We start from the raw sequence: 47,482 nt of genomic DNA, 5'->3' as shown, positions 1-47,482 counted from the left end.
ACGAAGTCCATCGCGAAGCGACGCCGAAGGCGCCCTTGACTTTGGAGGGGCGGCCCCGTACGCAAGCGCCACCCCACCACCCGAACACCCTTTCTTGCTATTCACCAAACGCGCAAGCACGGACTCGCGACAGCGGCGTCCCCGCGTTCGGCACTGAAACCATGCCTTTGAAAAGCGCCCAGTGGCGCAAGAGCAGCTACAGCACATCCAGTGGCGGCAACTGCGTTGAGTTAGCGGAGACGAAGACAGAGGCGGACGCGGTCGATGCTGTGGCGGCGCGGGACAGCAAGGATCCAGACGGGCCAGTCCTGCTGGTGACTCGCGCAGCCCTGCGCACCGCCGTGGGCTCCACCCTCAGTGTTCGCTGACCGTTCGGTGTCAGCGGGGCGGGCGGAGCGGTTCTGTGGTCGAGGCTGGAGGCGCTGTCCAGCTGGCGAGGACTTTAAGGCGGTCCTCCGCGGGGGTGCCCGGTTCGGCCGCGTAGACGGTCAGGTCGTGCACGGCGCCCTGAGCCAGCGGCAGGTCCAGGGAGCGGAACGTCAGCTCCAGGCGGCCCACCTCCGGATGGTCCAGCCGCTTGACGCCCCCGTGATGAATTCGGACGTCGTGACTGGCCCACATTGTGCGGAATTCGGGGCTGAGCGTGGACAGTTCGCCGACGAGCTCGCGCAGGGCCCGGTCGTGAGGTTCGCGTCCGGCTTCGGCGCGGAGCACGGCGACCGTGGCCTTCGCGCCTTCCTCCCAGTCGACGAAGAATTGGGAAGAGCCAGGGTCGAGGAAGAAATAGCGGGGGAAGTTGGCGCAGCCCCGCTCAGCGGTGGTTCCGCTGTCGAACATCGGTGAATAGAGGGCCCTGCACAGCGCGTTGCTGGCGACGATGTCCAAGCGGCCGTTGCGTACGAAGGCGGGGGCCATGGTCATGGAGTCGACCATCCACTGCACGGAGGGCGGGATCTCGACGTCGTTGCGACGCCGGCGCCGCGTCGCCCGGCGGGCGGGGCGAGCCGCTCTGGCCAGATCCAGCAGATAGGTGCGCTCGTCCTCGTCGAGGAGCAATGCCCGGGCGACCGCTTCCAGCACGTCCTCGGAGACGCCGCCGATGTGGCCTTTCTCCAGCCGCGTGTACCACTCGGTGCTCACGCCGGCGAGCGCCGCGACCTCCTCGCGCCGCAGTCCCGGAACCCGGCGTCGCCGACTCGTGGGCAGTCCGACCCGCTCCGGGCCGAGCCTGGCGCGCCGACTCGTGAGGAAGTCGCGGATGTCCGAGCGGTTGTCAGCGCGGTTCTCGGTGCGGTTGTCCGAGCGGTTGCCAGTGTGGTTCTCGGTGCGGTTCTCGGTGTGGTTGCCGGTGCGATCGCCGCCGTGGCTCTCGGGCGGATGCTCCATTCGTCCACCGTACCCACGGACGTTCGTGCACCGAACCCATGTTCCGGCCGATAGGGAGGTTGCGTTTATACCCCCCATAAACGCGGCCTTCCTCGCCCCTGACGGCGCCCGTTTCCTGGGATCGGCGGTCCGAACGGCATTCCTTCATCGCGGTCCGCCGTCCGCCCTCCGCCGTCCCGAACACACCTCAGGAGCATGACCATGACCAGCAAGACCGTACTGATCACCGGCGCGACCAGCGGTATCGGCGCCCACACCGCGCGGCTGCTGCTCGCCCGCGGCCACCGCGTGGCCGTCACGGGCCGCGACGAGAGCAAGCTGAAGACCTTCCTGGACGAGGCCGGCCGCCCCGACCGGCTGCTCGGCATGATCGCGGACGCGACGGACTGGGAGGCCACCGAGTCGGTCGTGACCCGCACGGTGGAGCACTTCGGTGCCCTTGACGCTGCGGTGGCGAACGCCGGGTTCATGACCGGTGACTCCATCGGAGCCGGGGACCCGACGTCGTGGGCGCCGATGGTCCTCACCAACGTCCTCGGCCCGGCCCTGCTGGCCCACGCCGCCCTGCCCCACCTTGAGGCCACCGGCGGACGGCTAGTGCTCATCGGCAGCGTCGCCGGGCTCAAGAACTCTCCGGGCAACCTCTACTCGGCCACCAAGTGGGCCACCACCGGACTCGCCGAGAACCTGCGCCTGCACGCCACGACCCGCGGCATCGGCGTCACCCTCGTCAACCCCGGCATGATCGACACGCCTTTCTGGGAGGGCGCCGGTGCTCCCCCCTTCGCGCTGCCTCCCCAGCCCATCGCCGAGGCCGTCTGCCACGCCCTCGACCAGCCGGCGGGCGTCGACATCAACACCATGACCATTCGGCCCATCGGTCAGCCTGTCTGACCTGCGAACGCCCCGGTGCAGGAGCGGCCCCGGCCGCTGGAGGGCGTGCGTGCGGCTCAGGCAGGCTCGTCGTCGTCGACGGCCGGCCCGTCGACGGCGGGCATCGGTGGGCCGCCGGGGTTCCAGGTGTCCAGGAAGGACGCCTGGAGGCTCCGGTCGACGAGTTCGACGTGGGCGCCGATCGAGTCGACGCGGTGGTAGGCGAACGCGCGGCCGTGCGGGCAGCCGGAGAACGTCTCGGGGAGCCCGGCGGCGGTGAGCCTTCCCGTCCCCGCCGCGAGGTCGGACGTCCAGAACCCGAGGTGGTGGAAGCCCGCCCGGGACGTGTCGCCCCACGGCCCGCCCGGCGCGGCCTCGATCAGCTCGACGAACGGGGCCCCACCGGCGGAGAAGACGATCCGGTAGTCCCATTCGCCGAGCCGCCCGTCGGCGGGGTCGCGCCAGCCCAGCCCCGAGGCGGCGGTGAGGTCGCGCATCGCCGCCTCGAGGTCGGGCACCGTGAAGCAGACGTGGTAGAAGCTCATCGCGGGCGGCGGCGGTTCGCGGCCTCCAGCGACGGGTTCCCGGTGAGGTGCTTGATGCCCGCGATGTCGGTGCCGGGCGGGACGACCTCGTCGATCGCGTCCAGGACGGCCGGGTCGAGCCGGACGTCGGCGGCGGCGAGCAGGTCGTCCAGCTGCGCCATCGTCTTCGGCCCGATGATGGTCGAGGTGATCGCCGGGTGCTCGCCGACGAAGGCCAGCGCCATGTGCGTCAGCGACAGCCCCGCCTCGTCGGCGATCTTGGCGAGCCGCTCGACGGCGTCGTACCGGACGGGCGCGCTCGGGTCGGTGTCGACGGTGCGGCCCTTCCAGTTCGAGTCGTCGGAGGGCGCGAAGCGGGAGCCGGCGGGCGCCGCCTCGTCGCGCCGGTACTTGCCGGTCAGCCAGCCGCCGGCGAGCGGGCTCCACGGGATGACGCCCATGCCGTGCCGCCGCGCGGCGGGCAGCATCGCGTCCTCGATGGAGCGGGCGAAGATCGAGTACTGGGGCTGCTCGCAGACGAACCGGGCGCCGCCGCGGCGCGCGGCCGCCCACTGCGCCTCGACGATCAGGTCGGCCGGGAAGGACGAGGAGCCGATGTAGCGGACCTTGCCCTGGCGGACGAGGTCGGTGAGGGCGTCGAGGGTCTCCTCCAGATCGGTGTCCCAGTCGGGGCGGTGCATCTGGTAGAGGTCGATGTGGTCGGTGTCGAGGCGGCGGAGGCTGGCCTCGACGGCCCGCACGATGTAGCGGCGGGACCCGCCGCGCGCGTTGCGCTCGTCCCCGAGCGGGAAGAAGAACTTGCTGGCGAGGACGACGTCGTCGCGGCGGCCCTTGAGGGCGCGGCCGACGATCTCCTCGCTCTCCCCGGCGGAGTACATGTCGGCGGTGTCGACGAAGTTGATCCCGGCGTCGAGCGCGCGGTGGATGATGCGCTCGGAGTCGTCGTGGTCGGGGTTGCCGACCGCGCCGAACATCATGGCGCCGAGGCACTGGGTGCTGACCTCGACGCCGGTACGGCCGAGCTTCCGGTACTGCAATGCGGGCTCCTTCTCATGGTGGACGGGCAGAACGCTAGAAGCTGGAGCGCGCTCCAGGTCAAGCCGGGCGCCTCCGCACCGTGTCCGGCCTGACCTCCGCACCGTGTCCGGCATGACTGCGGAAAGTTTTGCGATCTCCCCGCCGGCCACCGCCGCCCGCATATCGGGCAACTGCCCCGATATCACATCGACGGCGCCCGCCGCTGCGGCCCGTCCGGGCGCGCTTTCCGGGCCGTCCCGCTCGCTTCGCGGTAAGGGTTCCGCCGTCCGGATCTTCCCGTGCAGAAGGCCGCCTTTACGCGGTCATGGAAATGCCGGAGGCGGTTATCCGGCGGTGTTTGCGGGCGAATCCCGCCGGGCAGGTCGAATTGGTCAATGATCTCTGGGGGGAGGGCCATGACCACCGTCGGCGCGCGGGGCGTGACGCCCGCATGAACACGGTCCCGGAACTGGCGCTGGAACTGCTCGGGATCGAACCCGAGCCCTTCGCGGCGGCGCCCACGCTGAACCTGCGCATCGGACTGCGCCGCCCGGACGGCGGGCCCGTCCAGTGCGTCCTGCTCACCACCACCGTGACGATCGCGGCGGCGCGGCGCGGCTACGAGCCCGCCGAACGCGACCGGCTCGAACGCCAGATCGGCGCCGCCGCGCTGTCGGGCGAGCCGCCCGGCGGGCTGCTGTGGGCGCGGATCGGCGTGACCGTCCCGACGTTCCGCGGCGAGACCGAGGTGACCGTCGCGCTGCCCTGCGGGCACGACATGCAGGTCACCGCGGACCAGTACCTGCGCGCCCTGGCCGGCGGCGAGGTCCCGCTCGACCTCGCCTTCGACGGGACGGTCTTCTACCCCGGCGAGGACGGCGTGCTGCGCACCGCGCAGATCCCGTGCCGGCACCGCGCCGCCGGCGAGCTGCCCGTCGCGGTGTGGCGGAGCCTCGTGGACCGCTACTACGGCGCCGTCCGCTGGCTGCGCCTCGACGAGGACCGCTTCGACCGCCTGGCCGCCTACCGCGCCCGCCGCGCGCACACCTCCTTCGACGACACGGTGGACGAGCTGCTCCGCGCCGCCGAGGCCCTCCACGACGACGCCGAGCCGGACGACACCGGGCGGCTGCACGACGCCGCGCGACCGGCGTCGCCGAACGACTCCGGCGCCCCTCTCCGCGATGCCGCATTGAGCGCGGAAATGGCCATGCGGCCGGAGGAGAGCGGTCCATGGACGCCGTGAGGGCGATCGCCGACACGATTCTTTACGAAGGACATTTGCTGTGGCCTTACCGGGCCTCGGCGGCGCGGCACGGGAAACGCTGGACGATCGGCGGCGTCCATCCGAAGGAAGAGGCGGAACGGTCCGGCGGCCGCTGGACGGTGTCCGCGGAATTCCTTCTGGAGGACGGCCCGGAATCGACCGTCGAGTTCACGCTGCGCTTCCTGCAGACCGTGCACCGGCAGATGATGGACGGCGACGCGCCCGTGCCCGAGCTGAAGGTCGGCCCCGGGACGTACCGGACGCGGCAGGAGGCGCGCGAACGCGAGATCACCAGCGGCCGGCTGCCGGTGGAACGGCTGCTGCGCTCGCCCGTCCGCGTGCCCGTCGCCATCGCCGCCGGCCTCGACGAGAAGCCGGTCGAGGGGACGGTCCAGAGCCCGGTCGAGAGGCCGGTCGAGGGGACGCTCGAGGGGACGGTCGAGGGGACGGCGCGGATCGTCCGCACGTGGGACCGGGTGACCGGCACCGTCGTGCTGTCGGCGGAGCGGGCCGCGCCCGGCGCCGTCCGGCTGCGCGCCGTGCTCGTCAACACCGGCGCCGCCGCGGACCGGGACGAGGCGGCCCGCTCCGCGATGCTGTGCGCGCACCTCGTCGCGGACGCGTCCGGCGGGGCGTTCGTCTCCCCGGCCGACCCGCCCGCGCGGCTCGCCGGTGCGGCTGCGGCCTGCCACAGCGACGGCCTGTGGCCCGTCCTGGCGGGCCCGCCGGGCGGGCACGGCACGGTGCTGGCCGCGCCGATCGTCCTCTACGACTGGCCCCAGGTGGCCCCGCAGACTCCGGACGACCTGTTCGGCGGCGCCGGTCTCGACCGGCTGCTGGCCGAGCTCGCGGCCGGCGACCCGCGCGGCGGAGGCCGCGCCACCACCGGAACAGGAAGGAGTTGAGCGATGAGGAAGCAGAGCATGGGCATGCGCAAGCGCGGCATGCGGGCCATGGCGGGCCGCATGATGGTCGGGATGCTGGTGGCCGCGATGGCCGCCGTCCTGATCAAGATGATGCCGGCGCTGATGCGCCGTGCCCGGTCCGACCAGAAGTGACCGGGACGACCACGACGAACGACCAGGCCGGCGCGGCCGCCGAGTGTTCCGGTGCCGCGCCGGTGGACGCGCGCCCGCGAAGCCCGCGGCGTCCCCAAGCGGCCCGCGAAGGCCACGGCGTCCCCCCGCGAGCGACGCAAGCGGCGTCCTGAGAGTTCGGCGCTTCCTGGTACTGCCCCATGAGGCCGATGTCGGCCTGCGTTCTTGACCCTGTGGCACGGCGCGCTCACGATGAGGCGGTCACACGACGGCTTCGGCTTCGTGTCTTCGTTCCGGCCCGAGCCGGACGGGGCGGGTAAGGAGAACGCGCAATGCTGAACGACGAGACGTCCCCCCGGACGCCCGTGGAGGCCGCAGGCCCGGGTGGTGTGCCGACGCGGGGACGGACGATGCGGTTCCCTCCGCAGCCTCCTCCGCGCCCGGCGCCCCCCTCTCCGACGACTCCGCGGCCCACCCCGCCGCCTCCACCCCCTCCGCCTCCGCCGCCGCCTCCGCGCCCGGCGCCCCCCTCTCCGACGACTCCGCGGCCCACCCCGCCGCCTCCACCCCCTCCGCCTCCGCCGCCGCCTCCGGTCCGCTGAGAACCGGTTCCGTTCCCCGTGGCGCGGCCCGTGCCGCCGGGGCTTCGCCGCCGAGGAGGGAAGTGACCGGACCCGGCCGTCTCACCTTGCGGGACGGCGAGATCGAGCAGATCGACTCGCTTCTCACCGAGGTGGCCGCCCGGTACGGGGACGTGGACGGTGCGGACTTCGTCCAGGAGGCCGAGGCCATCGCACAGCGCCTGCCCTTGCGGTTGCGCACCTTCCTCGTTTCCTGCCGCAGCCGCGAGCGGCCGCTGTTCGTGGTCGAGGGCTGGCCGGTCCACGACGCGGCGCTCGGCCCCACCCCGCGCGACTGGCAGGACGCATGGCCGCCCGCAGGGAACACGACGCACCGCCATCAGCTGCTGCTGGTCCTGGCGGCGTCGCTCGTCGGTGACGCGTTCGCGCTGTCCACGACGCAGGACGGGCATCTCGTCAACCACATCGTGCCGGTCCTCGGCGCGGAGGCCCACGTCAGCGCCAACAGCAGCACGCGGGAGCTGGCCTGGCACACGGAGGAGGCGGGTTTCCGGTTCAGCCCCGACCACCTCGCGTTCCTCTGCCTGCGCAACCCAGGGGAGGTGCCGACCACCATCGGGCTCGCCGACGACCTGGTGCTCGACCCGGCGGTGGAGGACGTCCTCCGGCGGCCGCTGTTCGGCATGCCGCAGCTCGGGGCGCAGGGGCGGATCGACTACGCGCCCGTGCTGTACGGCCCCGCCGACCGGCCCTACCTCAGCGCCGACTCGGTCTACATGGTCCCGGCCCCGGGCGCGGACGACGCGGCGGAGGCGCTGGCCGTTCTCGGTGCCGCCCTCGACGCGGCGCTGTGGCCCTTCACCGCCGTCCCGGGCGATCTGTACTTCCTCGACAACCGCCGGGCGGTGCACGGCCGTCCGGCGTTCCAGCCGCGCTACGACGGGACGGACCGCTGGCTGCTGCGCGTCAAGACGGGCCGGGACATCCGCGGTTCCGGGGCCTGCCGCGCACGCGACGGAGCCAGGGTCGTCGACGTCGACCGGCTAGCATGAGCGATCTCACGGGACTCGAGTCGTAGGTGGCGCCGCCATGATCGAACTGAGAGAGCTGATCCGCGACCTGCGCTCCGAGCTCAACGAGGCGATGTCCGCGGCACCCGGCGAGGGGCTGCAGTTCGAGCTCGGCCCGATCGAGCTGGAGGTCAGCGTCGGCGTGGAGAAGGCCGGCGGGGCGAAGGCGAAGGCGCGGTTCTGGGTCGTCGACCTGGAGTCCGACGGACGGCTCGCCTCGACCTCGCTGCAGCGGATCAAGCTGTCGCTCACCCCGCGCAAGGCCGGCTCGACCGCGTCGCCGTACGTCTCCGGCCGCGAACGCCCGGACGAGCAGTAACGGCATGCCCCCGACGAGCCGGCGCCCGGAGCATGCCCCCGGACACCGGCCCGACCCGCACCGGCCCGATCCCCGCTGGCCCGACCCCCGCCGGTCCGACCCGCACCGGCTCGATCCGCACCGGGCGGCCGAGGTCATCGTCGTCCTGCCGGACGGGTCCAGGGTGCGTGGATCGGGGTACCGGATCTCGGAGACGCGGGTCCTCACCGCCGCCCACGTCGTCGCCGGGGCCGCACGGATACGCGTCAGGTTCGACGCCGACCGGGACGACGAGGTGGACGGGCCGGCGGAGGTCGCCTGGTGCGATGAGGGCGTCGACGTCGCGGTCCTCGAAGGCCACTGGCCGCCGGCGGTCGAGGGCGCGGGTCCGCCGCCGCCGGTCCGCTTCGGCTGGGTCGACGACATCGATACCGTGCTGTCCTGCTCCGCCGTCGGCTTCCCGCGCTACAAGCTGCGGCGCGGCCCCCGCGGCTGGTACCGCGATTCGAGCCACGTGCGCGGCACCATCGCCGCCCTGTCGCACCGGCGCGAGGGCACCCTGGAGATCCGCGTGGACGCGCCGGAGCGCGACCCGGACCCGGACGCCTCCCCCTGGGAGGGCATGTCGGGAGCCGCCGTGTTCGCCCGCGGCGCGATCATCGGGCTGGTCTCGCGCCACCACCGCTCCGACGGCCTCGGCGTGCTCACCGCCACCCGGGTCGACGGCTGGCTCGCGCCGCTCGACCTGGAGCGGCTCGACCGGCTGCGGGAGCTCACCGGCCTTCCCGCGACGGCCGAACTGCTCGTCGACGTCCTCGGCGAGCCTCCCGACGCGGCGGTCCGGCAGGAGCCGCCCCCGCCGTCGCGGACGGTCTTCCTCTCCTACGAGGACGGCGACGACGCGTCCGCCGACCTGGTGGCGCGGCTGCTGATGCGGCACAGCATCAGATCTCTGGACGACCCGACGGCACCCGACGGCACAGCGACGTCCGGCGACACAACAACACCCGGCGACGCGGCAGCGAACGACACGGCGACGGACGCCGACCCGATCGGGGCCGCGCTGGACCGGACGGAGACGGTCGCCGTGCTCGTCGGCCCGGCCGGCGTCACCGCCCGCCGCGCCGCCGGCATCCGGAACGCCATCGAGTACGCCACCCGCCGGCGCAGCAACCTGCGCGTCGTTCCGGTCCTGCTGCCCGGCGCCTCCGCGGCGCTGCTGCCCGCGTTCCTGTCCCAGCGGCTCGCCGTCGATCTGCGCGCCGGACCGCACGAGCCGTCCACCGCCACCGAGCTGGTCTCCACCGTCGAGGGCTTCGCCCCTCCGCGACCGCGCACGACGCTGCCCGACGAGCCCGCGCCGTTCCCGAGCCTGCGGGCCTTCACCGCCGGCGAGGCGCCGCTGTTCTTCGGCCGCGCGCGGGAGACCGCGGCGCTCGTCGAGCAGGTGCGCCGCGCGCCGTTCACCGCGGTCGTCGGCGCGTCCGGCTCCGGCAAGTCGTCGCTGGTGATGGCCGGGCTGGTGCCGGCGGCGGGGCCGCGGACGCTGGTCGCCGACCTCGTGCCCGGCCCCTGGCCGGTCCGCGCGGTGGCGACCCGTCTCGCCGAGCTCACGGGCGGCGGCCGGGCCGCCGCCGCGGACCTCGAACGGCGGATCCTGGACGACCCGGAGGAGCTCGCCAAGGCCGTGCACGACCTCCTCGCCGGCGACGACCGGTTCGACCGGCTGCTGCTCATCGTCGACCAGTTCGAGGAGCTGTTCACCCTCAAGCCGCGGCACCGCGGGGACGTCGACCCGCAGCTGCGCTTCGTCCAGAGCCTGCACCGGGCGGCCGAGGTCCTCGCCGGGGAGATCCGGGTGGTCGTCACGCTGCGCGCCGACTTCGTCCAGCACTGCCTGGCCTTCGCCGAGCTGCGCGAGCTGCTCACGGCGGGCCAGCTGCTGCTCGGCCCGCTCGACGAGCCGTCGCTGCGCGAGGCGATGCTGATGCCGGCGCAGCACGTGGGCGCGCTGTTCGAGCGCGGCCTCGTCGACCGGGTGCTGGCCGAGATGCGCGGGCGTTCCGGCGCGCTGCCGCTGCTGCAGACGGCGCTCGCGGCGCTGTGGCGCCGCCGCCGCGGCGTCTGGCTCACCCACGCCGACTACGACGCCGTCGGCGGGATCGGCGGGGCGCTGGACCGGCTCGCCGACGACACCTACGCCTCCCTCGACGACCGCCGGCGGGAGCTCGCCCGCCTGCTGTTCCTGCGGCTCGTCGCGGTCCGCGACGGCACCTACACCCGGCGGCGCGTCGCCCGGCACGAGCTCGACCTCGTGGCCGCCGACCCGCGGGAGGTCGAGCAGGTGATCCTCCGGCTGTCGCACCGCGACGCCCGGCTGATCGCCGCCGACCGCGACTCCGTGGAGATCGTGCACGAGGCCTTGATCGACAACTGGGGGACGCTCGGCGACTGGCTCCAGCAGGACGCGGCGGACCTGCGCACGCACCGGCTGCTCACCGAGGCCGCGCAGGAGTGGGACGAGCACGGGCGCGAGGACAGCTACCTGTACCGCGGGCTCCGGCTGGCGGCGGCGGGCGACTGGGCCACCCGCAACCACCGGCTGCTGAGCCGCCTGGAGGACGTGTTCCTGACGTCGAGCCGGGTCGCGGAGGACACCGCGACGGCCCGCGAGCAGTCCGACCGGACCCTCGCGCGCGCCGGGCAGGCCGTCTTCGAGCTCGAGGCGGCGCCGGAGACGGCGCTGGAGCTGGCGCTGCGGGCCGCGGACGACGGCGGGGACGTCCCGCTCGTGCAGCGGGCCATGTTCCGGGTGTTCAGCGAGGCGAAGATCCGCCGGATCCTGCGGGGGCACTCCGACCGGCTCTCGGCGGTGGCGTGGCATCCCGACGGACGGCGCGCCGCCACCGCGGGCTACGACCGCACGATCCGGCTGTGGGACGCCGTCCGGGGGCGGCTGCTGGCGGTGATCGAGGCGGGCCAGGACTGCGTCACCTCCCTCGACTTCGACCGCTCCGGCGCCCGGCTGGTCAGCGGCGGGTGGGACGGGACCGCCCGGGTGTGGGACGTCGAGGGCCGGCGGGCGCTCGGCACCCTGCGCGGCCATGCCGGGTGGGTGTCGTCGGCGCGGTGGAGCCCCGACGGCCGGCTGGTGGTGACCGGCGGCACGGACCGCACCGCGCGGATCTGGGACGCGGCCACCGGCGCGACGCTCCGGGTGCTGGAGGGCCACGAGGACTGGGTGCGGTCGGCCGAGTGGCATCCGGACGGGGACCGGATCTGCACGGGCAGCTACGACCGCACGGCAGCCGTCTGGGCGGTCGACGGCGGCGAGCGGGTCGCGACGCTGCGGTCGCACGACGGGCCGGTGCCCGCGGTCGCCTGGAGTGGGGACGGCGCGGAGCTCCTGACGGCCGGCGAGGACGGGAGCGTCTGCCTGTGGGACGCCGAGCGGTTCGCGCCGGCGCGCCGCTGGCCGGTCGCCGCCACACCGCTCTACGGCGTGGCCTGGTCGCCGGTCCGGCGGCGGGCGGCCGTGTGCGGGGAGGACGGCACGGTCCGGGTCCTGGACTTCGATCTCGGGCAGACCGTCGACGCGCTTCCCGGGCATGTCGGCTGGGCGTCGGGCGTGGCGTGGAGCCCCGACGGGCGGCTGCTGCTGTCCGGCGGCGAGGACGCCACCGCCCGCGTCGCCGGCGTGGACGGGGGATTCGTGCCCTCGGTCGCCGGCCGGCACGGCGGCCGCGTGCTCGACGTCGCCTGGGAGCCGGGCGGGCGCCGCGTCGCGTCCGCCGGGCAGGACGGCCTCGTGCGGATCTGGGACGTCACCGGGGAGGATCCGCTGGCCGAGCTGCTGTTCGACGCCGCCGCGGTCGCCTGGAGCCCGGACGGTAGCGCGCTGGCCGTCGGCGGCGAGGACGGCACGGTCGCCGTCCGCGCCGCCGGGACGCTCGCGGCGGAGGCGTCCGTGCGGGGCCACGGCGACCGCGTCACGGCGGTGCGGTGGAGCCCCGACGGGCGGCTGCTGGCCTCCACGTCCCACGACGGATCGGTGGCCGTGTGGTCGGCCGACGGTCTGCGGGAGCGCGCCCGCCTCGCGGGCGACCAGATCGTCGAGGACGCCGCGTGGAGCCCGACCGGAGAGCGGCTCGCCGTGGCCGACTGGCAGACCGACGCGCGCCTGTGGCGGCCCGGGTCCGGGGGCGAGCCGGATCGGCTCTCCTCGCACACGGCGGCGCTGCACGCGGTCGACTGGAGCCGCAGCGGGCGGCTGGTGCTGACGTCGAGCGGCGACGGGACCGCGCGGCTGTGGGACGCGCACGACGGGCGGATGGTCCGCAAGCTGGCCACCGGTGAGGCCCACGCGGCGCGGTTCAGCCCCGCCCGGACCCATCTCGCGACGGGCTCCCGGGACGGGGGCGTCCGGCTGTGGAACCACGCGGGCGGAGCCGACCTCCTGGTCACCTACCCGCACCCGGGGGCGGTCTGGGCGGTGGCGTTCAGCCCCGACGGGGACCGGCTCGCCAGCGGCTGCGAGGACGGCGCCGTGCGGATCTGGCCGACGAGCCCGCTGGACGTCCACGAGGCGCTGCGGCAGCGCGTCGCGGACCTCTCCGGCTGAAACCGAGCGCGGGCCGGTCGGGTCAGCGGTCGCGGAGGGTCTTTTCGATGGCGGAGAGCTGGTCGGCGAGGTGGAGGAGGGCGCCTACGGACGGGTCGTCCTCGTGGCCGGCGAGGGTCCGGCCGCGCACGTAGGCGGCCTTGATCTCCGTCCAGCGGGCCTCCTGCTCCGGGGTGAGGACGTTCCGGAGCTCCGCCAGCTTCAGCAGGTTCGACTCGGTGTCGGACGTGAGGGTCTGCGCCTCGGCGCGGTAGTGGTCGTCGATGAGCGTTTCGAGTTCGGCGGCGTTCATCACCGGGAGGACGCGCTCGGCGAGCCGGTTCATGTCGCGGTAGGAGCCCTGGAGCCGGAACGGCGGCTCGGTGCGGGACGCGTCGTCCTGCGCGGCCGAGGCGATGTAGGCGCGGTTCACCGTCAGCACCACCTGCTGGACGCGCCGGAGCTTCGCCATGACCGAAAGGATCTGGTCGAGCTCGGCCTGCGAGTACGGGTGCGCGAGGCGGTCCGGGCGGACGCCCGCGTCGCCGGACGCCAGCCGGACGAGGAGTTCGACGTCGCCGCGGTCGCGGCCGGCGAGCGGCGCGAGCATCGGGTTGGAGGTCAGCGCGTTCTCGACGTAGCTGAGCGCGAACAGCTCGTCCTTGCCGGACAGGACGTCGCCGAGGTTCCAGACGTCGGCGCGGTTGGCGAGCATGTCGGGGATCCGGAAGCGCTGCCCGGACTCGGTGTACGGGTTGCCGGCCATGCAGACGGCGAAGCGCTTGCCGCGCAGGTCGTGGGTGCGGGAGGCGCCCTCGATGCGGCGCTGCGCGTCGCAGAGCGGGATGAACTTCTGCAGGAACTCCGGCGAGGTGTGCTGGACGTCGTCGAGGTACAGCAGGACGTTGTTGCCCATCTCCAGCGCGAAGTTGATCTTCTCGACCTCGCGCGCGGCGGTGGCGTTCGGCGCCTTCGCCGGGTCGAGGGACGTGACGTCGTGGCCGAGCGCCGGACCGTCCACCTTGACGAGGGCGAGGCCGAGCCGGTCCGCGACGTACTCCATCAGCGTCGTCTTGCCGTAACCGGGCGGCGAGATCAGCAGGAGCAGGCCCATCTGGTCGGTGCGCTTGGCGCCCCCGGCGGCGCCGAGCTGCTTGGCGAGGTTGTCGCCGATGAGGGGCAGGTACACCTCGTCGACGAGCCGGTTGCGGACGAACGCGCTCATCGTGCGGGGCTTGAGGGCGGCGAGCCCGAGCCGCTCCGACTCGGCGGCGACCAGCTCGTTGCGCCGCCGCTGGTAGGCGCGGAACGCGGGTACGCGCTCGGTACGGAACCGCTGTGTGCGCGCGAGGAGTTCGTCCAGCCGGACGTCCAGGCGGCGGCCGGTGATGCGCGGGTGGGCGCCGAGCAGGTCGTCGACGGTGGCGGTGAGCGCGGCGGGGGAGTCGTAGCGGGCGGACGAGCACAGCACGGCCGCGACGGCCTCGGGCAGGTCGGCCGGGTCGGCGTCCGGGGTCGCGGCGAGGTGGGAGCCGAGCCACGCCCCGGCGAGCTGGTGGCGGGCGGCGAGGTCGCCGCCGAGCGCCCGCAGGTCCTCCTCCAGGTCGGCCAGGTGCGGGCCGAACGACTTCAACAGGTCGCGGGCGCCGGTGCCGATGACGAACCCGTCGGGCGCGGTGGTCAGCTCCTCGATCAGGTACTCGGCGGCCGCGGGGCCGTCCGGCGCGGGCAGCCCGGTGCGCGCCGCGAACTCCTCGACGGCCGAGGTCAGCTCCCCGGCGAGGTCGTCCAGCGCGGGCGCGCGCCCGAACGACCGGCGGGCCCGGACGAGGGACCGGGCGCGGGTCGTCCAGGCCGCGCGGGCGCCGGCGTCGGGGCCGTGCGTCCAGAACAGCTGGGCGGTGGCGCGCGCGGACGACGGGTAGCGCAGCAGGCCCGCGTCGGCGTACAGGCGCACCAGCACGTCGAGGATGCGGGCGGCGTCGTGGTCGTGGACGCCGCGCTCGTAGCCCTCGTCGTAGCGGTCGGCCGCCGCCTCCCGCACCACCCGCAGCAGGTCGGCGTCCAGCAGCTCGGCCGGCGGCCGGGCGGCGAGGATCGACGCCGCCAGGTACTCCGCCCGGTACGTCTCCGGTGTCTCCGAGACGAGGCTCTGGTCCCACAGGTCGCGGGTCGCCGCGAAGGCCTCGTCGCGGACGGGCGCCCGGTAGTCGGTCCCGGTGACGCTGAACGCGAGCCCGCCGTCGTGCGGGACGAGCGTCAGCTCGATCGGGCGGGTGTTCACCGCGAACCGGTGCCGGCCGAGGCGGATCGTGGTGCCGTCGTCGCCGTACAGGTCGAGCCGGTCGCGCAGCGCCCGCGCCGCCTCCTGCCGGGCCGCCTTCACCCGCCCGTCCAGCTCCTCGGCGCGCACGTCGTCGCCGAGTTCCCGCAGCTCGTCCGCTATCGCGCGGATCCGGGCCACCATCGCGTCCGTCGCGAAGTAGGCGTTCACCTCGTCGGGCGAGGCGAGGGACGCGGCGCGGCGCCGCACCCCGGCGAGGATCCGGTCCGCGGACGCGGTGAGCCGTCCGGCGCGGCGCGCCCGCTCGTCCAGCAGCGTCTGCTTGCGCGACGAGAACGCCTCGTACAGCTCGGTGCGCTTGGTCTCCAGCCCGGCGGCGAACTCCTCCAGCTCGGCGAACCGCGCCTGCAGCGTCTCCAGCCGGAGCAGCAGCCGGCCGAGCTGCTCGTCGCAGCGCTCCGGGGTGGACGCGGAGGCCAGCGCGCCCGCGACCGCCTGGTCCAGCAGCGCCAGCTCGGCGGCGAACGCGGCGCGCCCCTCGTGCTCCAGCAGCTCGCGGCGCCGGTTGTCCAGGACGGCACGGGCCCGGTTGAGCCCGCCGAGCACCTCGCCGACGCGCTCCAGGATCGCGGTGCGGGCCGTCGCGTCGGTGATGTCGAGGTCCCCGACGACCTCGGTGACGACCTCCAGGCCCTCGTTCTGCGCGTCGAGGAGATCGGCGAGCGGCGCCGCGCCGGCGGCCGTCGCGATCGCCCCGGCCGCCTCGGCGATCCGCTCCACCTCGGCGTGGTAGCCGGTGAAGGCGCCCTCGCCCTGCAGGAACCGGACGGACCGCTCGCCCAGGCCGCGCAGCTCCGTCTCCACCGTCTCCGACAGCTCGTCGATGCGGGCCGTGTCGGCGTACCGCACGTCGCGGAGCGTCTCCAGGCGGCCGAGCGCCCGGCGCATCTCCGCGAGCTGCGCGACCCAGCCGTCCGCCGTCGCGGGCTCCTCGGCGTTCACCCGGCGGACCAGCGCGGTGACGTCCTCGCCCGCCTCGTCCACGGCGGCCGCCGCCTGCTCGGTGAGCGCGCGGACCTTCTCGTACTCGTCCAGCACCTGCCCGGCCGTCGCCCGGACGTCCGCGAGCGGCGCCGCGAGATCGCCCAGCTCCGCGTCCGCCAGCCAGTGGAACAGGTCGACCGCCCGCGTGCACGCCGCGATCAGCGCCTCGAACACCCGCGCGGACGGCGACATCTCGTCCACCATCCGGGTGATCGACAGGCACTCGGAGATGCCCCGGACCAGGTCCGCGTTCCCGACCCGCTCCAGCGGGCCCGTCCCCACCGGCTGCGCCGCGGCGTGCTCGTCCGACACGAACGGCGTCGCCCACACCTGCACCGGATGCGCCCGGACCGGCTCCGCCGACAGCGCCCGCAGCACCACCAGCGTCCCGTCCCCGAACAGCGAGTACCCGTGGCACGTGATCGGCGTCGCGACCCGCTTGCGGATCACGTTGTACGGCAGCAGCAGCGACCGCCCGTCCGCCCGCGAATGGAACACGTACAGCACGTCCTCGCCGTTCGGCGACCGGACGATCCGCTCGTACTCCAGCCCGGTGACGTCGGTGTCGAACGTCTTCACCACGCCCGTGTCCAGGCAGTAGCCGCCCGGGAAGACGATCCCGTGGTCGTCGGGCAGCCGCCGGCACGCCTGCTCGATCCCGTCGAGCCGCACGACCTCCTTCGTCCGCACGTTGAACACCAGGTGCCGCCACGCCGGCTCGTTGTACGGCCGGATCCGCAGCAGGATCAGCGCGCCGACCCGCGCGTACCGGACGTCGGCGTCGGCGAGGGCCTGCAGCGGCTCGTCCACCGGCTCGGAGTGGATCCCCTTGCCGGTGGACGTGTCGTTCTCCACCTTGACCGTCAGCGTCCCGCCGACCGTGTCGACGAACACCTCGCCCTCGACCGAGATGTGCGGGTGCAGGCCGCGGACGTGGTCGTCGCGGGTCGTCTCGATCCACTCGACCTCGTGCGCCGGCGGGAACGAATGGTCGCGCTCGCCCTGGTTGTCCTCGTAGGCGACGGTGCCGTCCGGGGCCGTCCGCCAGCGCAGGACGCGCAGGTCGGACAGCTGCGGCCCGGTCTGGAACACCGCGAGCAGCCGCCCCTCCACCAGCCGCAGCTGCAGCAGCCTCGCCTGCCGGTAGTACCGGAACATGTCGGCGAAGTCGCGGTGGAAGCGCGGGTCGTCCAGCAGCCCGGGCACCGCGTCCGCGCCCGCCGGCCCGAGCGCGCCGTCGTCGTCGAACCGGTGCAGCGAGAACACGTCCTCGACGGACGTCGTGTTCGCCGTCCCGGGCGCGTTGCAGCCGAGCAGCAGCATCCCGCCGAGCGCGACCACGTCGCGGGGCACGCCCGCGCGCTCCGTCCGGACCTGCTCGGTACCGGTCAGCCGCAGCTCCGCGCCGCCGAACACCTCCAGCCGGCGGGCGTTCAGCGCCTCCGCCCGCCGCGCCGCCTCCGCGGCCCGCTCCGCGAGCCGCGCCCGCAGCACCTCGTACGTCCCCTGGTCGAGCCCGCTCACGCGTCCACTTCCATCCTGGTCGGGAGTCCGGTCGCGGCGCGCCGCCCCATGAGGGGTCGCTGCGGGCGGCGCGCCGCGGGTCGATGCGGCCGGACGGTCAGCCCGCCGGGGTCAGCGGAGTGCCGTTCGATCCCGCGGACGGCACCGCCGCGACCGGCGCGTCCGCCACGCCGAGGCGCTCGGCGGCGTCCAGCAGGTCGCTGAGCGCGGGGGCGTTCGGGCCGCCGGCCGAGGCGAGCCGCGTCAGCAGCGCCGCGATCGTCAGGCCCCCGACGCCCCCGCCGCCGGCCGACTCCAGGACCCGGGTCAGGTCGCCGCTGAACGAGCCCGTCCCGTCCAGCCACGAACCGCCCAGCGCCCGCACGGTCTCCGAGCCGCCGACGAACCCGTCCACGCCCTTGCCGAGCGCGATCGACCCGACGAGCTTGTCGAAGAACACGCTGTCGCCGCCGACGATGTCGATGTCGGCCTTCTCCAGCCCCGCCGCGAGCACCGTCGCCTGCGCCTCCGCGACCTCCCGCTGCACCTGCATCCCCGCGAGCCGGACGTCCTTCTCCGCCTGCAGCCGCAGCCGGTACTCCTCGTGCTGGCGCGTGGCGTCGTCCAGCGCCGCCATCGCCGCCGCCTTGTCGGTGAGCCCCTCGGCCTCGGCCTTCAGCGCGCCCTTGATCCGGACCGCCTCGGCGAGCGCCTTCTGCTCGGCGACCGTCGCCTCCGCGCGGCCGACCTTCTCGATCGCCGCCGCGTCCCGCTCCCGGACCTCGACCTCCGCGAGGCCCTCCGCCGCGGCCTCCGCGCGGATCCCCTCGGCCAGCCGGATCTTCGCCTGCGCGTCCAGCTCGGACGCCTGCCGCCGCGCGTCGGCCATCGTCAGCTGCTCGCGGGCGCGGTGCTGCGCGGCCGCCTCCGCGGCCTCCGCCGCCTTGATGTCCTTGACGAGGCTCTCCTGCGCCTCCGCCTCGGCCTGGATGATCACCGCCTGGCGGGTCCGCTCGGCCTCCTCGACCACCCGCACCCGCTTGATGGACTCCTCCTGCTCGGCGACCGTCCGCTCGACCGCGATGCGCTCCCGGATCACGTTCGCGATCTCCCGCTTCTCCGCCTCGACCTCCTTGTTCGCGGCGATGCGGGTCAGCTCCGTCTCGCGCTCGCGGGCGATGACCTCCAGCATCCGGTCCTTCTCGATCCGCTCGTTCTCGACCGCGATGACCCGCTCCTTGTTCTTCGCGGCCACCGCCACCTCGCGGTCGCGGTTCTCCTGCTGCACGCCGAGCTGCTCGTCGGTGCGGATGTCCGCGGTCCGCGCGCGCAGCCGCTCCTCCGCCTGCACCCGCTCGGTCTCCGCCTTCTCCCGCGCCCGGACGGTCTCGATCTCGCGCTGCTGCCGCAGCTCCGCGTCCGCCTGGCGGCGCTCCAGCTCCAGGATCGCCTCGCGCGCCTCGACGTTCTGGCGGGTGATCTCCTTCTCCTCGTTGCGGGTGTACTCGTTGGTCCGGACGTGCTCGATCGCGGTCAGCTCGGTGATCTTCCGGATGCCCTGCGCGTCGAGGATGTTGGACTTGTCCAGCGACAGCAGCGGCGTCTGCTCCAGGTAGTCGATCGCCGCGTCCTCCAGGCTGTAGCCGTTCAGGTCGGTGCCGATGAGCTCGATGATGTGGTCGCGGAACTCGTGCCGGCGGGTGTAGAGGTCGGTGAAGTCCAGGTGCTTGCCGACGGTCTTGAGCGCCTCGGAGAACTTCGCCGCGAACAGCGCCTGCAGCGTGTCCTGGTGGCTGGCGCGGTCGGTGCCGATCGCCTGCGCCACCTTGATCACGTCCTCGACGGTCTTGTTCACCCGGACGAAGAACGTGATGCGGATGTCGGCGCGGATGTTGTCCTTGCAGATCAGCCCGTCCCGGCCGGTCCGCTCGATCTCGATCGTCTTCACCGAGATGTCCATCAGCTCGGCCTTGTGCAGGACCGGCAGGACCACCGCGCCGGTGAAGGTGACGTCGACCTTCTTCAGCTTGGAGATGATCAGCGCGCTGCCCTGGTCGACCTTGCGGAACAGCCGGGTCATCATCAGCGCGATGCCGAGCGCGATGAGCAGCGCGAGCGCGATCAGCACGCCCGCTCCGATCGTGATGGCGTCCATCGGGATCCCTGTCTACTGGGGGGATGTGGGATGCGGGGGTCGGGAAGGCCGGAGGTCAGGGGGCCTGCTCGTAGGGCATGACCCAGAAGAACTGGCCGTCCGGATCGAAGTCGAAGATCAGTGCGGTGCTGCCGGCGGTGAGCGCGGGCTCCGCGGCGCCGGCGGGGGCGCCCTCGGCGGCGACGTCCAGCGCGTGCCGGCGGACCTGCACGATGGCGGACGAGCCGTCGTCGGCGGTGACCTCGGCCTGGCCGAAGTCGGCGCCGACCCGCCCGGTGCGGATGACGCAGGTGCGGCCGACGAAGTCGCGCAGCGACGCCGCCGGCTCCTCGCGGAACACCCGGCGCAGCGGGACGATCGCGAGCCGCGTCCCGAGCCACGCCGCCGCGAGCGCCCCGGCCAGCACGGCGCCGGCGAGCGGCGGGGCCGGCGTGCCGCCGCCGGCCAGCACCGACCCGGCCAGGCTCGCGAACCAGGCCAGCGCGATCAGCAGCGACAGCGTGATGGTGGCGGGCACGCCGCCCAGCCCGATCGCGCCGAGCGGCCCGCCCGATCCGTGGCCGTCCTCGTGGCCGCCGGACGGATCGTGCCCGCCGCCGTGACCGTGCCCGGCCCCCTGCCCGTGCGCCGCGCCGTGCCCGTGGACGGCCCCATGCGCGGCGCTATGCCCGTGGAGGCCGCCGTCGCCGTGGAAGCCGCCATGTCCGTGGAGACCGCCGTCGCCGTGGAAACCGCCGTGGCCGTGGAAGTGGCCTCCCGCGCCGGCACCGGCCCCCGTATGGCCATCGGTGCCGGCGTGGAAGTGCCCCAGGCCGCCGAGCAGGACGAGCGCCCAGTACGCGGCGACCACGACCAGAGAGAAGCTGAAAAGCGCCGTGGGGAAGCCGAGCGCGGTGTCGACGAATTCACGCATGGCTGTGCACGCTCCCGCCCCGAGGCGTCATTCACCGTCCGGGCCGCCGAATGCGGTCACCGGTTCAGAAGGAAAATGCGCTGCCATATCCGGCGCACGGCCGAATACGGCCGGTCATGTGTCCGGATATGAGTCCGCCCAGGTCGCAGAGGTCAGGCCGGCCCGAAGCCGGAGGCTGCGCGGGGTGGGACGCGGGACACGGCGCCGCGGCGGGGGCGGGTCCATGAGAAAGGGCCGGGGAGTCATCTGAAATCCTCCTGGTCGGAGACAAATCCTGTCTCGCCGACCAGACTTCCCGGCACACCGGGGGTTACTTTACCCCGGTTCTCCCGAAGAGGGAAGCCTTTTGTCGGGACCTGAACGGAGAAGTCGGTGTTTCTCGTGCTCCGGAGCCGTTTCCGGAAAACGGTGGGGCAGGAGGTGCATCTCCGAAGCAAAGGCCCATTGCTTATAGTGATGAGTTGAGCACGTTCAGCGAACTCTGAGGTTCGTCTGAGGTCCGGTTCAGGCGGCGGCCATAGCTTCACGCGCCATGACCACGCAGTCCCACCGGCCCGTCTTCGTCCTCGGCTGCCCGCGCTCCGGCACGACGCTGCTGCAGCAGATGCTGCACTCGCACCGGCGCCTGGCGGTGCCGTCCGAGACGAGGTTCGTGCACGTCGCGTACGCGCGGCGGCTCGGCTTCGGCGACCTGCGGGCGGAGGCGAACCGGCGGGCGCTCGGCGAGTGGATCACCGCGGGCGACGGGACGAAGTTCGACGTCCTCGGCCTGGACGCCGGCGCGGTCGTCGACGACATCGTGCACGGCCCGCCGACGCTCGGGTCGGCGCTCGCCGCCGTGTTCCGCCGCTACGCGCGCGAGCACGGGAAGGCGCGGTGGGGCGACAAGCGGCCCAGCTACTTCCGCAAGGTGCCGATGCTGCTGCGGATGTTCCCGGACGCGCAGTTCGTCCACCTGGTCCGCGACGGGCGGGACGCGGTCAGCTCGCTCGTCCGGATGCCCTGGTACGAGGGCGACGTCCACTCCGCGGCGCTGACGTGGCGGGAGGCCGTCGACACCGGGAGCAGGCTCGCGCGGCGGCTCGGCCCCGGCCGCTACTTCGAGATGCGCTACGAGGACCTCGTCGCCGAGCCGGAACGGTCGCTGGCGGCGCTGTGCGGATTCCTCGAGGAGGAGTACGACGAGGCGATGGCCGAGCCGCACCACCACGCGCGCCGGACGGTCCCGGCCGAGCGCCGCTGGCACCTGCGGACGCACGAGGCCGTCAACGACCGCAGCGTCGGCGCGTGGGCGACGCGGATGCAGGCGTGGGAGGCGGACCTCGTCGAGCACGTCCTGGCGGCCCGGTTGCGGCGGCACGGGTACGCGCTGGCGGGACGGGACCGTCCGGCGGCGGTGCATGTCGCCCGGTTCCGCCGGACGGCGGCGCACCGCTGGCGGGCGCAGCGCGCGCGGGCGGTGCGGGACCGGATGGCCCGCCGGCACGAGCCGAACCCCGTCGGTTCATTGCTGACGGGACCGGCGACCGGCGCGTCGATCGTTCCCGTCCGGCCCGATCACTGATCGAACGGTGGGTGCGGGCGCCGATTGGGCGGTTGTCCGAAATTCTCATGGAACGTGCCCGGCGCCCCGTGCCGGGCCGCGCGGGGGCGGGTGCGCGGTCGTGGGGAACGGTGCAGGTCGCGTGCCGTGGGGCGGCGGGCGGGGGAGGAGCGGCCGGATGGGGTGGCCGTGACGGCGGTCGCCTGACGGCGCCCGTCGTGGGCCCCTTACGGAACCGGTTACCGTCCGGTACGCGGGCTCCGTTTTACCGCCCGGCTGACTTAATTTACGGAAAAGTGACATGCTCGTGTCCGATAGTTCACAGACAGATCTGTGACATGCCGAACATATGCATGTACCGTGCCATGTGCTCAGCTACGGATGGCCATCGGGGTTTGGTTCAGAAGATCCTCTGACAAAAAGGGGAGTGCGGTGAGCGGATCGCAAACAATTTCCCACGACGAGCTCCAGATGTGGCTTCTTGACCGCATCGCCTTCTACCTCGACAGGCCGACGGAAAACATCGATCCAGCGGTCGAACTGGCGCGCTACGGCGTCGATTCGGTGTACGCGATCAGCATCATCAGCGACATCGAGGACCACCTGCAGGTGGAGGTGGACGTGGCCGAGGCGCGGCGCCGCGAGACGGTCGCCGACCTCACCGCCTACCTTCTCGACCTCGTCGCGTGATGGCCGGCCCGCCGGCCGCGGGCGCCGCCCTGGTGGTGCTCGGCGACAGCGTGGCCGAGGGCCGCGACGATCCCGCCCCGGCGGGCGGCTGGCTCGGCTGGGCCGGCCGGCTCGCCCGGCGCCTCGGCGTGCCGCCCGGCGACGTGCTGAACGTCTCCGACGCGGGCGCCACGATCGAGGACGTGGTGCGCGACCAGCTCCCCGCCGTGCGGGCCGCGCGGCCCCGCCTGGCGGTGCTCGGCTGCGGCATGAACGACGCGCTGAACGGGTTCGAGCCGGCCGCGGCGGGCGCCCGGCTGGACGAGGTGCACCGCTGGGCGCGGGACGCCGGGGCCGGCCTGCTGGCGATTCCGGTGCCCCGCCCGCCGCTGCTCGAACGGTCTCCCATCTCGCAGTTCCGCAAGAAACGCGTGCTGCAGCGCATCGCCCTCTTCAATGCCGAGCTGGAACGCGCCGCGGCCGACTTCGGAATGGCGTTCCCGGCTCGTGAAACGGTGACGAAAATCGCCGACCCCGCGATGTGGAGTGCCGACGGAATCCACCTGAGCCCGGCCGGGCACGATTATGTCGCGGAGGTGATGGCGCACCTCGCCGCCGAGCCGCTCGGCGAGCGGGCGACCTGAGAACGGGCAGCCTCGGGGGGCAGTCGAAGAGTCGGGATGACGATGAAGAGACCATTATCGCCCGCCCATGTCCCGCGATCACGGGCGCCGATCACGCGCGCGAGCGCCGCCCCGGCGAAGGGAGCGGCGACGTGACCGTCCCCGGAACGTTCCGAGCGGCGGTGGAGGCCAAGGACCTCGCCGCCATCACCCGGACGCTGGACCCGGGCATCGAGTTCCACAGCCCGGTGATGGTGAAGCCCTACCACGGCCGCGACGCGGTCACCGCGCTGCTGCGCGTCCTGCTGGAGGTGTTCGAGGACTTCCGCTACACCGACGAGCTCGCCGGGACGGACGCGGCGGGCGGGTCCCTGCAGCCGCCCCCGCAGGCGCTGGTGTTCAGCGCGCGGGTCATGGGCAAGTCGCTGCAGGGCCTCGACCTGCTCAGGTTCGGCGAGACCGGGCTGGTGACCGGGCTGACGGTGATGGTCCGGCCGCTGCCCGCGGCGATGACGCTCGCCCGCGTGGTCGGCCGCCGCATGGAGGACCAGGGGACGTGACGGGGCGTCCCCTTCGTGACGGGGCCGCGCGGGCCGGGGGCGTGGGGGCCGCCTCCGGGCGCCGGCCCGGCGGCGCCGCGTGCCGGTGAGGGCGCGCGGGCACCGCGACAAGTTCGGCTACAGGGAGTGGAAGATGGACAGCGGAATGGTCCCCGCACGCACCGGCCTGTCGCCGGCGCATCGCATCGCAGCCGATCTGGACGGTTTCCTCGGCGACCCCATGGACGACGAGGCCGGGCCGTTCTCCTACAAGGCGATCGTCGAGGCCGAGGAGCGCGACGAGCTGCCGCCCGGGGCGGTGGACGCCGTCCGGGCCTGGGGTTTCCCGAAGTACCTGGTGCCGTCCGGGCTGGGCGGGCGCCTGACGACGCTGGAGGAGCTGTTCTTCGTCACCCGCGGCATCTCGCGGCGCAGCGTCACGGTCGCGGTGATGTACGGGTCGGGCCTGCTGGCGGTGAACCCGGTGTGGCTGTGGGGCGACGAGCGGCAGCGCAGGACGGTCGCGGACGGCGTGCTGAACGGCGACCTCGCGTGCTTCGGGGTGTCGGAGGCCGACCACGGCAGCGACGTGATGGCGAGCGAGTCCGAGGCGGTGAGCAAGGGCGACGAGCTGGTGCTGACCGGGACGAAGTGGCCGGTCGGCAACGCGACGCGCGGCCGGTTCGTCACGACCTACGCCAGGACCGGCGCGCGGGACTTCTCGCTGCTGCTGGTCGACAAGACGACGCTGGACCCGGACAGCTGGTCGACGCTGCCGCCCGTCCGGACGGTCGGCCTGCGCGGCCACGACCTGAGCGGCGTCGCGTTCGACGGGGCGCGGCTGCCGGCGGACTGCGTGATCGGGCGGCGCGGCGCCGGGCTCGTCCAGACGCTGAAGACGCTGCAGATCACAAGGACGGCGATCGCGGCGCTGTCGGTCGGGACGATGGACGCGGTGGTGCGGATCGCGATGGAGTACGCGCACCAGCGCACCCTGTACGGGGCGGACATCTACCAGATCCCGGTGATCCGCGACCATCTGCTGAAGGCGCACCTGGACCTGCTGATCGCCGAGTGCGTCGCGATCCCGGTGGCGCGCAGCCTGACGGTCGCGCCGGGGCGGCTGAGCCTGTGGTCGTCGATCGTGAAGTACTTCGTCCCGGTGCAGGGGGACGAGGTCGTCGCGAGCATGGGAACGGTCCTTGCGGCGCGCGGCTACCTGCGCGAGGGCGTCGCGCACGGGGTGTTCCAGAAGCTGCAGCGCGACCACGCGATCGCGAGCATCTTCGAGGGCACCACGCACGTCAACCTGGCGAACGTCGCGGCGCAGCTGCCGTTCCTGTGCCGTCCGCCGGACGAGACGGGCGGCGAGGACGCGCTGCTCGCGGAGCTGTTCTCGTGGACGCGGACGCCGCCGACCTGGGAGCCGGACGGCCGGCGCCTCCAGCTCACCAACGAGGGCCGCGACGAGGTCGGGCAGCGGTTCGAGCAGATCTCCGAGGAGCTGCTGTCGGCGGCGAACGCGCACGCCGCGCCGGGGGTCGCCGCCGAGCTGAAGGACCTGGTGTCGAGCATCGGCGCGCTGCGCGCGAAGGTCGACGAGGGCATCCGCGAGAGCGAGGGCGACACCTCGTCGGTGGCGGCGCTGATGCGGGCGCGGCGGTACTGCGAGCTGCACGCGATGGTGTCGTGCATGCTCACGTGGCTGCACAACCACCGCGAGTTCGGCGGGTCGTTCGCGGGCGGGCAGTGGCTCGTCCTGTGCCTGCAGCGGCTGCTGCAGCGCACCTATCCGGACACCGTCCTGTCGGAGGAGTTCCTGCCGGCGTTCGAGGACGCGATGTTCCGCACGTCCGGCGAGGGCCGCTGGTTCACGCTGACGTCGCTGGCCGAGGACGTGTGACGGCGCCATGGGCATGGACAGGCACACCGATTTCGTGTCGGCCGTCCGGGAGACCGTGCGGGCGCACGGGGACGCGCGGGGCTTCACCTTCGTCAAGGAGGAGCCCGGCCCCGGCCGCGCCTACCGGGAGGACGTGCTCGGCCTCGCCGAGCTGGACCGGCGGGCCGTGGCGGTGGCCCGCCGGCTGGAGGAGCGCGGCCTGCGGGACCGGGCCGTCCTGCTGCTGTATCCGGAGGGCCTGGAGTTCATGGCGGCGTTCGTCGGCTGCCTGTACGCGCGGGTCGTGGCCGTCCCGGCGCCGCTTCCGGTGCTGGACGCGGGGCGCTTCGACCGCACCCGCCGGATCATCGCGGACGCCGACATCACCTGGATCCTCACCGACGGCGCCCATCTCGACGCGATCGAGGGGTGGCTGAAGGAGGCGGGGCTCGACGGGAAGGTGCAGTGCCTCGACACCGAGGCCGCCGGGACCGGGGACCCGCTCGCGGACGCGGGCGGGTGGACGATGCCGGAGTTCGGCCCCGACACGCTCGCGTTCCTGCAGTACACGTCCGGTTCGACGAGCGAGCCGAAGGGCGTGATGGTCACCCACCGGAACCTGCTGTACAACGCGGAGGAGATCAGGCGGCGCATCGAGGGGACGCCGGAGTCGATCGGCGTCGGCTGGGTCCCGCACTTCCACGACATGGGGCTCGTCGGCCAGTTCCTGGAGCCGCTGTACCTCGGCATGCGGTACGTGCTGACCTCGCCGATCACCTTCATCAAGCGGCCGGTGCTGTGGCTGGAGCTCATCACCCGGCACCGCGCGACGATCACCGTCGCGCCGAACTTCGGGTACGAGTTGGCGCTGCGCCGCGTCACCGACCGGCAGATCGAGACGCTGGACCTGTCGTCGCTGCAGACGGTGAAGAACGGCGCCGAGCCCGTCCGCGCGGCGACGCTGGAGCGGTGGAGCGAGCGGTTCGCGCCCGCCGGGTTCGAGCCGCGGATGTGGATGCCGTGCTACGGCATGGCGGAGGCGACGCTGCTCATCAGCGCCGCGCCGTGGGGCACGGGCCCGGTGATCCGCGACTTCGACGCCGCCGCGCTGTCCCGCGGCCGCGCCGAGCCGGCGGAGGAGAGCGAGGAGCGCGAGGGCCCGGGCGACGACGCGCTGGACGGGACGGTGCGCGACGGGACGGTGCGGCGGCTGGTGAGCAGCGGCCGCCCGGTCACCCTGGACGTCCGCGTCGTCGATCCGGAGACGCTGGAGCCGCTGCCGGACGGGCGGGCGGGGGAGATCTGGGTGCGCGGCGGCAGCGTCGCCGCGGGCTACTGGCGCAGCCCCGCCGAGACGCGCGTGACGTTCCAGGCGTACACGGCCGGCGGCGACGGCCCGTTCCTGCGCACCGGCGACCTCGGGTTCGTCGACGGCGGCGAGGTGTTCGTCACCGGCCGCAGCAAGGACCTCATCATCGTCAACGGCCGCAACGTCCACGCGCACGACATCGAGGAGACCGCGCAGGCGGCGCATCCCGCCGCGCTGATCGGCGCCGCGTTCGTGCTCGACGGCGTGACGACCGAGGACGGCCGGGAGCAGGTCGTGCTCGTGCAGGAGATCAGCACGCGCGCCGCGGGCGGGACGCCGCCGGACGAGCTGGCGGGGGTCATCAAGGCCGCCGTGGCGCGCGCGCACGAGCTGCCCGCGCTCAGCGTGGTGCTGACCGGGCGCGGCACGGTCCGCCGCACGACGAGCGGCAAGCTGCGGCGCGGCCCGACCCGGCAGGCGCTGCTGGACGGCGAGGTCACGGCGCTCGGAGCGGACCTCGAACCGGGCGTCGCGAAATTCGTCCATACTCACCCTAGTCAAAAGCATGACTAATCATGTCGTTGTCTGATAACGTCGGGCATCACCCTGAGTCAAGCAGGGAGAGAAGTCCGATGGCGTTGCGTCACGCGGTCCTGGCGGCGTTGCTCGACGGCGAGTACAGCGGCTACCAGCTGGCCAAGATCTTTGATTTGTCGGTCTCCAACTTCTGGCACGCCGTTCCGCAGCAGCTCTACTCCGAGCTGTCGAGGTTGGAGACCGAAGGCCTGATCAGCGGACGGCAGGTCATCCAGCACGACCGCCCCAACAAGCGCGTCTACACCGTCACCCGGGCCGGCGTGGACGAGCTGGAGCGCTTCGCCAGCACCCCCGCGAAACCCGGGACCATCCGCGAGAACATCCTGGTCATGGTGCAGGCCGTCGACCACATCTCCGCGGACGCGGTGATCGCGCAGCTCGAGGAGCGCGCCCGCATGTCCGCCGCGAAGGTCGAGCTGTTCGAGCGCATGCTCGCACGCCTGCGCGGCGACCTGGACGAGCACACCTTCCTGCGCAGCGCCACGCCGATCGGCCCCTACCTGACGTGCCTGCGGGGCCGCCGGTTCGAGCAGGAGCACCACGAGTGGTTCACCAGCACCGCCCGGCTGCTGCGCGCCCGGGCGGGCGCCCACGCCGAAGGGGGCGAGGCGTCGTGACCGGCGCCGGCCGCACGGCCGCGGCCCCTTCGCACACCGTGCCGCCGCACCCGCCCGAACCGGCGAAGTCGGCCGGGCGGCGCGGGGAGCCCCTCGGGGCGTCCCGCACGGCGATACGGGCATTCACCCCCAGCGACCTCCCCGGCCAGGAGTCAAGGCCGGGCCGGGACGGGCCGCCACGCCTTAGTCAAGGAGGCGTTCCACATGTCGGGCGAACACCGCACCATCGAGTTGCCTAGCACCCTGGCCACCCCCCACCACACCGTCCCCGCCCACCCGCACGGCCTCACCACCATGGAGGGGCCGGACCCCGTCCTGCTCGGCGAGCTGACCCTGCCCGCGGAGCGCGCGTCGGTCCCGCGGGCCCGCGCGTTCGGCCGCGCCGTCCTCGGCTCCGCCGGCGCCGCGCACGCCCGCGACGACGCCGAGGTCCTGATCTCCGAACTGGTCACGGGTGCCGTCCGGCACGCCGCCGGCACGGGCACGCTGCTGTGCCTGCGGCTGCTGCGGGCCGGGTCCCGGCTGCGGATCGAGGTGCACGACCGCGGCGCCGCGCTGCCGCACGCCAGGCCCGTCGACCTCATGGAGGAGACCGGCCGCGGCTGGTTCCTCGTCGCGGCCCTCGCCGACCGGCACGGCACCGACCTCACCGCCGCCGGCAAGACGGTCTGGTGCGAGATCGGCGCCCGGCCGCACGACGAGCGGCACCCGCACTGACCCGGGCACCGTCCCGGCCCGCGCGCCCGCGCGGGCTCGGGCGCGATGCACCCTGCGCGGCGCGGCGCCGCCCCGTACCGCCGTTCGGCTGAACGGCGGGACCCACGCGCGCGCGCCGGCGGACGCCCTTACCGGCGGCGATGGGGATTGCCATGTCCGTGGAGTACTACCGGGCGGATGGGATACGCGCCACGGCGGACGAGGCGCAGCGGCTGCTGCTCGACGCCCGGTCGAGGCTGCTCGCCCAGGACGTCATCCGCGTCGGCGGAGTCGTGGTGGTCGTCTCCACCTGGTTCACCGTGATCGACCTCGGGTTCGCGGCGAACGGGAGACCCCTGCTCTGGCAGACGATCGTGTCCGACCTGTCGATGCACGCCGACGTCGGGCGCTACAGCACGCGGGAGAAGGCGGCGCGCGGCCATGCCGAGGCGGTGGCGATGATCACCGGCCGGCTGCGCGGCCTGGTCGCCCGCGCCGCACTGGACGAGGCGCGCCCGTGACCGCCCCGTCCCGCACCCGGCGGAGCCCGGCCCGCACGGGCCGCCCGCCCCGCACCCGGCGGACCGCGGCCCCGGAGGCCCGCCCGCCCCGACCCGAGTTCGACGAACCCTGCGGCGGGCCGACAGCAGGCCCGACCCCGACGAGTGGGTGATCCGATGGACACCGAAGGCCGGCCGACGGCCCCGCACGCGGCCCCGGCCCGGGAGGAACCCGGCGACGGCGACTTCGCTGCCGAGAGCGCGCGACGCACGAGACGCACCGGCGAGCAGAGCACCCGCCCCAGGAAGCGGCGGCCGATCCGCATGCGCATCACCGCGCTGCTGCTCGTCCCGCTGGTGTCCCTGATAGCCCTGTGGGCGTTCGCCGCGAACATCACGCTGGGCGACGCGTTCGACAAGTACGACTTCTCCACCACCTACGAGAAGATCGGGCTGCCCGGCATCACGCTCGTGAGCCAACTCCAGGCGGAACGTTCCCTGAGCGTCGCCGCGCTGGTCACGCAGCAGCCCCAGTACAAGCAGAAGCTCACGCAGCAGCGCGCCCGCGTCGACGGCCTCGAGGCCGCCTTCAAGCGGTCCGCGCTGTCCAAGGACGCGCAGGACGCCGCGAAGACCGAGACCAAGCAGCGGCTCACCGTCGCCGTCCGCGACCTGGCGAAACTCCCGCAGCTGCGCGCCAGGGTCGACGCCGGGCGCTTCGAGACGCTCGACCTCATCAACTCCTACAGCACCGTCCTCGACGACCTCGTCGCCGTGTTCAACGGCTTCGTCGCGGTCGACGACGTCAACATCCTCACCCAGGGCCGCGCCCTGATCAGCCTCGGCAACGCCCGCGCCGCCATGCTGAAGGAAGACTCGCTGGTCATCTCCGCGATGGGCCGCGGGGGCCGCTTCACCCCGGCCGAGCACATCGCGTTCGTCCAGTTCGCGGCGCAGGGACGGCAGGCGTTCGACGCCGGGCTCGCCGACCTCAACGCGAGCATCCGGGCGCCGCTGCGGCAGCTCGCCCAGTCCGCCGGTTTCCAGCGGTACCGCGCGGCCGAGTCGGCGATCGTCAACGCGCGCGGCGACCGGCTGCCCGCCGAGGCGGGCGACTGGACGGCCACCACCCAGCTGCTCGGGCAGGCGTGGGACCAGCGCGTCACCCAGGCGAGCCTGGCGCTCGACGACATGGCGAAACCGATCGGCCACCGCATCATCGTGCGGCTGGTCATCGCGGGCGGGTTCGGGCTGCTCGCCGTGATCGCCTCGATCGTCCTGTCGCTGCTGGCCGCGCGCAGCCTCTCCCGCGAGCTGCGCGGGCTGCAGCGCGCCGCCCTCGACCTCGCCTCGAACCGGCTGCCCCGGGTCGTGGCGCGGCTGCGGCGCGGCGAGGAGGTCGACGTGGAGGCGGAGGCGCCGCCGCTGGTCATCGGCAAGAGCCGGGAGGTCTCCCGGGTCGGGGACGCCTTCACCCGCGTCCAGCACACCGCGATCGAGACCGCCGTCCGCGAGTCCTACCTGCGGCAGGGCATCAGCCGGGTGTTCCTGAACGTCGCGTTCCGCAGCCAGTCGCTGCTGCACCGGCAGCTGCGGATGCTGGACGAGATGGAGCGCGGCGCGTCCGACCCGAAGGCGCTGGAGGACCTGTTCCGGCTCGACCACCTCACCACCCGCATGCGCCGGCACGCCGAAGGCCTGGTCATCCTGTCCGGGACGGCGCCCGGCCGGGGCTGGAGCAGGCCCGTGCACGTCGAGGACGTGCTGCGGTCGGCGATCTCGGAGGTCGAGGACTACACCCGCGTCGAGGTCGTGGTCGTGTCCGGCCGGGCCGCGGTGATCGGCGAGGCCGTCGCCGACATCGTCCACCTGCTCGCCGAGCTGATCGAGAACGCCACGGTGTTCTCCCCGGCGCCGACGGAGGTGCTGGTGCGCGGCGAGATGGGCGCCAACGGGTTCGCGGTCGACATCATCGACCGCGGCATCGGCCTCGACCAGTCCGAGCTCGACGCGCTGAACCTGCGGCTGTCGCAGCCGCCGGAGTTCGACCTCGCCGTCACCGACCGGCTCGGGCTGTTCGTCGTCGGGCGGCTCGCCCACCGGCACGGCATCAGGGTCGCGCTGCAGCCGTCGCTGTACGGGGGCGTCAGCGCCGTGGTGCTGATCCCGCGCCGGCTGATCGTCGAGGCCGAAGGGCCCGACGACGAGGACGACGCACCGCTCGCGCGTCCGGCTCCCGCCGCCGGGAGCGGCGCCGCGAACGGCGCGGCGAACGGCGCCGCGAACGGCGCGCCGCGGCCCTGGCCGTCCGGCGTGGCCGGGTCGGCGCCGTCGAACGGGACCGCGATGCTGAACGCGCCGACCCCGTTCGACGTCGAGGCGCCCGCGGTGGTCGAGTTCCCGGAGCCGCCCGGCGGCGCCCCGGAGGAGACCCAGCCGTTCCACGAGGCGTGGCGGCTGGAGACACCGCACCTGGACGCGGGCCCCGCCGAGACGCAGGCGTTCGAGCCGCGCGCGTTCGGATCCGGGGCGTTCGAGACGCAGGCGTTCGACGCGCGGTCGTTCGAGGCGCCCGCCTCGTTCGGCGAGGTCCAGGCGGGCGGCGGGCGCGCGCCGCTGCCGCGGCGGGTCCGCGGCGGCAACCTGGCGCCGCAGCTGCGCGACGACCCGCGCGCGACCCCGCGCACGGCACCGGCCCCCGACGACGCGCTCGTCGCGTGGGAGGAGCGGTCGGCGGAGGCGTCCCGCGACCTGTTCGCCGCACTCCAGGCGGGCTGGCTGCGCGGACGCGACGAGGACGAGGCACCGGACGGCAGGGAGCGGGCATGAGCGGGCAGGGAACGACCAACGAGCTGAACTGGCTGCTCGACGACCTCGTCGACCGGGTCCCGCAGATCCGCAAGGTCGTCGTGCTGTCGCGGGACGGCCTGGTGATGGGCATGTCCCGGGGCGTCGGGCGGGAGGACGCGGAGTACCTCGCGGCGCTCGCCGCCGGGTTCCACAGCCTGGCCGTCGGCGCCCGTCCGCAGATGGACTCCGGCGACGTCCGGCAGACGATGGTCGAGATGGAGCGGGGGCTGTTCTTCGTCGTCCCCGCCGGCGCGAACAGCTGCCTGGCGCTGCTCAGCGAGGTCGGCGCGAACGCCGGGCTGGTCGCCTACGAGATGACGATGCTGGTCAAACGGGTCGGCAAGCAGCTGTCCACCGGCCTGAGACAGCCGGGCCCGGGGCCCGGATCCGGGTGAGCCGCCATGACCCCCAGCGCACCCGGCGCCCCCCGGGGACCCGCCGGTCCCGGCGCACCCGGGACCGGCGGACCCCCGGGCCCCGGCGGGCCCGGTGCCCCGGGCGCCTTCGCCCCGCCGGTCGCCTCCGCCGGCCCCCCGGCCCCCGGCGACCCGAACGGGCTCGGCGACCCCGGCGAGCCCGGCGCCTTCGGCGAGCCCGGTGGGTTCGGCGAGCCCGCCGGCAGCGGCGGCCCGTTCGCGCCGGCGCGCGAGCGGTGGATCGACGCCGCCGCCGGGCCGATCGTCCGCCCCTACGCGGTGACGCGCGGCCGGACCCGGCCGCGCGGCGAGCCGCTCGACATCGTGGCGATCCTCGTCGCGACCGGCCGGCAGCCGGCCGAGCCCGGCCGGCTGTCGCGGCACCAGCGCCGGCTGCTCGCGCTGTGCCGCCGCCCGCACGCCCTGGCCGACCTGGCCTCCGACCTGGACCTGCCGTTCGGCGTGATCCGGGTGCTGGCCGGCGACCTGGTCGACTCCGGCCTGGTGAGCGTCCAGCGCTGGGCCCCGGCCACCCCGTCCGTCCAGCCCCACAACGACCCGAACCTGCTCAGGAGGGTGCTCGATGAACTCCGCGCGCTCTGACCGTTCCTAGACAGTGTCCAGGAGTGAGTTGTGTACCCGGATCCCGGTTCTGCGCGCGTCCCGAACGGTGTTGGACGCGCTGGTCGCCCGCGTTCTACTCTCCTGCTCGGGTGGTCGTGCATCGTGTGCGCGGTCCGCGGCGGGGAGGCGGGGTCCCTCGCGCCCCCGGTCATCGTGTCCGGCCTGGACGGTCCGATGCCCCGCATGATCGCTCTGGTCGTGCGGGGGCGGTGCCGTCCGTCGCCGGATCGGATGCCCCAAGGCGCGTCGCCCGACGGCGATGCTCGCCGCATCGTGCCGGGAGACCTTGCGACGCGGGGTGCTCATCGGCTCACGCCAATGCTGCGCACCCCACCTGGAGGTATAGGCGGGGTCCACGGCCACGATCGCCAGGCCCGCCTCGGCGGCCATCGCCACCAGCCGGGCCTTCAGCCTTCCGGTCGGCATCCCGGAGATCAGCTGCCGGAACCTCCTGCGGCGGCCGTGCTTTTCGCGGGTCTTGTCGGCGCTGAAGTCCAGGTCCTCGATGCCGATCGCGGCGACGCCGCAGGACGCGGCCCAGCGCAACAGGCCGGTGATGGCGTGCCGGACCTGGGCGTCGCGGCGGGAGGCCGGACCGGACAGGTCGTAGCCGAACCGCTTGGGGTCGCCGACCGGGTTGCCATGCCGGTCGAGCCGCCAGGCGGCGAAGTGGTCCGCGTTGGTGTCGACCCCGATGATGCCGCGCGCCCGTGCGGCCTCCAAGGAGACGGCCGGGGCGGTGGCGCGTCGCCAGGACGCGGTCAGATACCAGCGGCTCCGATCGACGTCGAAGTGGATGCGGTAGGCGACCGCGCGGTCGGTCTCGATGCGGTCGGCCCACTCGGTGCCCCGATGCCGGAAGGCGACGCGGGCCGCCAGCACGTACCGGCCGTGTGGTGCGTTGGCCAGGTGCTCCAGCGGAGTAGGGAGCCGGACCGACACCTCTCCGCCAGGAGTGACGCGGATAGTCTGGTTTCCGTATCGCTTGCCCGACTCGCCATCGGCCTGCAGGAACCACCGCTGGGCCTCCCATCGCTGCCGCCACTCCTGTGCGGTGAGCCCGGCTTCCTCCAGATGGTGCCGGGTGTTGAGGAGCCGGCGCCCGCCCCGGACCACGTGCACGCGCCCGGCGTCCCAGTCGGCCCGCTCGGTGGCGAGCCGTTGCTTCAGCACGGCAAGGCGGCGCGATTTGGCGAACCATTCGCGCTTGGAGCGATAGCCCCCCGGCTCCCGCTTGGTGCCCCTCCGACCGATCGGCTGCGACAGCCGGTGCTCGATCGTGCGGACCCCGGCCTCCAGGGACCGCAGGTGGGCGAGCCGGCCGCGCCGTGCCAGCGCCCACTGCTCATGCGTGACCCTGGTGATGCTTCCGGCCCACCGTGCCGACGACGCGGCCGTCAACTCCCGCTTGCGTGCCGCCCAGCGTTCGGCGTCGTGCCCCAGACCATCGGCGCAGCGAACCTTCAGATCGCGTCCGGCCAGCGACCCCAGATGCGCTCCGGCCAGCCGCAGCACCAGCTCGTCCTGGGCCGTCAGGTCCTTAAGGCGGTCGCGCACCGCCACCCCCGTCGGCCCCGTCACCACGAACGGCGGCGTGAAGGACGCCGCTCCGTCGGAAGCAGACCGCGACATGACGGATACGTTAAGTCACCGTACTCGAACGTGCAATCGATATGCGCCACCAGCACGACGGCATCCCGCGACCCCGGGCACCACTGGGCGGCCGTCGGCGATGTGGCCTCGCCAATCCGATCCCATGCTCCCGTCCACCCCGGAAATGCACGTCAACACCATCGTGAACATCTTTGACACTTGCGGACTCTCATGGACACTCAGATGCCTGCAGTTCCGAACCCCCCGCCCGATCCCGCCGGTGAGCACGACGAGCGGGCCGACGGGCCGCGGGTCGCGCTGAAGATCCTGGTCGCCGGCGGGTTCGGGGTCGGCAAGACGACCCTGGTCGGCGCGGTCAGCGAGATCCGGCCGCTGCGCACCGAGGAGGCGCTCACCGACGTCGGCGCCGCCGTGGACGACCTGGGCGGCGTCGCCGCCAAGACCACCACGACGGTCGCGATGGACTTCGGGCGCATCACGCTGCGCGACGGCGTCGCCATCTACCTGTTCGGGACGCCCGGGCAGGAACGCTTCTGGTTCATGTGGAACGAGCTGTCGCGCGGCGCGCTCGGCGCCGTCGTGCTGGCCGACACGCGGCGGCTGATGGCGAGCTTCGCGTCCATCGACTACTTCGAGCAGAAGGGCACGCCGTTCGTGGTGGCGGTGAACTGCTTCGACGACGCCGACCGCTACGAGCCGCCGGAGATCCGGACGGCCCTGGACATCGACCCGCACGTGCCCGTGCTGCTGTGCGACGCGCGGCGGACCGGGTCGGCGAAGGAGGTGCTGGTCGCGCTGGTGGAGCACGCGCTGCGGATCGCGGGCGCGGCGTCGTCCCGCGCCCCGTCCGAGCCGGGGCCCCGGCCCTGGCCCGCTCCGGCCCGGGCGGAGGGTTAGCCCGCCGGGGCGGTCACTGGGTTCGCCTCCGCGCGCGCGGGCCGGCTGGGGAGTTCGCCACCGCGCGCGGGGGCGGCTAGGTGGGTTCGCCGTCGGGCGCGGCCGACGGCGAACCCATCACGATCTCGTCGACGGCGACGTCGTGCCCGGCGGCGCAGCGGACCTGCGCGGTCACGCCCTCGCCGCAGCCGGCGTGCCGGAGCGCGACCTGCCGCCCCTCCTCGCCGGGCAGGTACGTCTCGCCCCACTCCATGAGGCTGACGAGCGTGGGCGCGAGGTCCAGCCCCATCTTGGTCAGGTGGTACTCGTAGCGGGTGCGCTGCCCGGGCTCCTGGTAGGGCTCGCGGACGAGCAGTCCCGCGCTCACGAGGTGGCGCAGGCGGGCGGTGACGGCGGACTCGGTCATCTCGAGGTTCTTCACGAAGTCGCCGAACCGGTTCGTCCCGAAGTACGCCTCGCTGAGCACCAGCACCGCCGACGGCGGGCCGAGCGCGGCGAGCGTCCGCGCGACCGGGCAGTTCTGCATCGACCAGGTGTCGCGGTCGGCGAAATGCCCCTCAAGTGCGATCGTCACGGGATCCACTATAAACCTGCTGACTTCGCTTGACCAAAGTCAGGTGGCGGGGTTAGCGTCCCTGACTATGGTGAAACAAAGTCAGGTGCGCCCGGGTGCCTCGCTCGCGGTGCTGTCCGTCGCCTCCTTCATGGCGGGCCTCGACCTGTTCATCGTCAACGTCGCGTTCGACGACATCGGCCGCGACTTTGCCGGGACGTCCCTGGCCGACCTGTCCTGGGTGCTGAACGGCTACGCGATCGTGTTCGCGGCGCTGCTCGTCCCGCTCGGCAGGCTCGCCGACCGCTACGGCCGCAAGGGCGGCCTCGTCCTCGGCCTCACCGTCTTCACGCTCGCCTCCCAGGCCTGCGCCCTCGCGCCGTCGCTGTGGTGGCTCGTCGCCTTCCGCGTCGTCCAGGCCGCCGGCGCCGCCGCGCTCATCCCCACCAGCCTCGGCCTGCTGCTGTCGGTCTTCCCGCCCGGACGCCGCGCCGGCGCCGTGCGGATCTGGTCGTCGGCGTCCGCGCTCGCCGCCGCCGCCGGGCCCGCCGTCGGCGGGGTCCTGGTCGACTCGTCCTGGCGCTGGGTGTTCGAGGTGAACGTGCCGATCGGGATCCTCGCGACGCTCCTGGCGCTGCGCCTCGTGCCCGACAGCCGCGAGGGCGCCGCGGCCCGCGTCCCGGACCTGCCCGGCGCCGCCGTGCTGACCGGCGCGATCGCCCTGCTCGCGCTCGGCGTCGTGAAGATCAACGACTGGCCGGGGCAGCGCACCGCCATCGTGATCGGCACCGCCGTGATCGCCCTCGCCTTCTTCTGGGGACGCTCCCGCCGGCACCCGGCGCCCGTCATCGAGCCGGCGCTGCTGGGCGTCCGCACCTTCGCCTGGTCGAACGCCGCCGTCCTGCTCTTCACCGTCGCGTTCGCCGCCGAACTGCTGCTCGGCGTGCTGTGGATGCAGCAGGTCTGGCACTACTCGCCGGTCCGCACCGGGCTCGGCGTCGCGCCCGGGCCCCTGATGGTCCCGGTCATGGCGCTGATCGCCGGGAAGATGGCGGCGCGCCGCGTCCCCGTCGGCCTGATCACCGCCGTCGGCTGCATGCTCTGCGCGTTCGGCGTCGTCATGGTCGCGGCCTCGCTCGACGCGACTCCCGCCTACGCCGCCGAGATGCTGCCGGGCTGGCTCGTCGGCGGCGTCGGCGTCGGCCTCGCGCTCCCCACCATCCTGTCCGCCGCCGCCGCGGACCTGCCCGACCACCGGTTCGCGACGGGCAGCGCCGTCGTCAACATGAGCCGGCAGATCGGCAGCGTCCTCGGCGTCAGCCTCGCCGTCGCCGTCCTCGGCTCCCCCCACGGCTACGTGGACGCCCACCGCGCCTACGTGCACGCCTGGCTGATGGTCGGCGCGTTCATGGTCATCGCCGCGATCGCCGCCCTCGGCATGACCCCGCGCCGCCGGCAGCCCCTCGCCCCCGTCCCCGAAACCGAGAAGGAAGTGGTCGCCGGCACCTAACTCCCTGCTTGACATGCTTGACGCAGAACGCGGGCGCGGACGGAACCTTGACCCGGATCGATGACGATCCGGTCCGCCCACCGCCCCACCACATGATGGGCATCCCGATCCGGACGGGATGCCCGTCGTGCTTTCCGTACATTCCGCGGGCGCGCGCGGGGGATCAGTGGACGCCGGGGGTCCGGCGCCACGCCTCCAGCAGCCGCGCCGCGGACCCGCCGACCGGCCCGACGGCGTCGGCGAGCACGGACGCGTCCGGCAGGTGCGCGCCGGACACGGCGGCGACGGCGTCCGCCGCGTCCCCGATCGTGGACGAGCACACCGACAGCAGGTAGCCGGGGACCTCCAGCGCCGGATCGGTGCACCCGACCAGCGGCGTGCCGACCGCCGCGATCAGCGGGAACACCGTGCCGGGGATCCCGATCGCCGCCTCCGCCCGCGCGGACGCCTGGAGCGTCGGCACCGCGCTGATCTCGTACTGCCGCCACAGCTCCGGGTCCTCGCGCGGGTGCAGGCCGACCAGGACGTGCTTGCCGGCGTCCTTCAGCCGCGCCGCCGACGCGAGCAGCAGCTCGGTGCCGGGCGCCGCGCCGCCCGTCCCGTCCGGGTGGGTGACGCTGGTGACGACCAGCACCAGGCCGCTCTCCGGCGCGCGGCGCGGCAGGTCGTCGGTCTGCGGCGACCCGACGACGCGGACGCGGCGGTGGGTGCCGAGGTAGCTCGCGAACGACCGCGCCTCGGCGTCCGACGACGAGGTGACGGTGCGCAGCCGGGGGCGCAGCCGCTTCGCGCCCGGCGCCTCGTCAGGGCCGAGGTAGGCCAGCGAACTCGCGGCGAGGGGAAGGTGCCGGAACCGCGCCGCGCACTCCAGCGGCCAGTCGCCCGCTCCGGTGACGACCAGCAGGTCGGCGCGCGGCGCGGTGTCCGGGGTGGCGACGGGCACCGGGTCGTCCGGTGCGATCCGGGACCGGTCGGGGACGAGCTGGGTCAGCCGCACGCCGCGCGCCGCGGCCTCGGTGAGCAGCGGGGAGACGTGGTAGGTGCCCCACGGCTCGTTGGTCGCGATCAGCACCCGGAGGGGGCGGGGGTGGGACGAGGCGCGGGCGGGGGCGGCGGTACCGGTGAGGGCGGCGGCGCCGGCGGCGCCCAGCGCGCCGGCCAGGACCGTCCGGCGGGGCAGGGAGGACATGTTGATCTCGGTCACCGGGGGCACGGTAGGAGCCGCGTCCGTCCGGCGGGTGAACGCGCCGGGAACCGCGGATGGTGCCGTGCCGCGCGGCCCCTTCAGTCGAGGTCGGCGATGGACGCGAGGAGCGGGATCAGGAGACCGGCGAGATCGGCGTGCGGAACGCCCAGGTCGGCGGCCATCGCGTCGCAGGACGGGAAGGACGTCACCGCCCCGGCCACCGCGCTCGCCTCCCGCACCCCGAACGGTGGGCGCAGGCGGCCCTCGCCGTCCAGCCGCCCGATCGCGGCGGTCACCTGCGCCAGCCGCCACCGCTCGCGCCCGGCGATGATGTCGCGGACCTCCGGGTCGACCTCCGCGAGGCTGACCAGCCGGCGCAGCAGATCGGGATCGGTGCCCCAGAACCGGCAGATACCGGACACGGTTCCGCGGAACGCGTCGGGCGCGTCCGGCTGGTCGAGGGCCTCCCGCAGTTGCGGGACGACCTCGGAGCGTCCGGCGAGGTCGTCGGCGACCGCCTCCAGCAGCCCCGGCTTGGAGCCGAACCGGCGATAGACCGTCACCCGGGTCACCCCGGCCTCGGCCGCGACCCGCTCCATGCTCAGCCCGTGGTAGCCGACTTCGACGAGGTGGCGCCGCGCGGCGGCGACGATCGCGCGGCGGGTGCGCTCGATCCCGGCTGCTCGCTCCATGGACGTGATGATACAGGTTGTATATTGAGATACAGGCTGTAACATGAGGAGGATGCCATGGGGACGACGGCGCTCGTGACCGGGGCGAACAGGGGACTGGGCAAGGAGACCGCGCGGCAGCTGGCGCGGCGGGGCATGACCGTCCTGCTCGGCAGCCGGGACGCGGACCGGGGAGCCGCGGCAGCACGCGACCTCGCACCGGAGGGCGACGTCCGGCCGCTGCCCCTCGACGTCACCGACGCGCCGAGCGTCGCGGCCGCCGCCGCCCGGATCTGCGACGAGCACGGCCGTCTCGACGTCCTGGTCAACAATGCCGGGCTCATGGTCGAGGCACTCGCCACCGAGATGACCGCCGACGACATGCGCCCCGTCTACGAGGTCAACGTCTTCGGCTCCGTCACCGTCCTGAACACGATGCTGCCGCTGCTGCGCCGCTCGGCGGCGCCGCGCGTGGTGAACGTGTCGAGCACGACGGCGTCCCTCACGCTGACCGGCGGCGGCACGGACTTCGGCGGCGACGCGCACCTGCGGCTCGCCTACTCCAGCTCCAAGGCGGCGCTGAACATGCTGACCGTCCAGTACGCCGCGGCCTTCGCCGCCGACCCCGGCCTCGCGCACATCAAGATCAACTCGGCGACGCCCGGGTACGTCGCGACGGACATGAGCGCGCACCGCGGCACCCGCACCGTCGAGGAGGGCTCCCGGATCGTCGTGGACCTCGCCACCCTGCCCGCGGACGGGCCGACCGGCGGATTCTTCCGCGAGCAGGGTCCCGTCCCCTGGTGAGGGGTACGATCCCGCGCAGCGGAGGAGGCCGGCGATGACCGAGATCACCGACGAGTACATGCGGGCCCAGCGGGCGCTGACCAGGGGATACACGGTCGTCCTGCTCAAGGCGGCCGAAGGGTACGGCCGCGCTGGCGCGGACGCGGTCATCTGGGAGCACGGCAGGCGCAACTTCCAGCTGCGCGCCGACGGACTGCTGTCCATCGTCTGCCCGGTCACCGACGACAGCGACCTGTGCGGCGTCGGCATCTTCAACGCGACGGTCGAGCGGACGCGCGAGCTGATGGAGGACGACCCCGGCGTGCGCGCCGGGGTGTTCACCTACGAGGTCCACCCCGTCCGCAGCTTCCCCGGCGACGCGCTGCCAGGCGACGCGCTGCCGGGTGACGGCGGTTAGCCGCGCAGGGCCGCCAGCAGGACGAGGATGAGGGTGGCCACCGCGAACAGGCCGTGGCCCACGACGACCGGCACCGGGAACGCGCTCTCGGCCGGAGCGGCCTCCGCGGCGCCCGGCGCGCCCTCGGGCGCGACCGTGTGCGCGCGCACGGACGGCAGCCAGCGGGCGAACATGACGAAGCCGAGCAGCGCGACGGGCAGCAGCAGCCCGAACGCCGTCCAGGCCAGCGCGGAACGGTCGGCGAACAGGTAGACGATCCAGACGACCAGCCCGGCGGCGGCGAGCAGGAAGTGCCCGAGGACGACCGGGACCGGGAGGCGCGTCCGTCCCGACCGGACGCCGCCCCGCGCGATCCAGGTGCCGAGCATGTAGAAACCGCCGAGCGCGGTGACGAGCCAGGTGATCAGGGCGGCGATGGTCATGGTGATCCCTCGTTCTCGGTGAGGCGCCGGCTCGCCGGCTCCTGGGCGGATGACGCGGAGGCGGCGACCCCCTCGACCTGCGTGGACCCCTCGGCCTGCGTGGACCCGTCGGCCTGCGTGGACCCGTCGGCCTGGGCGTCGGTCTGTGCGAAGCCCTCGGCCTGCGCCGTCTCGTCGGCGACGCGGACGCCGTAGCGGTAGGCGAGCCGTCCGCCGAGATACCCCGACGCGGCCAGCGCCGCGAACGACGCGGCCGACAGTGCAAGCTGCCCGGCGCCGACCGCGCCTGCATGGTCCGCTGCCGTCCGCCAGCCGAATCCGCCCACGTACGCGAGCGTCACGACGAGGTTCAGGGACATGTGGACGAGGGCCGAGCGGAAGGCGGGCGTGCCCGGTGCGATCGCGAGCAGGTCGAGGAACCCGGCGGACGCGGCGGCGAGCGCGCCGGCGACGCCGATCCCGATGAGCCACAGCGAGCCCTTCGCCAGGAACGCCGGGTCGCCAACCAGGTGGGAGGCGACGTCGAAGACCAGGCTGCACGTCCATGCCCCGATGGGGACCGTCACCAGCAGCGGGTGCAGGGGATGTCCGTACGGGCCGGCGAGCGCGCTCACCGGCCGCTTGGCCTGGCGCAGGGCGTCCATGGCGACCTCCTATTTCGCCAACAAGTATTGGTGTTTTAGGGGAGGCCGTCAACGGGATGGCCAGAAACTGGGCATGTCGTCCTGGTTTCAGCCAGATTTCTCGGCGTAAAGTGGGGGCGTGCCCGCCGATCCCACCGCGCTCGAGGCCGTCGCGATCCTGAGCGACGGCCTGCGCCGCGACATGTACGCCTTCATCCGCGCCGCGAACCGTCCCGTCACCCGGGACGAGGCCGCCGCCAGCGTCGGCATCTCGCGCAAGCTCGCCGCGTTCCACCTCGACAAGCTCGTGGCGGCGGGCCTGCTGCGGGCCGGCTACGCCAACCCGTCCGGCGTGCGCCGGGTCGGGCGGGCGCCGAAGGTGTACGAGCCGTCCGGCATGGACGTGCAGGTCAGCGTGCCGCAGCGGGAGCACGGGCTGCTGGCGGGCATCCTGCTGGACGCCGTCCGCACGCAGTCCGCGGGCGAGAGCGGCGAGCAGGCGGCGCTGCGGGCGGCGGCCGAACGCGGCCGGACGCTCGGCGAAGCGGAGAGCCGGCCCGTCCGCGGCGGACGGCTCGGCGCGGAGCGCGCGCTCACCCGCGCCGCGGACGTGCTGGCGCGGCACGGGTTCGAGCCCGAGCGCGACAGCCCCGCCCGGCTGCGCCTGCGCAACTGCCCGTTCCACCCGCTCGCCGCCGACGACCCCGACCTGGTCTGCGGCGTCAACCACGCGTTCCTGTCCGGCATGGTGGACGGCCTCGGCGCGTCCTCGGTCCAGGCGACGCTCGCGCCGCACGACGGCTACTGCTGCGTCGAGTTCGGCCCGCGCGTTCCGGCGCCGTAACCGTTCTATCGCTCTATCGCTCTATCGCGGGACGATAGATCTTGCGCGTTCCGGTTAATAGGACATGCACACGCCCTGCTCGCGAAGCCTGGCCAGGGCGGAAGCGGAGTGGCTGGAGGGGCGATGAGCCTGCCGTTGCACGAGAGCCGCGTCCTCGCGCTCATCGAGATGGGCCTCTGCAAGGAAGACCACGATCTCGCCGCACGGTTCGCGATGTTCAACCGGCTCGCGGAGGCCGAGACGCCGCCGGGCCGCGAACGCGTCGAACCCAGCCGCTGGACCTGCTGGATCATGACCGCGGTCCTGCTCGCCGGCATGGTCGCCGTCGGCGCGGTCGCCGCCCTCGTCACGCGCTGACGGCAGGTGGGGTTCAGGCCGGGGGGTCAGCCGGGGTGCGGGTTCTCCAGATGCCTCAGCTCGGCGCTCAGCCGGTCGAGGATCGGTGCGAGGTTCTGCAGCTCGGCCAGATGCAGCCGGGTCAGCTCCGACAGGACCCGGTCGGCCGCCGGCGTCAGCGACACCCGGATGACCCGGTTGTCCTCGGCGTCGCGTCCCCGCCGCACCAGCCCGGCCCGCTCCGCCCGGTCGATCAGCTCCACCGTGCTGTGGTGCCGCAGCAGCAGGTACCCGGCCAGCTCGCCCACCGTTGGAGCGACCCGCGGACCGTGCCCCTTGATCGCCAGCAGCAGCTGGTGCTGCGCTGGCGTCAGCCCCGCCTCGCACACCCGCGTCTCGCTCCAGCGCAGGTAGCGGCGCAGACCCGTCCGGAACGCCAACAGGGACGCGAAGTCCTCCTGGCTGAGCTCGTTCAACGCACCCCGTCCACACGCCGAGTCTAAGACCCCGCCGTCCAGGGCCGCCCGCCGTCGGGCCCGCCGCGCCGCCCTTGGCCGCCCGCCGTCGGGCCCGCCGCGCCGCCCGTCGCCGTACGCCGTCAGGGCCGCCGCGCCGCCCGTTGTCCACAACTGCCCGGAAGTCTGGTGAACCGGGACGGGCGATGCCGCAATAGAGGAGTGATGGACGATGACGAGCTGATCGCGGCCATGGCGGGCGGCGACGACGCGGCGTTGCGGGAGCTGTTCTCGCGGCACGCGCCGTGGCTCGCCGCGCGCCTCGGGCGCATGCTCGCCGCTGACGCCGTCGAGGACGTGCTGCAGGAGACGTTCCTCGGCGTCTGGAAGGGCGCCCGGAGCTACCGCCCGGACCGCGGGCGACCGGACGGCGCCGGCGCGGGCGGCTGGCTGTGGGGCATCGCGCGCAGGCAGGCGGCGCTGTGGGCGCGCCGCAACCGGCCGCCCGACCTGCTGCCGCCGCACCCGCAGGCCGACCAGCACGAACGGGCGCTGACCCGGATCGAGCTGGACGCGGCCGTGGCGGGGCTCGACGCGCCCGACCGCGAGCTGTGGCGGCTGCTGTACGAGGAGGACCGGAGCGTGGCGGAGGTGGCACAGACCATGGGCATCCCCGAGGGCACCGTGAAGAGCCGGGCCTTCCGCGCCCGGCGGTTCCTGCGCACCGCGCTGGGAGGCCCGTCATGAAGGAGGCCGCCATGAGGGCCGCCATGAGAGCCGCCCTGACGGTGAGGAAGGAGCCGGAATGAACGAGACACCCGATCTCGGGCGGGTGTGGCTCGGTGTCGCCGCACAGGTCTGGCACCGTCCGCCCGGACGCGTCGAGCGGGCGCTCGCCGCGCTGCTGCGGTCGGACGGGCTCGCCCGGGCGCTGCTGTCCACACCGTCCCTGCTGCTGCCCTGGTTGCTGGCCTCCATCGCCGTGCTCGGCGCCGGGACGGTCGCGTCGCTGGCGACCGGGACCGCGCTGGTCCCGCTGCTGGCGCCGGTCGTCGCGGCCGCCGGCATCGCCTACGCCTACGGCCCCGGGGTCGACCCCGCCTACGAGCTGACCCGCACCCTGCCGATCGGCGACCGGATGGTGCTGCTCGTCCGCGTCCCCGCCGTCTTCGGTACGGACGCGCTCCTCGGCCTGGCCGCGTCGGCGGCGTCCGCGCACGCCGCCGCGGTCACCTTCGGCTGGCTGGTCCCGATGGCGGCGGTGTCGGCGTTCGCGCTGGCGGTGGCGACGCTGACGAGATCGGCCAACACGGGCGTCGCCGCCGGGCTCACCGCCTGGTGCCTCGCCGTGCTGTCCGCACGGGCCGTGACCGGGCATGCCGCCGCGGCGGTCGCCCGGCCCGTGCTGCTCGTCCCGTACGCGGTCCTGGCCGTGGTCTGCGCGGCCGTCGTCCTGATCGGCACCAGCACCCCGGCCGCGCCGGGGTCCGGCCCGGCGAAGCGAGGTTGGCAGTGAACGTGGAGACCAGGGGCCTGACGCGGTCCTTCCGCCGCAGGCGGGCCGTCGCCGGCGTCGACCTGCGGATCGGGACCGGCGTGTACGGGCTGCTCGGCCCGAACGGGGCGGGCAAGACCTCGCTGCTGCGCGTGCTGGCGACGGTGATCCCGCCGTCGGCCGGCGACCTGCGGCTGCTCGGCCGCGACCCCGCCGGGCACGCGGAGCGCCGCGAGATCCGGCGCCGTCTCGGCTACCTGCCGCAGGACCTCGGCTACTACTCCGGTTTCACCGTCGTGGAGTTCGTGGAGTACATCGCGCTGCTGAAGGAGATGCCGCGCGCCCGGGTCCCGCGCGCCGTCGCCGCCGCCGTCGAGGACGTCGGGCTCGGCGACCGCGCCCGCTCCAAGCTGCGCACGCTGTCGGGCGGGATGCTGCGGCGGGTCGGCATCGCGCAGGCGATCGTGAACGAGCCCGAGCTGCTGCTGCTGGACGAGCCCACCGCCGGGCTCGACCCCGAACAGCGCGTCCAGTTCCGCACCCTGATGCGCCGCATGGGGGAGCGGGCGACCGTCATCGTCAGCACCCACCTCGTCGAGGACGTCGGCGCCGCATGCGACCAGGTCGGGCTGATGTCCGACGGGCGGCTGGTCTTCACCGGCACACCGGCCGAACTGAGCGCCCGGGGCGCCGGCACGGGCGTCGGGGACGCGCCGCTGGAACGCGGCTACAGCGCCGTCCTCGCGGAGGCACGGACATGATGGGCCTGCTACGGCTGGAACTCCGCCGCAACGTCACCCCCTTCCTGCTGCCCACCCTGGCCGTCCTGCTGTGGATCTCGCCGTACGGGCGCTCGGTCACCGGGACGGCCGTCTGGGCCCGCCGCGGCGAGGCATTGCAGGAGACCCTCCTCGGTCTCGGCCCGGTCATCGCCGGCGCCGCCGCATGGACCGCGTCCCGGGAGAAACGCGCCCGCACGGGCGAGCTGCTGGCGAGCACCGCGCGCGGCGGCTGGAGCCGCACCCTTCCCGGCTGTGCCGCGACGGCGCTGTGGGGCCTGGCGTTCCTCTCTGCGGCGACCGGCTTCCTGTACGGGCTGACGGCGCGCACGGCGAGCTGGGGATCCCCGCCCTGGTGGCCGGTCGCCGCGACCTTCGCCGCGTTCCTGGCGTTCTGCGCCGCCGGGCACGCCACCGGCGCGATGTGCTCCGGACGGTTCGTCGCGCCCCTCACCGCGATCGGCGCGTTCCTGCTGCTGGTCGTGGCGGGCACGCTGAAGTCCACCGGCGTCGCCGTGGGCCTGGTCAGCCCGGTCGGCCAGGTCACCGACCCGTACCGCGCGCTGTTCTACCGGACAGGCCACGACCTTCCCGCCGTCGAGCTGATCTTCGCTGCCGGGCTGGTCGCCGTCGCGCTCGGCCTGCTCGCCCTGCGCGGCGCCGCTGGCGGACCGCTCGTCCGCGCGGCCGGGATCATCCTGACGGCCGCCGGCACCGTCGCCGCGGGCGCCGGGCTCTGGCTCGCCGGAACCGGCCGCGTCGACGCCGGCCGCGGCATCGCCGCGATCCCGCGGCTGGAGTCCCGCGGCGATGGCCGTTCGGTGCCCTACACCCCGGCCTGCGACCGCGGACCGATCCAGATCTGCATCCACCCGGCGCTCAAGGCACGCCTTCCCGACGTGGCCGCCGCCATGCGTCCGGTGACCAGCCAGCTGGCGGGCCTGCCCGGCGTCCCGTCCCGGATCGACCAGAGGCCGGTCGACGGCCCGCGCATCGCGGACGGTGTCCTTTCCGTGCCGGCTCCCTTCGACGCCTACGACAAACGAGGACCGGTCACCGGCCGCGCCGCGCGCAGCATGCGCGCCGACACGGCGGCCGGTCTCCTGTTCGGAGCGTGGGACGGCACCGATCCCGCACGCCAGGCCGCCGTCCTCGCCGTCCTCATCGCCGCCGGCGACCCCCCGGACGCGACCGCGCTGCCCACCCGCGGCGGCCCCACCCCCGCCGTCCTCGCCGCCGCCCACCGCCTAGCCGCACTCTCCCCACCAACCCGCCACCAATGGTTCGCCACCCACCTACACCCCCTCCGCACCACCCACCTCCCCCCAAATGCCCTCCCCTGACCCCACCACCACCCCAACACACCGCGCCGCGCCCCACACCGCGCCGCGCCCCACACCGCGCCGCGCCCCACACCGCGCCGCGCCCCACACCGCGCCGCGCCCCACACCGCGC

Annotated in this window: 43 protein-coding genes; 30 read left to right on the top strand and 13 right to left on the bottom strand. The window is 73.9% G+C overall.

Features of this window, described 5'->3' with window-relative positions; translation table 11 throughout:
• Positions 1-368: DUF397 domain-containing protein (locus AB0C78_RS42175; RefSeq protein ID WP_360759448.1), on the top strand; the 368-nt coding region annotated here is incomplete at its 5' end.
• 10 nt (positions 369-378) lie between these two features.
• On the opposite strand, the gene AB0C78_RS42170 is transcribed toward AB0C78_RS42175, so the two are convergent.
• Positions 379-1,386, bottom strand: coding sequence for a helix-turn-helix transcriptional regulator (locus tag AB0C78_RS42170; RefSeq protein WP_360759445.1), 1,008 nt, complete (start codon positions 1,384-1,386; stop codon positions 379-381).
• A gap of 201 nt (positions 1,387-1,587) precedes the next feature.
• On the opposite strand from AB0C78_RS42170, the gene AB0C78_RS42165 reads away from it, so the two are divergent.
• Entirely contained in the window at positions 1,588-2,280 is a 693-nt protein-coding gene (locus AB0C78_RS42165) for an SDR family oxidoreductase (protein WP_360759442.1), read from the top strand.
• Between the two features lie 56 nt (positions 2,281-2,336).
• On the opposite strand, the gene AB0C78_RS42160 is transcribed toward AB0C78_RS42165, so the two are convergent.
• Both AB0C78_RS42160 and AB0C78_RS42155 read right to left on the bottom strand, forming a co-directional pair.
• Positions 2,337-2,804 carry a VOC family protein gene (locus AB0C78_RS42160; RefSeq protein ID WP_360759439.1) on the bottom strand — a complete coding sequence of 156 codons (468 nt, stop codon included), beginning with the start codon at positions 2,802-2,804 and terminating at the stop codon, positions 2,337-2,339.
• Positions 2,801-3,841, bottom strand: coding sequence for an aldo/keto reductase (locus AB0C78_RS42155; RefSeq protein WP_360759436.1), 1,041 nt, complete (start codon positions 3,839-3,841; stop codon positions 2,801-2,803). The genes AB0C78_RS42160 and AB0C78_RS42155 overlap by 4 nt, the downstream gene beginning before the upstream one ends.
• 431 nt (positions 3,842-4,272) lie before the next feature.
• On the opposite strand from AB0C78_RS42155, the gene AB0C78_RS42150 reads away from it, so the two are divergent.
• From AB0C78_RS42150 to AB0C78_RS42125, 6 genes are all read left to right on the top strand, one after another.
• On the top strand, positions 4,273-5,067 hold the full coding sequence (locus AB0C78_RS42150) for a DUF6084 family protein (RefSeq protein WP_360759429.1): 795 nt from the start codon (positions 4,273-4,275) through the stop codon (positions 5,065-5,067).
• The gene (locus AB0C78_RS42145; RefSeq protein ID WP_360759427.1) at positions 5,055-5,993 is read left to right on the top strand and encodes a hypothetical protein; all 939 of its coding nucleotides are present in this window, start codon (positions 5,055-5,057) and stop codon (positions 5,991-5,993) included. The genes AB0C78_RS42150 and AB0C78_RS42145 overlap by 13 nt, the downstream gene beginning before the upstream one ends.
• A gap of 3 nt (positions 5,994-5,996) precedes the next feature.
• A complete protein-coding gene (locus AB0C78_RS42140; protein ID WP_360759424.1) occupies positions 5,997-6,146 on the top strand; it encodes a hypothetical protein in 150 nt (49 codons plus the stop codon).
• A gap of 643 nt (positions 6,147-6,789) precedes the next feature.
• Complete coding sequence (locus AB0C78_RS42135) at positions 6,790-7,758, top strand: TauD/TfdA family dioxygenase (RefSeq protein ID WP_360759421.1); 969 nt, start codon at positions 6,790-6,792, stop codon at positions 7,756-7,758.
• A 37-nt stretch (positions 7,759-7,795) separates the two neighbouring features.
• Positions 7,796-8,095 (top strand): trypco2 family protein, encoded by a 300-nt coding sequence (locus AB0C78_RS42130; protein WP_360759419.1) that lies wholly within the window; start codon positions 7,796-7,798, stop codon positions 8,093-8,095.
• Between the two features lie 4 nt (positions 8,096-8,099).
• Positions 8,100-12,695, top strand: coding sequence for a trypsin-like peptidase domain-containing protein (locus AB0C78_RS42125; RefSeq protein ID WP_360759416.1), 4,596 nt, complete (start codon positions 8,100-8,102; stop codon positions 12,693-12,695).
• Positions 12,696-12,717: 22 nt separating this feature from the next.
• On the opposite strand, the gene AB0C78_RS42120 is transcribed toward AB0C78_RS42125, so the two are convergent.
• From AB0C78_RS42120 to AB0C78_RS42110, 3 genes are all read right to left on the bottom strand, one after another.
• Positions 12,718-17,526, bottom strand: a complete 4,809-nt coding sequence (locus tag AB0C78_RS42120; protein ID WP_360759414.1) for a DNA repair ATPase — start codon at positions 17,524-17,526, stop codon at positions 12,718-12,720.
• A gap of 97 nt (positions 17,527-17,623) precedes the next feature.
• Entirely contained in the window at positions 17,624-19,660 is a 2,037-nt protein-coding gene (locus AB0C78_RS42115; protein WP_360759411.1) for a flotillin family protein, read from the bottom strand.
• A 55-nt stretch (positions 19,661-19,715) separates the two neighbouring features.
• Entirely contained in the window at positions 19,716-20,573 is an 858-nt protein-coding gene (locus tag AB0C78_RS42110) for a hypothetical protein (RefSeq protein ID WP_360759408.1), read from the bottom strand.
• A gap of 532 nt (positions 20,574-21,105) precedes the next feature.
• Between AB0C78_RS42110 and AB0C78_RS42105 the strand changes: the two genes are divergently transcribed.
• The 12 genes from AB0C78_RS42105 (at position 21,106) to AB0C78_RS42050 (ending at position 33,417) form a co-directional block, all read left to right on the top strand.
• On the top strand, positions 21,106-22,137 hold the full coding sequence (locus tag AB0C78_RS42105) for a sulfotransferase (RefSeq protein WP_360759405.1): 1,032 nt from the start codon (positions 21,106-21,108) through the stop codon (positions 22,135-22,137).
• A gap of 411 nt (positions 22,138-22,548) precedes the next feature.
• Positions 22,549-22,806 (top strand): acyl carrier protein, encoded by a 258-nt coding sequence (locus tag AB0C78_RS42100; protein ID WP_206699878.1) that lies wholly within the window; start codon positions 22,549-22,551, stop codon positions 22,804-22,806.
• Positions 22,806-23,429, top strand: coding sequence for an SGNH/GDSL hydrolase family protein (locus AB0C78_RS42095; RefSeq protein WP_360759402.1), 624 nt, complete (start codon positions 22,806-22,808; stop codon positions 23,427-23,429). The genes AB0C78_RS42100 and AB0C78_RS42095 overlap by 1 nt, the downstream gene beginning before the upstream one ends.
• A 131-nt stretch (positions 23,430-23,560) precedes the next feature.
• Entirely contained in the window at positions 23,561-23,968 is a 408-nt protein-coding gene (locus AB0C78_RS42090; RefSeq protein ID WP_151540638.1) for a nuclear transport factor 2 family protein, read from the top strand.
• A gap of 133 nt (positions 23,969-24,101) precedes the next feature.
• Complete coding sequence (locus tag AB0C78_RS42085; RefSeq protein ID WP_225991635.1) at positions 24,102-25,850, top strand: acyl-CoA dehydrogenase family protein; 1,749 nt, start codon at positions 24,102-24,104, stop codon at positions 25,848-25,850.
• 13 nt (positions 25,851-25,863) lie between these two features.
• Entirely contained in the window at positions 25,864-27,711 is a 1,848-nt protein-coding gene (locus tag AB0C78_RS42080; protein ID WP_360759399.1) for a fatty acyl-AMP ligase, read from the top strand.
• A gap of 59 nt (positions 27,712-27,770) precedes the next feature.
• Complete coding sequence (locus tag AB0C78_RS42075; RefSeq protein WP_151540640.1) at positions 27,771-28,352, top strand: PadR family transcriptional regulator; 582 nt, start codon at positions 27,771-27,773, stop codon at positions 28,350-28,352.
• 204 nt (positions 28,353-28,556) lie between these two features.
• Positions 28,557-29,069, top strand: coding sequence for an ATP-binding protein (locus AB0C78_RS42070; protein ID WP_360759396.1), 513 nt, complete (start codon positions 28,557-28,559; stop codon positions 29,067-29,069).
• A gap of 152 nt (positions 29,070-29,221) precedes the next feature.
• Positions 29,222-29,569, top strand: a complete 348-nt coding sequence (locus AB0C78_RS42065) for a hypothetical protein (protein ID WP_151540642.1) — start codon at positions 29,222-29,224, stop codon at positions 29,567-29,569.
• A 156-nt stretch (positions 29,570-29,725) separates the two neighbouring features.
• Positions 29,726-32,377, top strand: coding sequence for a nitrate- and nitrite sensing domain-containing protein (locus tag AB0C78_RS42060; RefSeq protein ID WP_360759393.1), 2,652 nt, complete (start codon positions 29,726-29,728; stop codon positions 32,375-32,377).
• Positions 32,374-32,793: a roadblock/LC7 domain-containing protein gene (locus AB0C78_RS42055; protein ID WP_151540644.1), complete on the top strand. Its 420-nt coding sequence runs from the start codon at positions 32,374-32,376 to the stop codon at positions 32,791-32,793. Before AB0C78_RS42060 ends, AB0C78_RS42055 begins: the two co-directional genes overlap by 4 nt.
• Before the next feature lie 6 nt (positions 32,794-32,799).
• Positions 32,800-33,417 carry a DUF742 domain-containing protein gene (locus AB0C78_RS42050; RefSeq protein ID WP_360759390.1) on the top strand — a complete coding sequence of 206 codons (618 nt, stop codon included), beginning with the start codon at positions 32,800-32,802 and terminating at the stop codon, positions 33,415-33,417.
• Between the two features lie 6 nt (positions 33,418-33,423).
• Here the strand turns inward: AB0C78_RS42050 and AB0C78_RS42045 are convergent, their stop codons facing one another.
• On the bottom strand, positions 33,424-35,070 hold the full coding sequence (locus tag AB0C78_RS42045) for an IS200/IS605 family accessory protein TnpB-related protein (RefSeq protein WP_360759387.1): 1,647 nt from the start codon (positions 35,068-35,070) through the stop codon (positions 33,424-33,426).
• A 204-nt stretch (positions 35,071-35,274) separates the two neighbouring features.
• Here AB0C78_RS42045 and AB0C78_RS42040 point away from each other — a divergent pair, with 204 nt between their 5' ends.
• Positions 35,275-35,949, top strand: coding sequence for an ATP/GTP-binding protein (locus AB0C78_RS42040; protein ID WP_360759384.1), 675 nt, complete (start codon positions 35,275-35,277; stop codon positions 35,947-35,949).
• 76 nt (positions 35,950-36,025) lie between these two features.
• Here the strand turns inward: AB0C78_RS42040 and AB0C78_RS42035 are convergent, their stop codons facing one another.
• Positions 36,026-36,523, bottom strand: a complete 498-nt coding sequence (locus tag AB0C78_RS42035) for a helix-turn-helix domain-containing protein (RefSeq protein ID WP_225991636.1) — start codon at positions 36,521-36,523, stop codon at positions 36,026-36,028.
• Positions 36,524-36,590: 67 nt separating this feature from the next.
• Here AB0C78_RS42035 and AB0C78_RS42030 point away from each other — a divergent pair, with 67 nt between their 5' ends.
• Positions 36,591-38,012: an MFS transporter gene (locus AB0C78_RS42030; protein WP_360759381.1), complete on the top strand. Its 1,422-nt coding sequence runs from the start codon at positions 36,591-36,593 to the stop codon at positions 38,010-38,012.
• A gap of 163 nt (positions 38,013-38,175) precedes the next feature.
• On the opposite strand, the gene AB0C78_RS42025 is transcribed toward AB0C78_RS42030, so the two are convergent.
• Together AB0C78_RS42025 and AB0C78_RS42020 are read right to left on the bottom strand one after the other, a co-directional pair.
• Positions 38,176-39,216 carry a hypothetical protein gene (locus tag AB0C78_RS42025; protein ID WP_360759378.1) on the bottom strand — a complete coding sequence of 347 codons (1,041 nt, stop codon included), beginning with the start codon at positions 39,214-39,216 and terminating at the stop codon, positions 38,176-38,178.
• 80 nt (positions 39,217-39,296) lie between these two features.
• Positions 39,297-39,890 carry a helix-turn-helix domain-containing protein gene (locus tag AB0C78_RS42020; RefSeq protein WP_360759375.1) on the bottom strand — a complete coding sequence of 198 codons (594 nt, stop codon included), beginning with the start codon at positions 39,888-39,890 and terminating at the stop codon, positions 39,297-39,299.
• A gap of 57 nt (positions 39,891-39,947) precedes the next feature.
• Between AB0C78_RS42020 and AB0C78_RS42015 the strand changes: the two genes are divergently transcribed.
• Together AB0C78_RS42015 and AB0C78_RS42010 are read left to right on the top strand one after the other, a co-directional pair.
• Complete coding sequence (locus tag AB0C78_RS42015; protein ID WP_360759372.1) at positions 39,948-40,676, top strand: SDR family NAD(P)-dependent oxidoreductase; 729 nt, start codon at positions 39,948-39,950, stop codon at positions 40,674-40,676.
• A 34-nt stretch (positions 40,677-40,710) separates the two neighbouring features.
• Complete coding sequence (locus tag AB0C78_RS42010; protein ID WP_360759370.1) at positions 40,711-41,073, top strand: hypothetical protein; 363 nt, start codon at positions 40,711-40,713, stop codon at positions 41,071-41,073.
• Here AB0C78_RS42010 and AB0C78_RS42005 read toward each other — a convergent pair.
• Both AB0C78_RS42005 and AB0C78_RS42000 read right to left on the bottom strand, forming a co-directional pair.
• Positions 41,070-41,495 (bottom strand): hypothetical protein, encoded by a 426-nt coding sequence (locus tag AB0C78_RS42005; protein ID WP_360759367.1) that lies wholly within the window; start codon positions 41,493-41,495, stop codon positions 41,070-41,072. The two genes, AB0C78_RS42010 and AB0C78_RS42005, sit on opposite strands and share 4 nt — an antisense overlap.
• On the bottom strand, positions 41,492-42,139 hold the full coding sequence (locus AB0C78_RS42000) for a DUF2231 domain-containing protein (RefSeq protein WP_360759364.1): 648 nt from the start codon (positions 42,137-42,139) through the stop codon (positions 41,492-41,494). The genes AB0C78_RS42005 and AB0C78_RS42000 overlap by 4 nt, the downstream gene beginning before the upstream one ends.
• A gap of 118 nt (positions 42,140-42,257) precedes the next feature.
• Here AB0C78_RS42000 and AB0C78_RS41995 point away from each other — a divergent pair, with 118 nt between their 5' ends.
• Together AB0C78_RS41995 and AB0C78_RS41990 are read left to right on the top strand one after the other, a co-directional pair.
• Positions 42,258-42,962, top strand: coding sequence for a helix-turn-helix domain-containing protein (locus AB0C78_RS41995; protein ID WP_360759361.1), 705 nt, complete (start codon positions 42,258-42,260; stop codon positions 42,960-42,962).
• 123 nt (positions 42,963-43,085) lie between these two features.
• The gene (locus AB0C78_RS41990) at positions 43,086-43,319 is read left to right on the top strand and encodes a DUF3040 domain-containing protein (RefSeq protein WP_360759358.1); all 234 of its coding nucleotides are present in this window, start codon (positions 43,086-43,088) and stop codon (positions 43,317-43,319) included.
• A gap of 26 nt (positions 43,320-43,345) precedes the next feature.
• Here AB0C78_RS41990 and AB0C78_RS41985 read toward each other — a convergent pair whose 3' ends face one another.
• Positions 43,346-43,774, bottom strand: coding sequence for a MarR family transcriptional regulator (locus AB0C78_RS41985; protein ID WP_360759355.1), 429 nt, complete (start codon positions 43,772-43,774; stop codon positions 43,346-43,348).
• Between the two features lie 204 nt (positions 43,775-43,978).
• On the opposite strand from AB0C78_RS41985, the gene AB0C78_RS41980 reads away from it, so the two are divergent.
• From AB0C78_RS41980 to AB0C78_RS41965, 4 genes are read left to right on the top strand one after another with little or no spacing between them, the layout of a single operon-like run.
• On the top strand, positions 43,979-44,500 hold the full coding sequence (locus AB0C78_RS41980) for a sigma-70 family RNA polymerase sigma factor (protein WP_360759352.1): 522 nt from the start codon (positions 43,979-43,981) through the stop codon (positions 44,498-44,500).
• Between the two features lie 58 nt (positions 44,501-44,558).
• Positions 44,559-45,269 carry a hypothetical protein gene (locus tag AB0C78_RS41975; RefSeq protein ID WP_360759349.1) on the top strand — a complete coding sequence of 237 codons (711 nt, stop codon included), beginning with the start codon at positions 44,559-44,561 and terminating at the stop codon, positions 45,267-45,269.
• A 2-nt stretch (positions 45,270-45,271) separates the two neighbouring features.
• Positions 45,272-46,009: an ATP-binding cassette domain-containing protein gene (locus tag AB0C78_RS41970; protein WP_360759346.1), complete on the top strand. Its 738-nt coding sequence runs from the start codon at positions 45,272-45,274 to the stop codon at positions 46,007-46,009.
• Positions 46,006-47,370, top strand: coding sequence for a hypothetical protein (locus AB0C78_RS41965; RefSeq protein WP_360759343.1), 1,365 nt, complete (start codon positions 46,006-46,008; stop codon positions 47,368-47,370). Before AB0C78_RS41970 ends, AB0C78_RS41965 begins: the two co-directional genes overlap by 4 nt.
• The last annotated feature ends 112 nt before the right edge of the window (positions 47,371-47,482 follow it).

This window comes from Actinomadura sp. NPDC048394, assembly GCF_040651755.1.
GTDB lineage: Bacteria > Actinomycetota > Actinomycetes > Streptosporangiales > Streptosporangiaceae > Spirillospora > Spirillospora montaniterrae.
This window is presented reverse-complemented; position numbering and strand designations above follow the sequence as displayed.

Excerpts from the sequence above, each read along its gene's own strand:
- AB0C78_RS42170 (WP_360759445.1), bottom strand. The coding sequence starts at position 1,386 with ATGGAGCATCCGCCCGAGAGCCACGGCGGCGATCGCACCGGCAACCAC.
- AB0C78_RS42165 (WP_360759442.1), top strand. The coding sequence starts at position 1,588 with ATGACCAGCAAGACCGTACTGATCACCGGCGCGACCAGCGGTATCGGC.
- AB0C78_RS42160 (WP_360759439.1), bottom strand. The coding sequence starts at position 2,804 with ATGAGCTTCTACCACGTCTGCTTCACGGTGCCCGACCTCGAGGCGGCG.
- AB0C78_RS42150 (WP_360759429.1), top strand. The coding sequence starts at position 4,273 with ATGAACACGGTCCCGGAACTGGCGCTGGAACTGCTCGGGATCGAACCC.
- AB0C78_RS42145 (WP_360759427.1), top strand. The coding sequence starts at position 5,055 with ATGGACGCCGTGAGGGCGATCGCCGACACGATTCTTTACGAAGGACAT.
- AB0C78_RS42140 (WP_360759424.1), top strand. The coding sequence starts at position 5,997 with ATGAGGAAGCAGAGCATGGGCATGCGCAAGCGCGGCATGCGGGCCATG.
- AB0C78_RS42130 (WP_360759419.1), top strand. The coding sequence starts at position 7,796 with ATGATCGAACTGAGAGAGCTGATCCGCGACCTGCGCTCCGAGCTCAAC.
- AB0C78_RS42125 (WP_360759416.1), top strand. The coding sequence starts at position 8,100 with ATGCCCCCGACGAGCCGGCGCCCGGAGCATGCCCCCGGACACCGGCCC.
- AB0C78_RS42115 (WP_360759411.1), bottom strand. The coding sequence starts at position 19,660 with ATGGACGCCATCACGATCGGAGCGGGCGTGCTGATCGCGCTCGCGCTG.
- AB0C78_RS42110 (WP_360759408.1), bottom strand. The coding sequence starts at position 20,573 with ATGCGTGAATTCGTCGACACCGCGCTCGGCTTCCCCACGGCGCTTTTC.
- AB0C78_RS42105 (WP_360759405.1), top strand. The coding sequence starts at position 21,106 with ATGACCACGCAGTCCCACCGGCCCGTCTTCGTCCTCGGCTGCCCGCGC.
- AB0C78_RS42095 (WP_360759402.1), top strand. The coding sequence starts at position 22,806 with ATGGCCGGCCCGCCGGCCGCGGGCGCCGCCCTGGTGGTGCTCGGCGAC.
- AB0C78_RS42085 (WP_225991635.1), top strand. The coding sequence starts at position 24,102 with ATGGACAGCGGAATGGTCCCCGCACGCACCGGCCTGTCGCCGGCGCAT.
- AB0C78_RS42080 (WP_360759399.1), top strand. The coding sequence starts at position 25,864 with ATGGACAGGCACACCGATTTCGTGTCGGCCGTCCGGGAGACCGTGCGG.
- AB0C78_RS42075 (WP_151540640.1), top strand. The coding sequence starts at position 27,771 with ATGGCGTTGCGTCACGCGGTCCTGGCGGCGTTGCTCGACGGCGAGTAC.
- AB0C78_RS42070 (WP_360759396.1), top strand. The coding sequence starts at position 28,557 with ATGTCGGGCGAACACCGCACCATCGAGTTGCCTAGCACCCTGGCCACC.
- AB0C78_RS42065 (WP_151540642.1), top strand. The coding sequence starts at position 29,222 with ATGTCCGTGGAGTACTACCGGGCGGATGGGATACGCGCCACGGCGGAC.
- AB0C78_RS42060 (WP_360759393.1), top strand. The coding sequence starts at position 29,726 with ATGGACACCGAAGGCCGGCCGACGGCCCCGCACGCGGCCCCGGCCCGG.
- AB0C78_RS42055 (WP_151540644.1), top strand. The coding sequence starts at position 32,374 with ATGAGCGGGCAGGGAACGACCAACGAGCTGAACTGGCTGCTCGACGAC.
- AB0C78_RS42050 (WP_360759390.1), top strand. The coding sequence starts at position 32,800 with ATGACCCCCAGCGCACCCGGCGCCCCCCGGGGACCCGCCGGTCCCGGC.
- AB0C78_RS42045 (WP_360759387.1), bottom strand. The coding sequence starts at position 35,070 with ATGTCGCGGTCTGCTTCCGACGGAGCGGCGTCCTTCACGCCGCCGTTC.
- AB0C78_RS42040 (WP_360759384.1), top strand. The coding sequence starts at position 35,275 with ATGCCTGCAGTTCCGAACCCCCCGCCCGATCCCGCCGGTGAGCACGAC.
- AB0C78_RS42030 (WP_360759381.1), top strand. The coding sequence starts at position 36,591 with ATGGTGAAACAAAGTCAGGTGCGCCCGGGTGCCTCGCTCGCGGTGCTG.
- AB0C78_RS42020 (WP_360759375.1), bottom strand. The coding sequence starts at position 39,890 with ATGGAGCGAGCAGCCGGGATCGAGCGCACCCGCCGCGCGATCGTCGCC.
- AB0C78_RS42015 (WP_360759372.1), top strand. The coding sequence starts at position 39,948 with ATGGGGACGACGGCGCTCGTGACCGGGGCGAACAGGGGACTGGGCAAG.
- AB0C78_RS42010 (WP_360759370.1), top strand. The coding sequence starts at position 40,711 with ATGACCGAGATCACCGACGAGTACATGCGGGCCCAGCGGGCGCTGACC.
- AB0C78_RS42005 (WP_360759367.1), bottom strand. The coding sequence starts at position 41,495 with ATGACCATCGCCGCCCTGATCACCTGGCTCGTCACCGCGCTCGGCGGT.
- AB0C78_RS42000 (WP_360759364.1), bottom strand. The coding sequence starts at position 42,139 with ATGGACGCCCTGCGCCAGGCCAAGCGGCCGGTGAGCGCGCTCGCCGGC.
- AB0C78_RS41990 (WP_360759358.1), top strand. The coding sequence starts at position 43,086 with ATGAGCCTGCCGTTGCACGAGAGCCGCGTCCTCGCGCTCATCGAGATG.
- AB0C78_RS41980 (WP_360759352.1), top strand. The coding sequence starts at position 43,979 with ATGGACGATGACGAGCTGATCGCGGCCATGGCGGGCGGCGACGACGCG.
- AB0C78_RS41975 (WP_360759349.1), top strand. The coding sequence starts at position 44,559 with ATGAACGAGACACCCGATCTCGGGCGGGTGTGGCTCGGTGTCGCCGCA.
- AB0C78_RS41965 (WP_360759343.1), top strand. The coding sequence starts at position 46,006 with ATGATGGGCCTGCTACGGCTGGAACTCCGCCGCAACGTCACCCCCTTC.